Source organism: Kineothrix sp. MSJ-39 (assembly GCF_018917935.1).
GTDB lineage: Bacteria > Bacillota > Clostridia > Lachnospirales > Lachnospiraceae > CAG-194.
Window position 1 is genome coordinate 1 of the sequence record NZ_JAHLPN010000015.1, and the last position, 57,671, is coordinate 57,671.

Here is a 57,671-nt window from a genome sequence, read left to right on the forward strand (position 1 = left end):
CGCATAGTATAATTACTATTGGTATTGTTATTTAGTAGCATAATTAATTATACCAAAAAATCGCTCAGACCTCACGGTCCGGGCGATTTTTCTGTCAGGGGAGTTTTTTTACAGCCCCTGTATTACCTTCTGCGGTATACCAAAGGAAGTTGATCACGTCTGCCGGATCAAATATGAAGCCCAGCCAGTCAAGAAGTTCGTGTCCTGCACGGCTGAAGTAATCCTGTGCGCAGAGTCCGAATGGATCTATAAGGTTTACCGGATTTCCCTGTACATAGCTGTATTTGTTCAGAGACTGGCTGTCTGTGATGCTGCCATCTATGATGTCTCTGTTGATAAAGCGTTTGATCTGCGGATTATAGTAACGGGCTCTCATGTAATACAGTCCATTTGCACCTGTTTCTACGCCATATCTTCCATTATACAGGAAGCGGAGGTTTTCTGATCGTATGACTGCAGTCTTGTCCCCTACGGGATCTCCGTCCGCATCATAAATACCGGTAAGTTCACCGTAGGTTCCGTAAGCGATCCTATAGACAAGGTCGCCATCTGCATCTGTGATCGCTGTTGTACTGCCGATATGGTTGTAATGGTAGTACCGCTTTTCTGTATCACTGCCTTTGGCTTCTTTTCTGCTGTCGCTGATGAGACCGTTTCCGTATGTGTAGGTTATGGTTGCGGTTTTATACAATTCTGCTTTTTATAATACATTTCTGTACTATCAGAAGTAGAAAGCATCTATATATGAGGCTAAGCAACATAACGACATATGAACTGATATAGCACTTATATAGAAAAATAAAGCCCATCCTTGTTCAGGTAACAGCCGCCAAGTAGCTCTAGGTGTTTTGATTCAGTTTTTGTAAACTCACGCAACCGGTGCACATTCGCCATCCGGGCTCAGGTGCACCTTGTCCGTACTTCCTTGTACGGACATTGCTGTTACCCATACAAAACACTAAGAGCTTCTAGGGCGGCTGTTGATTCACAAGGCTGGATCTTTATTTTAATATACAATAAATAGTACCATATATTAATAAATATTTATTCTGTCTCTATTTCATAAGACTTGGCAAGTATCCAACCAAACATGCCATATGAAGAATATATTTTTATATATTTATACTCATTCGTTTTTAAAAATTCCATTAATTCCTTCTCAGTTTTATAATTAATAGGCCAACAATAGCCCTTCATTTTTATTAATTCTTCTTTATTCTCTCTAAAAAAGACTTCTATTTCACATTCTTGAATATCATATATTATATTGTAATTAATAATACATTTAAATGAATGAGTTAATACTTCCGAAAACTTAAGTTTACCCTGTTTCTTTCTATCATTATTATATGTTTGAATAACAATATATCCTTCCTCTAAATTCACATTGTATGCTACTATACAATCGTCATGCATTTTTTCCTCCTACTGTCTTGGTGGTTTCAGGGTCCAATCCCACATATGGATATGAGGGAATTCATGGGTTCCATCATCCGTATGATTAAAATCAATATCCATTTGAGCCCTTCCATCCTCACCATAATATCTTCTTTGTTTAACACTTCCATCAGGATTTAGCAAATCAGCAGATGAATTGGGCACTTCACTCGTTGCCGGCAAACTCGATGCCTCCGAATCAGATACTATTCTATGATTATTTAATGGTTGCCCATTGTTTATTGCATTATCTATACTAGATTTAGTGCTACTCTTTATCCCCTTCTCCGTAGCTTCCTTAGCTGTTTTCTCTGCAGTTTCCTTCGCCGTTTTCTCTGTAGCTTTCTCTGCTGCTTCCTTAGCTGCCTTTTCTGCACCTTTTTCGGCGGCTTCTTTTCCGGCTTCTTTCGCCAGTTTTTTCTTCGCAGCCTTCTTTGCTGCTTTCTCTGTGGCATTCTTGGCGGCTTTTTCGGTTGCTTTCTGGGCAGCTTTCTTTCCGGCTTTTATGGCTTGCTTGGTTCCCTTGGCTATGAAGCTTCCTGCCGCCGGTACGATGGCTACTGCGGTGGCTGCTGCCATCGCTGTATTTCCTTCGGCAGTATACCAGAGGAAGTTGATCACATCCGCCGGATCAAATATGAAACCCAGCCAGTCAAGAAGTTCATGTCCTGCACGGCTGAAGTAATCTTGCGCGCAGAGTCCGAATGGATCTATGAGATTTACCGGATTTCCCTGTACATAGCTGTATTTGTTCAGAGACTGGCTGTCTGTGATGCTGCCGTCTATGATGTCTCTGTTGATAAAGCGTTTGATCTGCGGGTTATAGTAACGGGCTCTCATGTAATACAGTCCGTTTGCACCTGTCTCTACGCCGTATCTTCCATTATACAGGAAGCGAAGGTTTTCTGATCGTATGACTGCAGTCTTGTCCCCTACGGGATCTCCATCCGCATCATAAATACCGGTAAGCTCGCCATAGGTTCCGTAAGCGATCCTATAGACAAGGTCGCCATCTGCATCTGTGATCGCAGTTGTACTGCCGATATGGTTGTAATGGTAGTACCGCTTTTCTGTATCACTGCCTTTGGTTTCTTTTTTGCTGTCGCTGATGAGACCATTTCCGTATGTATAGGTTATGGTTGCGGTTTCCTTGTAGGTCAGCAGATGTTTTTCACTGATCGTTTCGGTCAGGAGCTGGCTGTATGTCGTTTCCTTATCCGTCACAAAGGTATGACGGATATTGGCTGTCTCTTCTGTCAGTCTGGTATTTTCTGCATCATAGGTATAGGCTGTGACTGTTCCGTCTGCAGCTTTTGTCTCTATAAGACGGTTTCTGCAGTCGTAGGTGTAATCTCCCATCTCGCCGTTAAGGGGGCCGTGAAGCATATTTCCACGTTCGTCATAGGTCACCTTTTCCCCATTGTAAGTAGCAAGCCTGTTGTCCTTGTCATAGGTCATGACTGCATGATCGGTATCTGCTGTATCTGCTGTTCCATCGATCTTTATGATATTGCCTGCGCCGTCATAGGTGTAGGTGTAGCTGCTCCGGATCGTTCCATCCGCATTTTTGTCCGTCTGTGCACTCAGACGGTCTGCTTTATCATAAGAATAGCTCTCTTCCGTTCCGTCTGCACGCTTGAGTCCCGTGCATCTGCCCTTTTTATCATATGTATAAGTATTTACACTGCCGTCCGGCTCTGTCACGGTAAGCAGATCACCGCACTTGTCATAGCTGTAACGGACGATCTCACCACCCGGATAGGTCAGGCTGATACGGTTTCCAAGCTCATCATAGCTGTAACTTACCGTCTTTCCGTTTGCATCCGTAACGGACGTGACACGGTTTAAGGCATCAAAACTTCTTTTGATCGTTGTTGTCCTGCCATTCTGCTGCTCCGTTACCTTTGTGATGTTACTGTTTGCATCATAAGTATAAGTGATCCTGCCAAGTGCATCCACTTTGGTAAGAATCCTGCCAAGTGCGTCATAGGTATAATCCGTCTTGGCATCTGCGGTTTTCTCACTTGCCAGAAGCCCCTGTGCATTGTAAGTATACTCTGTCTGTGTATCCGCTGCAGTTCTTACCCGGCTGATCCTGCCTGCACCGTCATATTGATAGGCTGTTTCATTTCCCAGAGGATCTGTCACCGATGCGATCTGCCTGTTCCGGTTGTATGCAATGCTGCTGATCCCCTGTAACGGATCTTTGCTCTCTTTCAGCATACCATCCTGCGTATAGGTATACAAGTACTCTGTTTCCCGTCCGCTGCCACAGGCTGTCCTGTGACGGATCAGATTATCCTGTGCATCATAGGTATAAGCTTCTTTTCCTGCTGCATCACTTGTCCCTGTCAGTCTGTTCAGGGCGTCATAGGTATATTCTGTAACATTTCCCATGCAGTCCGTTTTACTGATACAATCTCCGTAATCATCATATCTGTAGACCGTCCTGCTGCCTTCTGCATCTGTTGTGGTCAGGATATTTCCCGCTGCATCATAAGTATAATGGTTTGTGATCTTTCCTGCTTTGGTCAGTACAGACTGCTCTGTCATTCTGCCCGTCATATCATAAGTCATTTCCGTGACTGTGCCCATCGCATCTGTCCGTTTTATGCAGTTGCCGACCGCATCATAGGCATAGCTTTCACTATTGCCTCTGGCATCTGTCTGCCTGATCAATCTGCCATGGATATCATATGCATAAGTGATTCTGTTACCAAGGGCATCTGTCTGTTCGGTCAGATTTCCAGCCTTGTCATAAACATAGCTTTCGGTATTTCCGTCCTGATCAGTCACCGTACTTAACAGTCCGTCATTGGTATAAGTATACTGCAAAACTGTTCCGTCCGGATTTTGTTTTTTCAACATTTTCCCATATGTATCATTTGTATAGAAGGTTGTCAGACCATTTTCTGTTATGGAGGTAACATATCCATTTTTATCATACGTATAGACGGTATTAGCACTGACTGCATCGGATACTGACAAAAGCTGCCCCGCCGCATCATAGCTGCTCAGTTCTTTTTGTCCCGCTCTGTCTGTTTCTGTTACATTTCCTTCTGTATCATAGGCATATGTCGTTATAATGCCTGCTGCATCTGTTTTTTGGATCAGTCTGCCTGCCGCATCGTACTTGTAATGGATCTCCCTGTCATTTGTTTTCTCAGTTAGCAGCCTGCCTTCTGCATCATAGGTATATTCGGTCCGGATTCCTCTTGCATCTGTCTGCGAAAGCACCCGTCCCATCTGATCATATACACAGGCGGAAGTATTCCCGAGCGCATCCGTTGTCTTAATGAGATTTCCATATTGATCATAAGCGTATTTTGTACAGTTACCCAGTCTGTCTGTTACACTGGTCCTGTTTCCGTATGTATCATAGGTATAAGACTCTGTTCCAAGCCCTTCCGTTTCCATGCTGCGCAGTGTTCCATCCGGATTATATGTATAATGACGCACTTCTGAAAGGGCTGAGATATATTCGCTGATCCTGCCCTTTTCATCATAACGGTAGGTTCCGGCTGTTCCTTCCCCGGATGCAATATTGACCGGATTGCCATCTGTATCATAGCTGATCTGTGTCTGTTGTCCTGTCGCAGTTTCCTGCTTCGTCAGGTTTCCGTCTGCATCATAGGTATACGCTGTGGATTTTCCATCCGGCTCTATTTTCTTTACCAGCCTCCCTTTTTCATACACATATGAAGTTTCTGCCCCATCTTCGTCCGTTTCAGACAGAATAAGTTCAAAAAGATCGTAATAATAGATTCTGGCTGCTCCATCTCTTTTTTGGATTTCCGTCCTGCCTACGCGGGAAGTAGGTTCTGTGTAAGTAAGCTCTGCATATCTGTCATCGCCCGCCTCTTTCTGCCGGATCACTCTGCCTGCTTCATCATAGCTGTTTTCCACCAGAACAGTTCCCAATGAGCTGATTACAGTCAACATATGTCCTTTTTCATCATAGGTATAAGTCGTCAGATTTCCTTCTTCATTCCGGTAACCGGTAAGGCAGTCAGTTTCATCGTATGCAAAGCTTACGCTTCTTCCATAAGAGTCTCCGGCATTTACCAGCCTGCCATTTGTGTCATAGGAAAGTGTCACCGTTTCATCTGTTGTCCGGTTATGGATCGTAAGTGCTTCCTCGGTTCTTTCATAACTGATCTCCTGCCCATTCGTATCTTCTCTTTTATATAACACACCTTCTTTATCAAAATACCATTTATTTTCCTCGGAATCTGTCAGCAGATAGCTGCCATCTTTATCCTTCACGATCTGTACATGCGGATCGGCTTCCGATATATATTTTCCCGGATATGCATGATTCGGTAGACGTATAAGGGCTTCTGGCTGGCTTTCTTCTTCCTGCACTGCCATGTTGCTTTCCAGTTCTTCCGCCGCCATATAGGAAGCCCTTTCGAAGAACTCTTCTTTCGGATCCTGGGTATGCAGTACAATTTTTCCCTGTTTCTCGGAGATATAGTACTCATAGCTGTGACGGAAGCCTCTGCCTGCCTCTCCGATCTCATCAACCTTCAGGGAATCATAAGACAGATCTAAAAGACTGTCTCCCGCACTGTTTGTAAAGGCATGGATTTCCTGTGTGAACGCGCCTGTTGCCACATTGACCGGATCCCCGTAATAAATACTTCCATCCTCATTTACATACATCTTATGATTGGCAGACATATTTTGGATCGGAGCAATGATAAATGTAACACCCAGATTTTCACCTTTTAATATCTCTGCCTTTGTTTCTACCAGCTCCAGATAATGTTTTTCATCACTTGGTGCTATTCCCAGTTGCAGCATTCCGGTAACGCTTTGTCCGGGGCGTAAGATACCCACATCCAATATATCCTGCTCTCTGACCCGTGGAACAGCCGTACTCTCTGTTCCCTCTGCAATGACATACTGCTGTGCTCCTTCTTCCGCAGATCCAAATGTTGTCTTCACATTATAAAAATCATGGTCAGATCTGTTCTGCAGTGAAAAATAAATATAGGATTCTTCGTCATAAAAAACAGCACTGTCCGGCTGTACGATCATATACAGTCCTTCTCCCGCACTGACAGTTACATCCTGTTTTGCAACAAATTCCCGGTGGATCGGTACATGGAACGGCTCCATACTGGCACTGAAATCCGCCCGGATCTCATAGCTCCCGTTTTTATCTCCTTTTACGATCCAGCTTGCCAGTGCACATTCCTGTCCCTCTATGTCTCCAAACTCTTTTGTCATTGTCTGCCCGGATTTTGTTGCTGCAAGTGAGAGTCCCTCCGGCAGAGAAAGGGTTGCGGAGGACTGTGATAATGTGAATCCACTGTCCGCCTGATTGATAACTGCGAGCTGTACATTATACATATCCTTTAACCAGGAAACGGTCTGCTGCGTATTTACATAGATCAGTGCCTGCGGTTTGGGATCCTCATTTTCCTTTTCAGGTTCTTTGCAGATGATCTGAATGCTGCCTCCGTTGCCTTCTGCTGTATAGGTACGGAAACCTCCGCCTCCTGCACTGCTTCCTTTCTTTAATGTGCCTGCTGACATACCGCTGAATACAACCGGTATAGGGCGTTCTTCATACCCCAGTGTTACGGAGAATGTATAGGTATGCAGGTTTTCCGGATCTGACAGATCCACACCTGCCTCTATGATCTCCTCAAGCGTCATCCGATGGAAAGTCAGGTTTCCTGTTACCACTTCTCCGGAAGGGAGGCATATCTTCTTTTGCAAAATTTCACCCTTGCTGATCGTGATCTGCTCTTGTTTCGGCAGATATCCTTCTGTAAAAGCAGAAAGTTCATAAGTCCCCGGCTCCAGTACAAGCTCTGCCACACCATTCTGATCCGTTTTTGCGTGCAAAGCTCCCTGTTCACTTCCATCCGCGCTGATATACAGATCCGCACAGGCAAGCGGACTCCCATCCGATCCCATCACAGATAACTGTAATTGTCCGTTCTGCTCCGCGTCCTTTACTTCTATTGTGCCATAGGTACTGTTTTTATTCCCTGCCTGATCCGCAACTGTCAGCGTTACTGTATAGGTTCCGGCTTTTTTATAAGTATGAACAGGCTTGCTTCCTGTCTGCTTTGCACTTTCATCTCCGAAATCCCATGTATAGGATTTGATCCTGACATTATCCGTTGAACCCGTTCCATCCAGATGTGATGCAACTCCGGTCAGTCCTGTCATGTTCTGCGGCAAAACAGCTACCGGTGCAATGGTATCAATACTGCTGGCATGGTTGTATTCTGTGCTGCTTTCGTTGTAATTTCCGTTTTCGTCATAGCTTCTGACTTTGTAATAATAAACCTTTCCCGGTTTTGCAGTTGTATCCTCATAGCTGCCTTCCGTTGTGCTCTTTACACAGGCAAATTCTTTTTCGCCATATTCTTTTCTGTAAATCTCATACAGTTCCGTACCCGTATCCGCTGTTCCATACTGCAGATCTATCCGGAAGCTTCCGGGCTTTGTCGTAAGCTTCGGTTTCTGAGGCGGAGTCAGATCAAAGGTATAGTTTTTCGTAAATGCCTCACTGTAATTTCCTGCTTCATCTATCGCGATCGCTTTGATCTCATATATGATATTTTCTGATAATTCTTCTGTCTGCATGGCTGCAGTTTTATACTGCTGTCTTCCGGATGCAGGGAGCTCGGCAAATACGATCCAGTCTTTTTCACTGTCTGCTTCTCTGTAGGAAAGCTGTATCTGAGACAATCCGGCATTATCCGCTGCCAATACAGTGATAACAGGATCTATGCCAAGTATTTCTGTATCAGCAGGCCCGATTCCGTATACAACGGGCTGCTCTTTATCCTGCTCAGCCACAGCAGTGATCTCTTCCGAACATACGCCTTCATTTCCTGCCTGATCGACCGCAGATACCTTGTAGGTATAGCTGTTGCCAGGTTTTACATCCGTATCATAAGCATTCAGAACCGCAGCTTCTCTTATCCTGCTCCAGGAACTGCCATTCTTTTTATAAACTCTGTACGCCTGAATGTCTGTTTCTCCTGATTCTTCCCATGTCAGTCCGATACAGCCGTCCGTATCCGTAACACGTACTTTTTTTACCTGCTGCGGCGGTGTATGATCGATCGTATATACGATCTCCACCTGCTTTTCTTCCTCTGTCAGGGCATTATGATAGCCTGCTGCATCATATACCTCAAATCGAACGCCAATCTCTCCTTCCTGCATTTTTTTCGTATCCCATAAATAACTGAAGCATTTCCTGCTTTCCATCTCGTCTGCCCTGACTTCTGCCAGCACAGTATACTCTTGTCCATCTGTCGTATAGGAAAATACTGCCTTGTCAAGTGCTGCATTATCTTCTGCCTGAATTTCCAACCGGATCTGTTTGCCATAAGACCCTTTTACGGGACCGATCCTCTTTATAACAGGGCTGACCGTATCCTGCACTGTAGTCAGTGTGATCTCATCCGATTCTTCCCCTCTGTTTCCAAGATCATCATATCCGACCACACGGAAAGTATACTCTGTCTGTGGCTGCAGATTTTTACAGTCATATCCAAGACTGTCTGTTATTTCCGCCTCCTTCTCCCAGAATATGCTGCCATCCTTTTCTGTCTTTCTTTCTACCAGGAAATATGCAAAATCTGTTTCCGTAACATCTTCCCAACGCAGGCGTATCACAGATGCCAGTGTATCACATTTAGCCATCTTGATTTTGGCAATACCTGTATTATCAATTTCATACCGTCTCTGGAACAGATTCTGGCTTACATTTCCCGCACAGTCCTGTGCTTCTGCTTTTACATAATATTGCCCATCCGGATAATCCGTCGTATCCAGAAGACAAGTGGCTTTATTTTCCTCTGCCTGTACTTTTGCCAGCTCTGTCCATGGATTCTCACTGTCTTTTCTGATGTAGAAAACAAAGCAGTCTATCTTTCTGTTATCATACCCTTCCGCACTGATCTGCAGCTTACCGTTTACTCTGCCCGGATCCGGTGACAAAGCCGTCATCTTCGGCGCAATCGTATCTTCCGTTACCTGCAGTGCCTGGGTACAATCACCGGGCTTGCTTTTCCGTCCGTAAGCATCTATCGCAGACATCTGATATTGATATCTGTGTCCGGCTGTTACTGTTCTGTCCATATAGGTACGGCACATAGGATCCTCTATCGTTTCTAATGCATCATAATCGCCTGCGTCCGTACTCCTGTAAACAATATATCCGGCGATATCCGCACTGTCAGAGAAATCCCAGGTCAGAAGGATCACATCTTCTTTTAACTGCGCCTCTACCTGTTTCGGTGGATTCGGTATTGTACGATCGATCGTACAGATAACTTCCTCTTCTGCCTGATTGCCATCTCTGTCCGTCAGCACTGCTTTGATCCTGATCTCTTTATTCCCTGTTCCGGCAAATTCCGGTAGTTTCCATGTCATAGCTGCCTGCAGGTAGTTTCCTGCATAATATTCCTGCTGAACCGGCTCCGTGTTTATTTTCTGCCAGTTTTCCTCAGTTACTTCCGTCCAGTAAAAATCCACATAATTTCCATAACTGTTACCTGCATTTTCAAAGACTGCACGCAATGTTGTTTCTTCTCCTGCAACAGATGTCTGATCTGCAGGTTCCAGTTCTGTAATTTGAGGCATCTTCACAAAAGCTTCCCGTACCTGACTTTCTTCCGATTCATTTCCTGCCAGATCAAAAGCTTTTACGGTATAACGGTATAACACATATTCCTGCAGTCCTTTTTCCAGATCCTTTCCATAATCGGTATACTGCGGCTTATCTGTCTCTGCGATCTTTTTTCCATCCCTATATACCAAATAACCCGCAACTCCCACATTGTCCTTTGCGCCACTAAATGCCAATGTAATAGAAGATCCTGTTTTTGTATGTACCCACACATCAGTCGGCGGAGTCGGTGGTGTCAGATCTGTTGCAACATATATTTCTATCGGCTCTGTCTGTGCAGCATTTCCAAATGTATCCTCTACCCGAATATAGTAAACATATGTACTCTGCTGAAGTACAGACGTATCGATAAATTGATAGCTTTCCTTTCCATTGCTCTTGATAGAGCCGACTTTGTGATATGCTTCCTTCCTATCATTTCCACTGACCGCTTTTCTGTAAACATGATATACTGCGCAGTCTTCATCTGCACTTTTGTTCCATGCGAGTGTGATCTTTGCATCTTTCTCACTTCCCGTCAGCTCCGGTAATGCCGGTGGTGTTCTGTCAAGATGCAGTGTAAGCTCCCGCTGCACTGCATTATTATCCTGATCACACAATGTTACTCTCACAGGAATATTCTTATCTTCTGTAAGATTTTCTGTATTCCAGGAAATACTGATAGTTTCACCAGTATTTTTACACGCATAAACGTTTTGGGAACCAATATAATTCCACTTATCCGTTTTCTGATCATAATAGCTACAAATAACAGACTGCATTCCTGCAAGCATATTCCCACTAACCGTGACCGCTATTTTTGTATTTTTTTCTCCTATCGTAGTTCCGTTTCCAGGTACAACATTCAGAATCATAGGTTGTACCAAATTAGAAACTACCGGAATACTTTTTTCTGCCTCATTATCCGATGTATCATATGCCGCGATTTCATAAACATATGCTTTATCCCGATCTGCAGTTCTATCTATATAAGATGTATAACGAGTTATCGCCAATAATTCACCATCTCTGTATATTCGATAGCCACTGACAGAAACATTATCACTCGATTTGCTCCATCTTAATCTGATCGCGCTGGCAGTGTTTTCGCCTGTAAAAGCTTCTACTTTCGTCGGTCTTTCTGTATCAGCTACTGTTTCAGTCGTAAAGACTTCCGAATAATCGCTTGTATTCCACAGCTTGTCTTCTGCATAAATCCGGTATGTCTTTTTCTGCTGCGGTTTTAAGTTACTGAATGTAACCTCTGTCTTCTTATTATAGATATTCTCTACAGTAACAAATTGTCCATTTTCTCGCATTTCCTGTACAATATATCTATTCAGATCCTCCTCTGCCTGCCCATCCCAGCGCAGCGTAATTGAGGTACAAGTGACATCTGCACGCAGATTTTCAGGAACTGCCGGCGGTGTATTATCAAAGGTTGTCATTGCCTGTGCTGCTTCACTTTTATTGCCTGCTTCATCTATTGCGTATACTTTTATCAAATATGTATGATCTGCGTATTTTGTCGTGTCTATATCTATATCTGCATAGTTAAATTCATTTTGTTTCGTGTAGATTGTCGTATGTTGCACGGAAAATTCACATTTTCCCGTATCTGTATTCCAGCCTTCGAGAATAAACTGCTTCACAGCTCTGTTATCTGTTGCTCTTACATTTACTGCACACATTTCATTGACTCTGTCTGATATATAAAAACCGGTCACAACCGGAGCCTCTGTATCCGGATGTATATAAATATACTTTGTTACAGCCATCTCACTTTCATTTCCAAACCGGTCTCTGGCAATTATCCCATAGCTGTATGTCTTATTATCTTCCACAGTTCCATCTATATATCCTGTAGCAGTCAGGTATTTCAGATAATGATATTCCTTCTCATCCTCTGCTTTTCGATATAGCTCGTAGCTGATATTCTCTTCCTCGCTCTTATTCCAATTCAGACAGACGCTTTTTTCTCCCTCTTCTGCTGTTATAACAGGCTTTTCTGGCGCTGTTCTGTCCAGATGTATGGTTCTCTTTTCTGTTGTCGTACAGTCATCTTCATCTGTAACCGCAAAATATATTATAAGATCTTGATCAGTCTCTATATCAGACAGATCAATAGCTATTCCTTCCTTTTTGTACAACTGCCGCCTTGTACGATACTCTTTCCAGTCAGAGATTCTCCCTGCATAAACATTCTTTCTTTTACCCGTATCCGGATGTATATAGTATATGTTAACGCTGCCACATTCAATTCCCGGCTGCTTCTTTACCGTTACACCTGCATCAATTCTTTTTCCTGCGATGGTACCCTCTCCGGGCTCAATGAAAGTAAAAGCCGGTATTTCCGCCTTTGTCTCAACCGGATCACTTTGTCCGGTCGATTCCAGTCCGGCAGCGTCTACTGCTGTTACAGTATAAACTGCTGTTTCCTGCGCTTCTTCATCAGATATATCAGCATAGCAATACTTCGTCTCCTGTAGCAAGCTGCCATTGCGATATATTCTGTAAGCAGTTACCCCTTTATTATCGCTTGCTTCTTTCCATACAATCCGGAACGATTTTCCTGTGATCCTGTTTACTGTCAGTCCTTCAACAATGCTGGGGGGTTCAATATCTATCATATCGTCCTGCAGATTTGCAATGGAACAGTCCGTTCCCAGTTCCGCTATCACGCTATCATTTCCACACAGCCGTACAATATGCTTCCCTACACTTCTAAATCCGCTTTTCAGATATGATCTTCCATAAAGATTCAGTATTCCATCACTTTTCTCTCCGGAGTACTTGACAGCATATGTGAATTCACCATATACGGTAAAGCTGTCATCCTCACATTGCATGATCAGTCCATAATTATATTTTTCCCCCTCTGCTGTAAAATTCCCCTGTATCTCCGCTTTGCAATGCAGGCAGGAAAAGCTGCCGTCTTCTATGCTGAAATTACCACTTACACTGAGATTTCCTGTCATGGTTGTATCATCCTGTACATACAGATCCCCCTCTACAGTCAGACTGCCGCTTCCTGTATCTATGACTGTATTCCGGCAATTCAGCTTTCCACGTATAATCATAGCGTGTCCATCCAGTATAAGCTTCTTCCCATTTAGGCTAAAATCTTCTGTCAACACAACATCTTCTGTCAGACGAAGCGTATTTCCTTCATATACTATACTTCCTATCTGATCCCCGCTGACTGTTGCCCCACTGACTGTTGGCTTTTCAGACTCTTCCCAATCCTTAGTATTGTTTTTATTTTCTGCCATTCTTCTTAAGATCACATTTTCGCCGGCTGCAATCATGCAGCTGTCATTTGCAGCCAGAGTGCTCACATACGCATTACTGAAAGATCCCTCGAAATAATTCCAGTCCGGTGCACTATGGCGGACAGGAGTAAACTCATAAACAGAGCCATTCGTATCTGCCAGAAAGTAATATTTTCCCTGAAAGCATTGTATCTTGTAATCGTTACTATAAATATGCGAGTTTGCAATTACCTTTTTTTCCCATGTAATAGCGTCCTCTGAATAATAGATTCCATGATACCAGCACAGGAATATATCCCCTGTCCATGTCATATCTGCCATTCTGTCAAAATCATATCCCTGTTCTTTCAACTCTGTTTCATACAGGGTATTTCCTTCCATATCACAGGTCAGCACAGCTCCCGTCCTGCCATTCAACATATACAGCTTATGATCTCTATATAGCATTTTTTTACAGAATCTTACATCCAGCTGATCATTTATCTTTGTAAACTGCATACCACTACTATCACTTTTCCAAAGTGTGGATGGATCATCCTGTCCCCCCTCTCCCGATCCATAATTAATAAAAGATCCTGTTACAATATATACTCCCTCCGCAGTCTCTTCTATTTGATATATCCGTTCATCCGTAATTTCAATCTTATTCCATGATATCCCATCCGCGCTGCATAGCAGGAACCCGTTTTTCCCATACAAATAAAAATTTTCTCCCTCAAATGTCAGCTTCAGATCGTATATATCATAACGTACATCCTCACCCGATAAATCAATAGATGCACTATGCTCCCAGTTTCTTCCATCTGCAGATATATAACAGTCCCCATCATCATTCATCAGCAAAAACATATTCTTGCCATATGCCAGTGCCTGTGCCCTACCTGTATTTGTATTTATAACCTCCCAGTCATATGTAAGCTTTGCCCATGCTTTTTCTCCCGGAAATGGAATTCCGGTTATAAGTAATATGACAATAAGTTGCATTGCAAGAAATTGTTTTATTTTCCGTCTGAAATTCATTTATTTATCTCCCCTCTTTTGTATCTGAAACACGCGTATAGCAATTCCAAAGTCACAAATATAGTTGCCATCTGTGCTCTGTATGTAAAAAAATAATGAATACTACTATGGTTACTGAGCAGAGTGAAACGCATGATCGGCAATATTGCTGCAAGCAATATTGCATATAATGTTTTCTTCTCTTTTGGAAAGCATTTTTTATAACAGACTGCCGATACAAACAGAAAAAAGCAGGGCATACCGCATCTGTTATTTTCAAGTGCCTGTAAAATGTTTCCATTCATATAAGTACAAACTCTTCCTGTTATATCACTGAGCATCTCTTTTCCTGCTGTAAAAGCAAACAGGCTCCATTTCAGGATAAACATTCCCGCATAAGAAATAGTCCACAAAGCGATTGCCCGGCAGGTGAACTTCCATTTGTTCCGGATCAGAAGCTTCGGATGCTCCTGACAAAGCACACAAAGAAGCGGAACTGTGAGCGTCAATGTTTCTGCTGTTAAAAAATCAAAAAAACATGTCATTACACCGCTGCATATGTACAGCAGATATAAATATCCCATATTTTTTCTGCTCAATCCGACAGACAACATACTAAATAAAAGCATAAGCAAAAAACACCATACATATTCCAGACATAATCCTGCATAAAATCCCCCGGCCGCAGAAAAAGAAAACAGCAGAAAAATTGCTAATTTATATTCCTTTTGAACAATAAAGCTAATCGCACATAATACCAATGTTAAAAAAAGCAAAAATGTATAAATGGTATAAATGGAAGGAATTGATACAAAGCATAAAAGCAGTCGCAAAAAAATAATACTGCCATGCCAGTATCTCCCATACATCTGATTTGGTGATACTCCATGAAATACTGCCTCCATCAGTTCAATGTCTGTACTCAGATTTTCATCAGCATAAAATTGATTGCAGATAACAGCTTTTAAAGGCTCATTCCGATCCATTTCGTAAGTCAGATTGACAAGAATACAATCCGCATAATAATCAAGTGTTGTATAAGGAATTCCGGATAATGCCTCCGGGAACAAATATCTATCATAATAAAAATATGCAGCTTCTTCACATTTTTTCTGTATCTTCTGCCGTGGGATCAGAAACAACACCAGAAGCTGACAGCATACGCACAGAAAAGCCGTAACCACAAAAATTCCGATCATATATCTTTTTTTCATGCATTTTCTCCATCTGTCCATGCAAGCATATCATCCATTCTCCTCATCACCATGACAAAAACAGGTATAGCAGGAAAACTTACAAAATAAGTTTTCTGTTTACCTGTTTTCAGCATTCGTATTTCTGGTCGGCATTAACCGATCAGCTTGAACAGCCACCAAAGAATCGAGCAATCCAATAACATATGTCCACCCCCCTTTACGTAAAATAAGCAGGTCAGCACAATGCTTAACCTGCTTTTATTTTATCTTGTTCGTTTTTTGATTGCGATGCCGTTCAGCCCGGAATTGCTACCGTTCAGCCCAAAACAGTCGTTTCACAGTTCGTTTCCGGTATGATGATCTCTGTGATGAACCTGTTTCCTTCCACTCTGGCTTCATAAACACCACCATTCTGCTCTATACTCATTTTGGCATTTTCAATACCAAATCCATGATCTCCTTCTGTCTTTGAAGAAATAAAGACGCCTTTTTCTTTTACTGGTTTTTGTTCAAAGTAATTTTGAATAACAACATATAATGCATCATTCAAATATTTCACCTGTACCGTTACCTCTTTCTGCTTCGTTTTCTCCGCTGCTTCAAAAGCATTGCAAAGCAGGTTGTAAAATATTGTGCAAATATCATAATTTGACAGTGTAAATGGGCTCTGCAATTTTCCCTGCCATTCACAATGTACCTCTTTATACTTGCATGACAGATCATTTAAAATTGCCGACACCATTTCATTTCCTGTATTGACATCAAATCCTGTACGCTCCAGAGAATGACTTATTTTTTCAAGATATTCCTGCAGTTCCCCATATTGTCCCTGTTCTCCCAATATTGTCATACAATACAGATGATTTTTGATATCATGGCGGAACGCCCGTATTTCCTTATTCTTTTCCAGAAGCAATGTATAATAATTTGCCTGCGCGTCCAGTATTTTTCTGTTCATATCCTGTTCCCGCTTCAAATATTCATTTTCACCTGTTTTATGAAACAGCAGCCCGCCAATGATCAGAAAAATAACGCCGCTACAAATGAGCCCTCCCAGCCAGAGGTTATGATAAATCGCCTTATATTCATTCATCATTGACAATTGTGCACATGTCAGATAAATGAGAGATGCCACACCACCCAGTATATACAGTGATGCATATGCAGACGTCGGCAAATGTATCTCCTCCCGGTTTTTCTTTCGCAGCACACCATATATGACTAACAAACCGATCAGCGTTACACTGTTTATTGCGGTATACAAGAGAATATTTCCTTGTATCTGCTCCATTGTGAGTCCCAGACAGCGGATAAATACCAGTGAATTTAAAATGTCCAACATACTCACAACAATATAAGTAACCGGAATCATCCAGATCTTTCTATATTCTGCCGCATTCAGGCATAACGTGAAGACTGTCAAAATGACAAAAAGCACAGACCGATTCATATTTTTCAGAAGAACAGTCAGTGTCGTAAGCAGCAGCACAGTCGCCAGATAAAAGAAAAATACTTTTCTCTTCTGCTTTATTTTAAAAATTTCGGCTGATGCTATATATGTTTTCAGGAACTCTACCGTAAACAGCAATACATTTGAAATGATCATCCCTTTTTCCTCTTTCTATAAATAGATTGCATGTTTCTTTATATACTCCATAAATGCTTTCCTTACCTCCTGCTGTCTTCGGCGAGATAAGGGAATGCGCGGCTGCAGTTCCTGCAGCACAACCTCCTGATTGCCTACATAGCGGATCGCACGCAGTGCTACCACATAGGATTTATGCGTCTGGGTAAATTCAGCCGGATCGAGCGTTTCATAAATCTCCCGCATGGACGATCTGACTACCAGCTCTCCTGTCTTTGTCACGATATACGTTTCATTATGTACGGCCTCCAGATACAGAATATCCCGGATCCTGATCCGAAATACCTTTTCTCCGGTCAGCACCAGATACTGCTGCTGAAGCTCCTCCTCTGCCGCACAAAGTGCTTCTTCAAGCTGATCTTCCCGGACCGGCTTTTGTAAATACCGAAATGCCCTGACCTTAAAAGCATCCTGCATATAATCGGTATAGCTGGTTAAAAATATCACTTCTCCGTCATATTGCAGCTCCCTTAGCTTCGCTGCCAGCTCCATTCCGCTTGCCGGCGGCATCTCAATATCTAAAAAGACCAGATCATATTGGTTAAATGTATCTAACAGTCCCTCTCCACTGAGATACATTGTCACAATACAATCCGGTCTGTGCGCTTCTAAAAGCTTTTTCAGTTGCTCCATGATGATCTGTTCATCATCACATATGGCTATATGCAGCATATCTATCACATCCTGTCCGCGTTATCATTTGATCCTTGCAGGACATTTTGTGTAATAGGAATTTCCTATCGCAAAAAAGCAGTACAAGCAGCCTCTTAGGGCAGCTCATACTGCTTTTGTTCTATTGTCGCCCCTCGATCAATTCATTTATCTTATCCTGGCATCCGCATCAACAAATTGACTCTTATATATCCCTTATTTTATCAGTTCATAAGGAAATAGCAACATTTTTTCTATTACAAATTTGTAATCTATTACACCATAAAAGCGGCATAATCTGTATTTTTCTAGCTTGTGTACAGTTGTGCATAAAAGCCTTTCTTTGCCAGAAGCTGTTCATGGTTACCCTGTTCGATGATATTTCCGTCTTTCATGACAAGGATCAGATCTGCATCTTTGATCGTAGACAGTCTGTGTGCTACGATAAAACTTGTTCTGCCTTCCATCAGTCGTGTAAAGGCACTCTGGATCTTCAACTCTGTTCTTGTATCGATGGAAGAGGTTGCTTCATCCAGGATCAGCATAGGCGGAAGTGCCAGCATAATACGGGAAATACACAAAAGCTGCTTTTGTCCCTGTGAAAGCATGCCACCGTCTTCTCCGATCACCGTATCATATCCCTTTGGCATACGGCGGATAAACGGATCTGCATAGGCTGCCTTTGCTGCTTCTATCATTTCTTCGTCAGTTGCCTCCGGCTTACCCATTTTGATATTATCACGGATCGTACCGGATTTCAGCCATGTTTCCTGCAATACCATACCATAGGAAGAACGCAGGCTCTTTCTCGTCATATCACGGATATCTGTCTGATCGACACAGATCTTACCGCTGTTTACATCATAGAATCTCATCAGCAGGTTGATGATCGTTGTCTTACCACAACCTGTCGGTCCTACGATCGCAATATTTTGTCCCGGCTGTACCTGAAGGTTGAAATCCTGAATCAGCTGCTGCTCCGGTGTATAAGAGAAATATACATGCTCTGCCGTTACATTGCCCTTTGCATCTGACAGCACAACTGCATCCTCCGCATCCGGGATCTGGGACGGTTCTTCAATCAGTTCAAAAATCCTGCCCGCACAGGCAATGGCATTCTGTAGCTCCGTAATGACCGCAGATACATCATTAAAAGGCTTTGTATACTGATTGGAGTAGCTTAAAAAGCTGGACAAAAGTCCGACTGTCATCTTTCCGCCGATAACGGCAAATGCACCTGTCAGTCCGACGCCTGCATATACAAGGCTGTTGATAAAACGTGTACTTGGGTTTGTCAGGGAAGAATAAAAAATTGCTTTCAGCGAACATTTCTGCAATCTGTCATTGATCTCGTCAAACCGCGCGATTGCTTCCTCTTCCTGCCCGAACGCTTTTACAACCTTGGCATTTCCGATCATTTCGTCGATCAGTGCCGTCTGTTCTCCTCTGGTTACCGACTGCTCACGGAACATCGTATAAGTGTGTGTTGCAATAAAGTTTGCAACGAACAACGAAAGTGGTGTTACCACGACAACCACACAGGTAATGCCGACATTAAGCGTCAGCATGATGATCAGCGTTCCCAGAATGGTCACAATCCCGGTAAAAAGCTGTGTAAATCCCATCAGAAGACCGTCCGCGAACTGATCCACATCTGTGATCATACGGCTGACAATCTCTCCGTAAGAATGGGAATCCACATATTTCAATGGCAGATTCTGCAGCTTGTCAAAGGCTTCCTTCCGGATATCCCGTACCACATGATAGGTTACTTTATTATTGATCTGGTTCATGACCCATTGCAGAACAGCCGTGATCAGAACAAGCACACCGATCGCAAACAGATATCCTTTGATCGGCCCGAAATGCACACCGGTCTCTACGATCTGGTCAATGGCACGGCCGACCAGGATCGGTACATACAAGGTCAGTACAACAACCGCAATAGAAAAAAGGAAGGATAACAGGATCAGCATTCTGTAGTGTTCCAGATATTTCCAGACTTTTTTCAGAACATCTTTCTGTTTCATCTTTACTCTACTCCTTTCTTATACTGGGATTCAAAGATCTCACGGTAGATCTCGCATGTCTTTAACAGCTCGTCATGCTTTCCTCTGCCGACCAGTCTGCCGTCGTCAAGCACAAGGATCTGGTCTGCATCCATAATGGCATTGGTACGCTGCGAAACAATAAACACAGTCGGATGATCCGGCATCTGGCGGATTGCTTTTCTGAGGTTGGCATCCGTCGCCATATCCAGTGCGGAAGCACTGTCATCCAGAATGAGGATCGGCGCATGTTTTATGATCGCACGGGCGATCGTCAGTCTCTGTCTTTGTCCGCCGGATAAGTTTTTACCCGCCTGAGAGATCTGCCCGTTCAGGCCGCCTTTGACACGCACAACATCCGCTGCCTGTGCGATCTCAGCCGCCTCCTGCATTTCCGCTTCCGTTGCATCACGTTTTCCCCATTTCAGGTTCTCTGCGATCGATCCCTGGAACAGTACCGCTTTCTGCAGCACCATGGCAACCTGCTTCTGCAGTTCCTTTTTCGTATAATTCTTTACATTCTTGCCATCGATCAGGATCTTTCCCTGTGTTGCATCATAGTAACGCGGAATCAGATTGACAAGCGAGCTCTTACCGGAACCGGTTCCACCGATAATACCGATGATCTCGCCCTTTTTCGCCGTAAAAGAAATATCAGAAATGGCAGCCTCACTGTCTGCATGGTAAGCCAGCGACACATGATCGAACACAACCGCATTTTCCGTATCTGCCTCTTCTGCTTCCATTTCTTTTTCCTGCCATTCCATGGAAGAATGAATATCAAATACATCTGATATTCTGTTAGCACTTGCCAGTGCCTTATTGATCGTCACGATCAGGTTGGCAAGTTTGATCAGCTCAACAAGAATCTGTGACATATAGTTATACAGTGCTACCACCTGTCCCTGTGTCAGGATTCCCTTCTGTACCTGCAGTGCACCTGTCCAGATCAGCACAATGATCGCAAAGTTGATGATGACATAAGTCAGCGGATTGGTCAGTCCTGAAATGGAGCCTGACTTTTTCTGCATTCTGGTCAGTTCTTCGTTTTTCTGTCTGAAACGTGCCAGCTCTTCGTCCTCCTTACAGAAGGCGCGGATCACACGGATACCTGTCAGGTTTTCTCTGGCGGTCAAAAGAACATCGTCCAGCTTTGCCTGTACGGATTTCATCATCGGGATATTCAGATACATGATTCCAAAGACAACGATCGATAACAGAATAATCGCACCGACAAAGCTGAGTGCTGCTTTAAAATCGATCGTAAATGCCATGATCATGGCACCGAATACAACGAACGGAGAACGCAGGAACAGTCTGAGTGCCATATTGACACCATTCTGCAGCAGGTTGATATCACTCGTCATACGGGTGATCATCGTGGAAGTTCCGATCGTATCTACCTCTGAAAAGGAAAGGCCCTGCAGATGGGAAAACAGGGCATGTCTGAGCTTTGTTGCAAAGCCGACCGCTGCCTTAGCACTGAAATACTGCGCCGTTACCGCGCAGGTCAGTCCGATGAGGGCAAGCAAAAACAGAAGCAGGCACATACGGATGACATAGCCCTTATCTGCATGTGCAATACCGGTATCGATAATAGCCGCTACAACAAGCGGTACGAACAGTTCAAAGGATGCCTCCAGCATCTTAAAAAGCGGCGCAAAAACGCATTCCTTTTTATACTCACGCAAATAGATGAATAGTTTTTTCATGATCTCGTCCTTCTTGTAATGTCATTTTTTCTATGTTAGTATTGTGCTAAATTACAATGATGCTATACGGATCGTTACGTGCTCCGCACAGCGTGGTCTATGACTTTTGACCCTTGCATCATTATATATCAGAAAGAAAGGAATTACAAATGACGAAACTGCTATTTTCAGATATTGACGGAACACTGCTCAGAAAGGACGGAACGATCTCTCCCGCTCTTGCCCGGAAGCTCCGGGAAATGGGACAGGCAGGGCATGGCATGATCCTGTGCTCCGGCCGCCCTCTCGACGGCATTCTTTTGGTGCAGTCCTACCTTGAAAGTCTCTCCATTCATTTTCCATACTCCTATGTGATCGCTAACAACGGTGCACTGGTCTATGACTGTAATGAAAAGAAAGCAGTTCTGGAGGACAGGCTGCCTATGGAGCTGATCCCGCGGGCGCAGGCACTTGCAAGGCAGTACCATGTCCATCTGCAGACTTATACCGATCACGAGATCGTCTGTGAAAAAGAAACACCGGAGCTTTTACATTATCAGACGCATGTGAAGATTCCTGCAATCTTTGCACCGGATTATACAAAAGCATTATCCAGACCTCCCTTTAAAATGCTGGCGCTGAGTCTGGATGGTTCTGACGCACTGAAACAGTTCCGTGTGCAGATACAGACCGCACTCGGAGACGGCGTACAGACAATGTTTTCCGGCGCAGGGTATCTGGAGATCTTCTCCGCACAGGCAAGTAAAGGCAATGCACTGCGTTTTCTGTGCGACTATCTTTCCGTTCCTGTCAGCGATAGTATTGCTGTCGGTGATTCCGAAAATGATATCCCGATGCTCCTTGCCGCAGGGCTCGGCGCCGCAATGCAGAATGCCACTGAAACAGTAAAATCCAGTGCCGGTTTTATTACCGCACTGGATCATGAACATGATGGGCTTGCAGAGCTCATCGATACTTATATTTTGTAAGCCTCGGCTTACTTATGCTTCTTTGCGTATTTTCCCGCAGCCTTTCCGGACTCATATCCGATCTTGTTGAGACCGGTCTGGTTGATGTGGATCGCATCATAATGGTAAGTGCCCGGATTTAAGCCAAACTGATAGGCTGACTTTGATACCATGATAAAGTTTTTATTGGTATTACAAAGCTTTTTCTGCGCCTTTACGATCTCATCCGTCTGTCCGATCGCAGCCTGATTCTGCCCGATCCGGATCATAAACACTTTTTCCACGCCAACCTTTTTCATCTTGGTATAGATCTTCTTCATACGGTTGTTGTACTGCCAGCCTTCCAGCCCCTGTGCAGCATCGGATTCTCCCTGATACCATACCATATAAGTATGGCGGATCTTAATACCCTTCTTTTTCATATATTTCTTTGCCAGCCTGACGCGCCGCTGTGTTTCCTTGACCAGTCCGCGGTTCAGCCATGTATTGGTAGAAGTGCCTCCCCAGCTTGCGGAAACACCGACTACCGGTATCTTTGTCTGTTTGTAATAATTGATACAAAATGCACTGACGAGCGTCCCTTTTGTGCTGTATGTACCGCTGTCTTCCAGACCGTTGATCCGATTTGTACCTTCTCCGAACGGCTCCTTCATCGTAATACATTTTTTTGTATTGGTGGAAATATCAAATTCATAGGCCGTTCCCGTATCCGGCTTTGGTGCAGCACCTGAATTACCGCCGGAACCGCACATATTGCTCTGTCCGGCAAAAATGATCAGATCTACCGTATCATTTACCTTTACCGTATAAACCTTTTTGGTCGTTCCGTCTGTCTGCGTGATCTTCACGGTGCCCTTTTTCCGTGCCTCAACAAGTCCGCTGTTTGCCACCGCCGCGATCTTCGGATCACTGCTTTCAAAAGTAGCCGTATAAGGGATCGATGTGCTGACATATCTTGTCTCACCTGCCAGCATATTGACCTTTCCCGGTACTTTCGTTACCGTATATTCGATCTGTATATCCGCCTCCGGATCTGTTTCTTCTGCTTTTACTTCTTTTGGGAGCAAAAGCGCAAGCCCCAGACAAAGAAGCAGTCCCGCCATCCAAATTTGATTTTTCCTTTTTCCGTTCCTTTTCATCTATAACCCTCTCCTTCATATCCGGCATCGTATCAGAGACTCCGAACATCTATCAGTATACTGCATATAGTATAAAAAAGGAAGCAGGAGCCTTCTTTTCATGAAACCTTTGATCCTGATCGCCGGAACGATGGATGTCCACAGACGATATTATGAGCTCGTACAGAAAAGTGGCATGAATGCACAGATGCTTTCCTATCGTACAGGCGAAGCCTTTCCATACAGCAGCCTGCAAAACCTTTCGTTTGATCTGCTCCTTCTGCCCGGCGGCGGCGACTTTGATCCTGCCTTTTATGGAGAAACAGCCGCAGGCGCAAAGCCGTCCGACGGTATGCTGGATCTGATGCAGTTTCAGCTTTTGCAGCTCGCCCTTGTGCGCAAAAAGCCCGTGATCGGTATCTGCAAAGGCATGCAGCTCATCCATGTCTTTTTCGGTGGCAGACTTCTACAGGATCTGCCCGAAGATAACATGCATTATTATGCTTACACAACAAAGGATGCCATGCATTCCGTACAGCTTCTGCCGCTCCCTTCCATACAGACGAACAAAGAATATGCCATGCATTTCCCATCACAGGAAAAAGCATCTGCTTCCCAACGGGAAAAGCAAATGCTTTTTACACTTCTTTCTGGGTTTTCTGTTGTAAACAGCGCACATCATCAGGCTGTTTCCGATCTGCCTGACTGTCTGATCTGCCTGCAGCAATCACCGGATGGGATCCCCGAAACAATCCTGCACAAGGATCTTCCCATCATAGGATTTCAGTGGCATCCGGAGCGTCTGCCCGCCTTTTTGCCGGCTCATTTTTCTGACCTTGTATCGATTCTCCTGCGATGGGAGACTTCCGTATACTGAATTTATTCCTTGTTTCCCAGCTTTCTTGCAATCTCTGCCACGATCTGACGGATACTTTTCTGCTGACAGTCAATGATCAGATCCGCATACTTTTCATAAAGAGGGATCCTTTCCTGATAGATATCATATAAGGTCTGGTTCTCCCTGAGCGCAACGCCGCGCTTATGCAGATCTCCCAGACGTTCCTCAATCTGTTCGTATGGCAGGGACAGGTAGATGATCGTTCCGTTTTCTGCCAGATGCTGCATGGCATGTTTACCGAACACTGCACTGCCTCCGGTCGCGATGACAGTTTTCTCTGCGTCTATGCCTGCATTCACTTCATCCTCCGTCTGTAAAAAACCGTCAAGTCCTTTTTCCGTGATGATCTCATGCAACAGTTTTCCTGTCTGCTGCTGGATCACAATATCCGAATCCATAAAATGACAGCCCAGATTTTTGGCAAGGACAACTCCGATCGTGCTTTTCCCGACACCGGGCATTCCGATTAATACAATGTTGCTCTTCATGTTGTGTTCCTTTCCTCTTATCGCTGATACAACTTTGTCCATCCATGTTTTCCCGTCTGCCGGAATCCTGTGGAGGTTTTTCAAAATAACTATGCATCCATCTGCATCAGTTTCTTCAAAAGCTCCCAGATCCGCTGGGTGGAAGAAATGCTGAGTTTTTCTTTTGTCGTATGGATATCGTCGATATTCGGCCCGAAAGATACACAGTCGAGTCCTTCGATCTTCTGCGATAAGATACCACATTCCAGTCCTGCATGAATGGATAATACCTTTGGCTCTTTCCCCAGCACTTCCTTATAAGTGCGGACTACCTGCTCGCGCAGTTCTGAGTTCTCTTTATATTCCCAGGACGGGTACTCTCCGTTTGCTTCATATTCGCCTTCGCTTTCAGCGATCATATTGCAGAGTTTTTCTTTCAACGCCTGCTTTGCCGTACTGCTGCTGGAACGAAGAGAAAAACCGGCTTTTACCTCCTCTTCCGGCTCCATATGCAGCGTTGCAAAATTCAGGGAAGTCTCTACCAGTCCCGGCAGATCCCTGCTCATTGCCTGCACACCGTTCGGTGCTTCCAAAAAGAAGGACATGACACGGAAGAAATCAGATGCGTCGATCGCTTTTTCATACTGCTTTTCTGCTTTTTCGAGTCTGATCTGTAAACCGGACTCTTTCTTTGCCCATTCCTCGCGGAAGGAATTTTCCACAACGCCGATCAGCTTTTTCAGTTCTTCTTCCTTTGCTCCACAGGCGATCTGTGCTTTTGCTTTGTGTGGAATGACATTATCCTTTGTACCGCCGTCCATTGTGATCACACGCACATCCAGCTCACGCTCCATCAGATACAAAAGCTCACAGAGCAGCTTATTGGCATTGGCCCTGCCAAGACCGATCTCTACACCGGAGTGACCGCCCTTTAAACCATATACAGTAACAACATACTGCTCTTTATCGCCGATTTCTGTATAAGCGACCTGCCAGTTTGCATATACACGCAGACCACCTGCGCATGCCACGGTCAGCTCATCTTCCTTTTCGGAATCGATGTTCAGCATTTTCTTTCCCTGCAGCATGGAAAGATCGATCCCCTGTGCACCAAACATACCGGTTTCTTCATCTACCGTGATGATGACCTCAAGCGGCGGGTGCGGAATATCTTTGCTGTCTAAAAGTGCCAGCGCATATGCAACTGCAATACCGTCATCTGCACCAAGGCTTGTGCCTTTTGCGTAGACATAGTCGCCCTGCACAGCCAGATCCAATCCTTCCGTTTCCATATCTTTCTCACAATCCGGCTCTTTTACAGCAACCATATCCATATGCCCCTGTATGATGACCGGCTCTTTTTCTTCCATACCGGCTGTCCCATCTTTTTTGATGATGACATTGCCAAGCGTATCCTGTATATAAAACAGATTTCTTTTCTTTGCGAACTCTGCCAGATAATCGCTGATCTTCTGCGTATTGCCTGATCCCCGCGGGATCTGATCTATTTCTTCAAAAAACGAAAAGACGTTTTTCGGTTCTAAATTCTCTAACATACTATTCTTTCACTCCTTACTAAATATACGACAAAGAACACCGGAATACTCCGATGTTCTTTATTTATATCCCTATAGGATGTCCATTATGCAATCTTAGATTTTGCAATTTCTGCTAAAGACTTGAAGCCTTCTGCATCATTCACAGCCATCTCAGCCAGCATCTTTCTGTTGATGTCGATTTCTGCGAGCTTTAAGCCGTACATGAATTTGCTGTAGCTAAGACCGTTCATTCTTGCTGCTGCATTGATACGAGCGATCCAAAGCTGTCTCATCTGACGCTTTCTCTCTTTACGTCCTGCGTAAGAGGATGCCAGTGCACGCATTACAGACTGTTTTGCAACTCTATACTGATTAGATCTTGCTCCTCTGTAACCTTTTGCAAGTTTTAATACTCTATTATGTTTTTTCTTTGCGTTCATTCCGCCTTTGATTCTTGCCATTTCTATGCTTCCTCCTTACGATTTATAAATATGGTGTTAACTTCTTCATGTTCTTAACATTTGTTGCATCTGTCATTGCAGGTTTTCTAAGATTTCTCTTAGTCTTTGCAGATTTCTTTGTTAAGATATGACGCTTATAAGCTTTATTTCTTTTTAACTTACCTGTTCCTGTCACTTTGAAACGTTTTGCTGCTGCTCTGTTTGTTTTAACCTTTGGCATTTTAAATTCCTCCTATCAACTTTAGAAAATCTATTTCAACTTAAATCCGCAAATTCAAGTTAAAAGCTTTTTATGAGCGTTTCTCTGCAAGCACCATTGTCATGCTTCTGCCTTCTACCTTTGCCGGCTTTTCCACAACTGCGATCTCTGTCAGTGCTTCGGCAAAATCATCCAGAATATGCTTGCTTGCATTCATATGTGCCATTTCACGGCCACGGAAACGAAGTGTAACTTTTACTTTATCACCCTTTGTCAGGAATTTCTTCGCTGCATTGATCTTTGTATTCAGATCGTTTGTATCAATATTAGGAGATAAACGAATTTCTTTGATTTCAATGGTTTTCTGTTTCTTGCGGGCTTCTTTTTCTTTTCTGGCCTGTTCGTAACGGTATTTACCGTAGTCAACGATCTTGCAGACCGGCGGCTTTGCTGTCGGTGCGATCTTTACCAGATCAAGGCCTGCCTCATCTGCCAGTTTCTGTGCTTCTCTTGAAGACATGACGCCAAGCTGCTCGCCTTCTTCTCCGATCAGACGTACCTCTCTGTCTCTGATCTGTTCGTTAATCATTAATTCGCTAATAGTGATACACCTCCATAAGAATCAAAATAAAAAAATGAGTGGGAACATCCACTCATGACAAAAAATGAAAACGAATATAAAACTTATCGCTGCATTCTTATATAAACACCTGACAGCCCGATTGCCTCAGGGTGAGAGTGGATACTCTGCTTTCTTTACGTGTTTCAAACACCTTAAAGAGAATAGCACAAAAGAGAACCGGTGTCAACACCATTTTCTGCTTTTGTGCTATCAAATTCAATCGCAGCATACTATCTTGTGATATTTTTTACCCATTTGTATTTCATGTAGTGGATATATACAGCCGGGATCTTCACAAATTCATCCAGTGTCAGGATAAATGCAACGATAAGCACCGGTGCATGCCAGACAAAAGCTGCCAGCATACCAAGCGGAACGACAAAACACCAGAGTGTGACAACGTCACAGATCATACCGAACTTTGTATCGCCGCCCGCCGGGAAGATACCGGAAATGATCGTAGAATTCAAAGAATTTCCGATGATATAATAAGCCGCCATACAGAGCATGAACTTCAGATAATACATTGCCTGCGGCGTCAGTGTGATCACGCGCAGTACAAGTGGGATCAACAGAAGGATCACAAGACCGGAAGCTGCCCCGATCCAGATCGACAGACGGACAAATTTACCGCCCATCTTCTTTGCCTCCTCCAGCTTATTCTGTCCCAGTGTCTGCCCGATGATAATGGAAACGCCTGCTGCGATTCCCCAACAGAGACTGGCAATGATCGTACGCACAATGCTGGCAATAGAGTTAGCCGCGGTTGCATCGCTTCCCATATGTCCCATAATAACAGAATACATGGTCACACCGCCGCCCCAGCCGATCTGATTGACCAATAGCGGCGTTGTATATTTCCAGTAGTCCTTATGCATTTGTCTGTCCTTTATCACAAGCATATTACCGAGCTTCGGACATTTATATTTTGTAACGACAATGATAACGGCGATCGTTTCAAAGATCCTCGCACATACAGTGGCAAGTGCTGCACCTGCGATCCCCATTGCAGGCATACCGACAAATCCGAAGATAAATACCGCATTTAATACAATGTTCAGTACAACTGCCAAAGAGCCTATCATGGAGCTTAGCCCTGCATGATCGCATACCTTTAACAGACCGTAATAGATCTGTGTAAAGCCTGTCAGCACAAAAGATAAGGATACTGTCCGCAGATATACCGCACCTTTTTCGATCAGAACCGGATCTGCCGTGAAAATACGCATGATCTGCCCGGGAATACAGGCTGTCAGGACGGAAAACAGTATACCGGCAAGCAGTGCATAGCGCATTGCGATCGTCAATATCTCTTCTACAGATTTTTTATCTCCCTTGCCCCAATACTGGGCAGCCAGAACATTAAAGCCGAATACGAACGCCCCATAAAACAGGCTGTATACAAACGGGATCTGTGTTGCCAGGGAAGATGCCGCCAGAGAATCCTGATCCAGAAAGCCAAGCATAAACGCATCTGATGCACTGACAAAGGATGCCATCAGGTACTGAAAAGAAATCGGTGCCACAATATGTAATAATTGTTTATAAATACTTTTGTCATTCTGTGTCTGCATAAAATCCTCCCTGTCAAATTCATTTCTTATCTTCATTATAGAAAGAATTGTAGTTTTTTATATAAGATTTATGCTATTTTTGACACATATGTGATGTTATGTATTCCGCTTCGATCTTTATCCATTTGTTTTTCATGATATTCTCCAAAAGCTTTACTCTGCCAACACAATCGATACACGTTTATCTATATATTCCAATGTGTCTGAAAGACTTTGTTGTTTTTCCAGATATTTTATCACTTCCTCTTCTATCAGTTCAACATATTTCTTTTTTTGCGGATATAAAACACATGGCATATCCAGCCATGCTTTTATGCTATGCAGCTGTTCCTGATCCAGCGCTTCCACGACCACCTCGTAATCATTGTAAGTAACCTCACACCGATATGGATTCACCTGCGTGCCATCAGGCAGTGTTGTTTCTTTCGTCGCAGATACAATATCCCAAATACGCTGCTGTGCCTTTTCATTGACAGGGAAATAATCGGGATACGCATTTTTTATCTGATATTCCTCTCCGGTCAGATAGTACAAAAAGTCTGCACATTCCTCTTCCTGTTTGCTTCCATGTACAATCCCATAAACACCCATTGGAACGATCTCATTTACATACTGCCCGCTGCTTTTTTGTTCAAATCCGGTGTAGTCCACTGCCTGTTCTCCCATCAGATAAATCCCCATATAATCATTTGGCTCACTGATCTCTGTCACACCACAGATTGGCTTATCTGATTTCAAAAGCTCCGGTAATGACGTATTTTCTTCCGCCTCCGGCATCTCCTCCATAGTCTTTATATATTCTTTTAAGAGGTTTGTATCTACCTTCTTATTTTCCTCGTCCAGAATTCCTTTTACATCCGCATATAAGAAGCTATTGCATACTTCTTCCTTTCCACCATAAAGATACAATTTTCCATTATTCCCCCGCTTATAAAATGTGCGCATTCTAAATCCCGGTATCACATAACGGCTTCCCGCCTCTGTAAGTGCCTCACGAACAGATTTTGTCATTGCAATATTTTCATACACCCCGGAAAGATCCTCCAAACTTCCCTGATACTGTTCCATATCTTGTAAGTAGCTTGAAAATAAAAGATCTATTTTCCCATCTGTGAGTGCCATGGAAAGTTGCTTCTCACCTGCTTCATCTGTTCCATACTCTTTGACTGTGATCTGTACCGTATCCTGCTGCATATTATAGGCGGCTACCGCCAGCTTACATTCTCTGCTGATCGATCCCCCGCCAAGTACAAGCTCTGTTTTCTTCAATCCTTCTGTATTCTCATTCTTTCCTGCTACACGGCAAATATAAATCCACTGATTTGCATTCATATCAAGTCCATCCCTTGCAGCCAAAAGCAACGTGCCATCCGGAAGTTCACAGACTGTCTGCACCATTTCGCTGTTCATTCCTATATCTCCCAATGCAAAGACTAAAGCTGCTGTTCCATTTTCCACATGCCACAGCTTATTGGCACATAAAAGCAAGGTATGATCAGACGGCAGGGCACGCATATCCCCATTCTCCTCCCTGTCTTCCAACAGATAGATTATTTTTTTCTCGTTCAGATCATAAACAGACATTCCGCTTTCCGAAAGTCTAAGACATGCTATCCCATTTTCAGTACCGGTAAAGCCTAAGATCATCCCCTGACAGACATCCTCTTTTTTCTTACCATTCTGGTCAATCGATAAAACAGAATTGGCACCTGCTATGTAGAACCCACCATCAAATGCCTGCAGACCAAATACCCCCGCTTCCAATTCCTCTGATATTTCCTGTAAAGATATCGTCTGGTCTACGTTTCCTTCCTCATCACAGATCATAATCTGATATGCGGCTGTCCCATCTTGATCCTGATATCTCCATAGCAGAGCAAATGTGCTTTTTTCATTAGAACTTGATATATTGGAAAGCGCATATACAGTTCCTTCTTTTTCAAAAGGCAGGGAAAGCTGTTTTACCTCATTATTTTTATCTATCCTGTAAATCTCAGGATAAATCTTCTGTTTCTCATCTGTTCTCAATGGCGAAGCGGCTATATATACATATTGTTCATCACCACACATACCTGTGATGGGTGGCAGATCAGAAACATCCAGTTTTTCACTTGTATAAGCCGTTGTCACCTCTTTGGTGGTATCAAATGTGACCTCTTTTCTGCCACAGCCCGTTAAAACAAACAGTGACAATAAAAATATGATTATCTTCTCCATATGTATTCCCCCTATTGAAAACCCCCCTTTCACATGGAAAGGGGGCTCCCGTATGCCTTCATTTTATCGTTCTCTAAAGGTTGCGCAGCTTGTCTGCTGACAATCGCAGGCATTGCTTCCACCGATCTTTACATTATCGGCGTTGCATTTATAATCGGAATTATAAATACATTTCACTGCCTCACAGTCGATATCGATCATTTTGCTCGGATGCTCCAAAGCACTCAGGTACTGATCGCCCTTTGCTTCTTTAAAGGAATCGCAGCATGTCTGCGAACAATCACAGGCGTTTTTTCCACCGACACTGATATCGCCCTTGCAGCAGCAGTTTTCTTTGTTATAGGTACAGGTACGCACATCACATTTTAAAGTAACCATTTTTCTTCCTCCTTCCGGGTTTTCCCGTAGAAGTAGTATGTGCTTTTTCATGTGATTTTATACGATACCCCTGTTTAAAAGCATTTTGACTTTTCCGAATTATTCATTCTCATCAAAATCTTCTTCCAGATCATCCGGCAGCCATGTATTGCCATTATTATTGCCACAGCTTACTGTAATGCCATGTGTGAGAGGTGCCTTCATGAGACCATACAATACACCGAGTAAGAAGATGACAAGTGCAGCCAGCCAGAAATCTGTCTTTAACAATGTGATCTCGCCATCAAACAAAAGCTCCATTTTTTCTTTTACCATTTTTTTAAATTGAAGCATATGTCACCTCCTGCCTTCCGGCACTTATTTATTTCTTCCACAACATTTTTTATATTTCTTGCCACTTCCGCAAGGACATGGATCGTTAGGATAGATCTTCTGCTCTTTTACGATCGTTGTAGAGCTCTTCTGCTCTTTGTAAAGTGCTTTTCTTGTTTCCTCATCGAAGATCTTTTCCCACTGTGGCAGACCGTATAACCAATCAGCTTCTGCACCAACCATGTTTTTGTACAGAAGTGCTTTGTCAAACTTTAAGCTGACAGGTGTATCTTCTTCCATCTCTTCGATCGGATTTGCTTCTACCAAAGAATCATTGATACCATCCAGAAAGCCTGTCATTGTCATGATATCTACATTATATTTTTCAGCCAGTTCTTTTACTGTGCCCTTTACTTCTGTATCAGGATCTTCCAGAAGCTGTGCATAAATTTCTTTTTCTTTCAGAAAATATTTCTGCCAGAGTCTTTTTAAGTCACCCTTGTTTGCTGTTTCTGAATACGCCATAGAGCGCCACTGTTCTAATAATGCCATTTTTGTATACTCCTTATTTCTTCTTCCATTCGTTCTTGCAGGCTCTGCCTGCTATATACCAAGACAGTATATACTATTTTGCCCTATTTTTCAAAGGTTTTTTACGGCTTTGCATAAACTGTCTCGTTTTTCCGATTTCCCTTTTCATCTACGGTTTCGATCTGCACATAGTAGCTTCCGTCTTTTTCCTGTGGGAAACGGATCTCCGTATGTGTATTTGTCGTATCGCTGTTATAATCCACCCATGCATAACCGTCACGCAGATCGATCTTCATATACTCATAATATGTCCGGCTTTGATCCACCTTATCATACAGCACATATTTATTTAACTGGAAATCATAATACTTGGCTTCCATTGCCTTGGAGCGTTCTTCATCTGTCAGCGTACTGTCCATATCCACGTAGTCATTCGTGTAATGCTGTCTCTGCTTTTTGGATAGATTTTCCAGCATCTGACACTGTTCATATAAGGAAGTGTTGTTAAATTTATCATAAAAATGATTGATCCTGATATCCAGTCCTACCTGATACAGCCGCGGCCCCAGCACAATAACTGCCACAAGCAAAAGGGCGGCGATCACCGCATAATACCGGTGCAGCTTTTTCTGCTCATATGCATACCAGAACGGTTTCCGTTTCAGTGTTTTGGTTGTCTCCTGCTCACTGTACAGAGAATCCATATCCATATCGGAAGGCAGAAGTGCTTTCCGAAACGTCTCCAGATCCTCGTATCTGTCAAAATCATAAATAGAAGCCGCCTTCATGATGGCTTCACTCTGGAAATCCATGATCCGTGTCTGCATCTGCTGCGGCGGTGTACTTTCCTTTTCTTCATTGATCCGCTCATAATAAGCCGGCAGTTTTTCTCCCGTTACATAGCGGTACAAAATAGCCGCCATGGCATACTGGTCTGTTTTGCTGCTTCTCTTGGCTTCCGGCAGATAAAGCTCTACTGGCGCATAACCGTCCTGCCGCACGCCCGGATCTTTTAGCTGCGGGGCAGCGATATCCTCCATCGGATTGGTAAAGCCGACAATTACGCTCTTCCTGTCTGGCAGCACCATGATCTGCTGCGGCGAAAGTGCCAGATGGCAGATGCCGTCCTGATGCAGTTTTGCCAGAGTCTGTATGACAGGTGCGAGCAGCTTCATCAGATCTTCTACGGTAAACTTGGCACTGTGACGTTTTAACAGATACTTGTCAAGCGTCATGCCTTCCACATATTCTTCTATGCTGTATACAGTTCCGCGTTCTTCCAGAAAAGTCAGTACATTGGCGATCCCTTCCACCGGATACATACGGATCAGCTTCTTTGCCCGGCCGATCACATGCTCCTTCATGGATTCAAACAGAGCTTCATCGGAAAGCTTCTTGCAGTCCAGATGATAGTCATGCAGCCTGTCTCTTTCCACGATATCAACAGGAAACAGTTCCCTGATGACAACTACTTTTTTACGGAATGTATCATAACCTTTGTAGGTAACCATAATGCCGTTATTCCCCAGAAGTGAATCAATCCGGTATCTTCTGTCTGCCAGTGTCATCCCCGGCTGTAACAGATGCGCTTCTATTGTTATTTTCTTCTTCATACCCCAAACTCCTTTGCATTCCTTAGTATAGCATTGCAGCGTGCATTAAACAACAGTCCCTGTTGCTATTTGTTTATTTTGCCATGCACGATTTGTTTTTTGACCACAGAAGCTTTCTATGTTAGTATAGTACAATACAATTATTATTTCAGGCATACTAACCGAATGATCCGTATTACAGCTTTATTCTGTTTTTATGCTGCCCGATATCGAAAGGAAGGATTCTGTTATATGTATTCCAAAAAGCAACGTATTCTGGCGATCATCGGAATCGCCGCTCTGGTACTTCTTTATATCATCACACTCATCTGTGCCATCTTCAATTTCGACGGCGCGGGCAGAATGTTCAAGGTCAGTCTGTTTGCAACGATCTTCATTCCGATCATCCTCTGGCTTTACATCTGGATGTACGGCAAGCTGACAAACAAGCATACCATTGCCGATTTTGACAATATGCCTGCCACAAAAGCCATCAAGGACCAGAAACAGAAAGAAGAAGCGGAACAAGTGACGCTTTCCAAAAAAAACACCAGATCCTGAATTCGGGATCTGGTGTTTTTTCGTATACTCTTTATCTATTATTTCTTCAGTGGACTTTCTCTGTAGATGATATCATTTCTGCCCGGTCCGTTACTTACCATTGTGATCGGGTAACCAATCTGTTCTTCGATAAATTCCACATACTTGCGGCAGTTCTCCAGCAGATCTTCAAACTTCTTAATACCTCTGATATCTTCTCTCTGGTTTTTCCAGCCCGGTAATACTTTCAGAACCGGTTTTGCTTTCTCCAGATCATGTGTTACAGGGAACTCTGTTGTCACTTCTCCGTTGATCTCATAACCGACACATACCGGAATTTCATCCAGATAACCAAGTACATCCAGAACCGTAAATGCAACATCTGTTGTACCCTGCAGACGACAGCCGTACTTGGAAGCAACACAGTCAAACCATCCCATTCTTCTCGGACGTCCTGTTGTTGCACCAAACTCACCGCCATCACCACCGCGGCGTCTCAGCTCATCTGCTTCGTCTCCGAAGATCTCGGATACAAATGCACCACCGCCGACTGCGGAAGAATATGCCTTGCAGACTGTGACGATCTGCTTGATCTCGTATGGCGGGATACCTGCACCGACTGCACCGTAAGCTGCCAGTGTGGAAGAAGAAGTTACCATTGGGTAAATTCCATGATCCGGATCCTTTAACGTACCAAGCTGACCCTCTAACAGGATGTTCTTTCCTTCCTTGATCGCCTTGTCAAGATATAAGGAAACGTTGCATACATAAGGTTCTACCATTTCCTTATACTCTTTCAGTGTCTGCATCAGTTCGTCCGGGTTTAAAAGCGGTTTATGATATAAATGCTCCAGTAAAACATTCTTTGTCTCACATACACGGACAACCTTTTCTCTCAGCTCGTCCTCATCTTCAAACAGCTCGCTTACCTGGAAACCGATCTTTGCATACTTATCGGAATAGAAAGGTGCGATACCTGATTTTGTGGAACCGAATGACTTACCGCCAAGACGTTCCTCTTCATATTGATCAAATAAAATGTGATATGGCATCACCATCTGACATCTGTCAGAAACCAGAAGCTTCGGCTTTGGCACATCGCGGTCTGTAATAGATTTCATTTCATTGAATAAAACCGGAATGTTCAGTGCAACACCATTACCGATAATACTTGTTGTATGTCCGTAGAACACACCTGACGGTAATGTATGAAGTGCAAACTTTCCGTAATCATTTACGATCGTATGTCCGGCATTGGCTCCACCCTGAAAACGGATGATGATATCTGCCTCTTTTGCCAGCATATCTGTAATCTTACCTTTTCCTTCGTCGCCCCAGTTAGCGCCTACAACTGCTTTTACCATAGTTCACATTCTCCTTTTAGCAGAAATTCTAAAAATCAAACTGCCCGCAGGCAGTCCCTTTTTGATACAGATATAGTATATACTATATTGATTCATAAGTAAAATCAATATTTTTTATATTTGCCATAATATATACTTATTTGTCAGTCTTATGTAAAGTAAATAGTTTTTTCCGCAGGAGATTCCGGACATTCATTGAAATCACGGATAATTTCTACTATAATGAATCATACTGTCAGAAGGTTTATTACCTCTATCCGTTGACTAGTAATACCTATTTTTAATGAAGGAGATTTATCATGCAAACAAATACACGATCCGCCATAGATGCACTCTCCGTACTGTCTCAGAGTGCCCATTCCCCGTTCCACTGCTGTAAATACTGCGAGGACACGCTCAAGAAATCCGGCTTTCTTGCACTTCCCAAAAATGAGCCGATTTCCCTTACACCCGGCGGAAAATATTATATCGATCTTTACGACGCAACCTGCATTGCCTTTACGGTCGGCAAGAAAGTCTCTGCAGGCAAAAAGCTGCCAAAGCTGCGTATGATCACGGCGCATACAGACTGGCCGTCTTTTCTGATAAAACCACAGCCTGAGCTGACACAGGAAAGCTATGGCAAACTCAATATCGAGCCGTATGGCGGCGCTGTATATACAAGCTGGCTGGACAGACCGCTCGGCATTGCAGGCAAGGTCTGTACAAAAGGAAAAGACGCTTTCCATCCGGTCACGCATCTGATCGACTCCAAGAAGCCGGTTGCTGTCATTCCGGGACTTGCCATCCATATGAATCCGGAGATCAACAAGGGCATACAGCTTAATCCGCAGCTCCAGCTTCTGCCGCTTGTAGCACGCCTTGGAGCAGATGAAAAATCCGATTATTTTCTGCACTATCTGGAGCTGCTCACAGGCTGCAGGGCAGAAGACATTCTGGACTATGAGCTGTTTTTATACAATGCGGATCCCGGTGCAGAAGTCGGGCTGAACGGCGAATTTTTCTCTTGCCCGCGCATCGATAATTATTCCAGTGTACAGGCTGCTTTATCCGCCCTTCTGCATGCTGATACCAAAGAAGATCATATTTGCATTTCCGCCTTTTATCACAATGAGGAGATCGGCAGTGCTACCAAACAGGGCGCAGGCTCTGTCATGACAATGGATCTGTTAAAGCGCATCTTTGCTGCGCTCGGTTTTTCGGAGGAAATGCTTTCCTGCACGATCGCAGAGGGGCTCTGTCTTTCTCTGGATGTTGCCCATGGCTTACATCCGAATTATCCGGATAAAAATGATCCGACCTGCCAGATCTGTCTCGGCGACGGTGTTGCACTGAAATTATCCGCCAGACAGTCTTATGCAACAGATTCTTCCTATGTCAGTGTGGTCGAAGGCATCTGCAGACAGCACAACATTCCATACAAGAAATTTGTGAACCGCTCCGATCAGAGAGGCGGCTCCACACTTGGCAGCATTACATCCGCCAAGCTGGCAATCCCGTGTGTTGATGCAGGCGTTCCGATTCTTTCCATGCATTCCGCCAGAGAACTCATGGCATGCACTGACCAGGAAGCCTTATGTGCGCTTGCTGCGCAGATGTTCCGTGGCTGACCCTGAAAGGAGCCATGCGGTAAATATGCAATACAATATGAGACATTATAGTACAATCTGCACCATTTCTAAATTAAAAAATTAAGCAAATATAAAAAATTTATAAAGAATTAAGATTTTATTTATCAGATAACGTCGACATGATTTTATTCATATGATAAGCTATAGGAAAACATTCTTATAAGGGAGGAAATTCACATGGACAATTATTATTCTGCTGTAGGGGCAGGCATTGGTACTGCTTACTATCTTTTCATACTGGTATTTTACATTGCATGTGTGATCGGTATGTGGAAGATGTTTGAGAAAGCCGGCAAACCGGGCTGGGCAAGCCTGATTCCGTTTTACAACCTCTACTGCGTGTACGACATCGGCTGGGGCACAGGCTGGTTATTCTTACTGACCTTTGTTCCTTGTGTTGGCTTCATCTTTGATATCATGCTTTCTTTCAAGATGGCAAAAGCTTACGGACAGGGCACAGGCTTCGGCTTCGGTATTCTTTTCCTGAAACCGATCTTCTACATGATCCTTGGTTTCGGCGATTCCGAATACATCGGTCCACAGTAAACTACCGCTTATTCAGATCTTAATAATTCTAACAGACGGGCAGCTGCCATACTTTTTGGCAGCTGCTTATTTGTTACTACACACATATGCCGCTTGGGCAGCATCTGGTGGAAACGGAGCGCAAACAGCCTTCCTTCTTCCAGATAGGGCTGCGCAAAATCGCGCATCACACATCCAATCCCCAGATTTCTCAAAGCAAACTGCACGATCATATCAGACGTTGCAAGTTCAAATTCAGGATTTAAGGATACACCGTGTTTTTCCAGCACCTGATCGACATATTTTCTTGTACTTGTATTTTTTTCCAGAAAAATAACCGGATAATCGGGCAGCTCATGCAGATCAACCATATGATTTTTCAACTGGGTATAGCGGTGCGCCGCCACAAAGATATCCTCCACCTCACGCACGACCTGGATGTCCATTGTCTCATCTTCTGCAAAGGGCTCCGTTACAACACCGAAATCAATCTTACCTTCTTTCAGATACATCAATGTCTCGGGGGTCGGGCCGTTCGTGACATGTACTTTGATCGCCGGGTATTTCTGGTGAAACAGATCCAGATACGGAAGCAGGTAAAACTGCAGTGTCATATCGGAAGCACCGATCCGGATCTCGCCCGATTCCAGATTTTTCAGTTTGGAAAGCACCTGTTCTCCCTGCTGCATTTCTTCATATCCCTGTTTGATATAGGAAAACAGTATTTCTCCCTCCGGGGTCAGGCGGATCCCTCTGGCACATCTGACGATCAGCTTTGTATCCAGTGCTTTTTCAAGCTGGCGCATTGACTGGCTGACCGCCGGCTGTGAGATCATCAGTCTTTCCGCCGCAAGTGTCATGCTCTGACAGACCGCTACATAATAAAACACTTTATAATATTCCAGATTTGTCGTCATCATCTTTCTCTCCATATATCTTTTGCCAGCATTTCAGGCAGTTTTCTATTTTCTTAATATAATTCATATTTTTTTAAAAATTAAAACACAAATTGAACACACTTTCCAAATATACTAACAGCATCAGAGATGAAGAAAACCCCTCAACCCTCTCATCTTTGATAAGTGTTTCAACTCTTTATATTTTTTCATGAATCCCTCATAAGAAAAAAGGAAGCGGTTTCCACCCCCTCAGGAAACCGCTTTCTTTTTGTCTTTCGTACTTTATACGTTGATCTCTGCTTTTACGCCAAGCAGAGCTTCATTTTCTTTCAGTACCGGCCTGAGTACCTGCTCGATAAACTTGGTTACCTGGATCGGTGCTCTGCCTACATATCTTGCAGGCTCCATGCTGCTTTGCAGATCTTCCAGTGTCATCGGGAAGCTGTCATCCGCAGCGATCAGTTCAAGCAGATTGTTGTCCCTGCCTTCCTGCTTTACATTCTTTCCTGCTTCCATGGAAAGCTGACGGATCTTTTCATGCAGCTCCTGTCTGTTTCCGCCCATCTTGACTGCATCCATCATGATATTTTCTGTTGCCATGAACGGAAGCTCTGCCATCAGATGCTTTGTGATAACTTTGTCGTAAACAACCAGACCGTCTACTACGTTCAGGCAGAGATCTAAAATACCGTCGATCGCCAGAAACGCTTCCGGAATGGAAAGACGCTTATTTGCAGAATCATCCAGTGTACGTTCAAACCACTGTGTTGCGGAAGTGATCGCCGGATTTAAAGCATCGATCATCACATAACGGGATAAGGACGCGATACGCTCACTTCTCATCGGATTTCTCTTATATGCCATTGCAGAGGAACCGATCTGATTCTTTTCAAAAGGCTCTTCCACTTCTTTTAAGTGCTGCAGCAGACGGATATCGTTGCTCATCTTATGTGCGGATGCTGCGATACCTGCCAGTACGTTGCAGACTCTTGTATCAACTTTACGGGAATAGGTCTGTCCCGATACCGGATAGCATTCCTTGAAGCCCATTTTCGCTGCGATCATCGGATCGATCTTGTCGATCGTTTCCTGATCACCGTTAAACAGCTCCTGGAAGGATGCCTGTGTACCTGTCGTGCCTTTTGAACCGAGCAGCTTTAAGGTAGATGCCACATAATCCAGATCGGAAAGATCCATAACAAATTCCTGCGCCCAGAGTGTGGCACGTTTGCCGACTGTTGTAGGCTGTGCAGGCTGGAAATGGGTAAATGCCAGTGTCGGAAGCTCTTTATATTTATCCGCAAATTTTGCAAGCTCATCGATCACATTGACCAGCTTCTTCTTAACAAGCTGCAGCGCCTCTGCCATGACAATGATATCGGTATTGTCACCGACATAGCAGGATGTTGCGCCAAGATGGATGATACCTGCTGCCTTCGGGCACTGCTGTCCGTATGCGTATACATGGCTCATTACATCATGTCTGACCTGTTTTTCGCGTTCCTTTGCCACATCGTAATTGATGTCGTCCAGATGCTCCTTCAGCTCATCGATCTGCTCCTGTGTGATGACCGGTTTGCCATCCTGGGACAATCCCAGCTCCATCTCTGTCTCTGCAAGTGCAACCCAGAGTCTTCTCCATGTTCTGAATTTCTTATCAGGCGAAAAAATATACTGCATCTCCTTGCTGGCATAACGCTCTGAAAGCGGGCTTACATATCTGTCATTACTCATCTCTTTCTCCTCATCTTTACTCATCAAATTCTCCGCGGATATCATCCTGCGGTGGTTCCATTGGGTATTTCCCGGTAAAGCAGCCGGTGCAGATCTCTCTGCCGCCTACGATGTCGGGCAGTCTGTCCAAAGACAGATAGGCAAGGGAATCCGCTCCGATAATCTGCCTGATCTCTTCCACAGATCTGTTATAGGCAATGAGCTGTTCTCTCGCCGGTACATCGGTTCCGAAATAACACGGCCATAAAAACGGCGGTGAGGAAATCCTGACATGCACCTCTTTCGCACCTGCATCACGCAGCAGCTTTACAATACGGTCGGAAGTTGTTCCGCGGACGATCGAATCATCGATCATGATGACACGTTTGCCATCAACAACCTCTCTGATCGGATTCAGCTTGATCTGTACACTGCTTTCCCTGTTTTTCTGCTTTGGCTTGATAAAGGTTCTTCCGACATAGGAATTCTTTACAAAAGCAGTATTATACGGAATACCTGACTGCATGGCATATCCCATTGCAGCACAGTTACCGGATTCCGGTACACCGGTTACAATGTCCGCTTCCACCGGACTGTCCATTGCCAGATATTTACCTGCCATAATGCGGGAATGATAGACGCTGCAGCCATCGATCAGGCTGTCCGGTCTTGCGAAATAAATGTATTCAAAAACACATCTTGCATGCTGCTCTTTTAAAATGCAGCAGCTCTTGTCGGATTCAATGCCCTTTTCCGGTGAGATCGTTACAATTTCGCCGGGTTCCACATCCCGGATAAATTCTGCACCGATCGTATCAAGGGCACAGGTCTCAGATGCCAGTACATAAGCATTATCACGTTTTCCGATACAAAGCGGACGGAATCCGAACGGATCTCTCGCACCGATCAGCTTACGCGGGCTCATAACGATCAAAGAGTACGCACCCTTCAGCTTCTTCATGGCACGTCCGACCGCTTCTTCTACTGTTTTGGAATTCAGACGCTCTCTGGCGATCAGATAGGCAATGACCTCTGAATCGATCGTTGTCTGGAAAATGGCTCCTGTATATTCGAGCTCTTTGTGCAGCTGGGGTGTATTGATCAGATTACCGTTGTGCGCCAGTCCCAGTGTTCCTTTGACATAATTCAGGACAAGTGGCTGCGCGTTTTCACGGGTTGAACTGCCGGCGGTCGAATATCTGACATGTCCGACACCGATGTCTCCCTTTAATTTCTCCAGCACTTCCGGGGTAAAGGCTTCATTTAAAAGCCCCATATCCTTATGACTGGAAACCTTTCCTTTTGGGCCGTTTGTTTCACTGACAGCAATGCCACAGCTTTCCTGTCCTCTGTGCTGCAGTGCAAACAATCCGTAGTAGATACTTGTTGCGACATCGCCACCTGAAAAATCATACATGCCGAATACGCCGCATTCTTCCTTTAAGTGTTCTAATTCTGCCATTGTTTTCTCCACTTTCTTAAAAGATTGTTGTCTGGTGTATCTCTTACCTTCCCTAATTGTATATAAACAAAAAACATTATAATCGTTTCCGCTGCAAAGTGCAATCAGCTATCCTACAAATTTGCCGATAAAGTCTCTGACTCTTTCATTTTCGGAATGGAAGATCTCATCCGGTGTCCCCTCCTGTACACAGACACCGTTTTCCATAAAGATGATACGATCGGAAAGCTCTCTTGCAAACTGCATTTCATGTGTCACGATGATCATTGTCATCTTTTCTTTTGCCAGTTCTTTGATGACCTTTAAAACTTCCCCTGTCAGCTCCGGATCCAACGCACTTGTCGGTTCATCGAAAAACAGGATCTTCGGCTGCAGCGCCAGTGCTCTTGCGATCGATACACGCTGCTGCTGTCCGCCGGAAAGCTGATACGGATAAGCATTTTCCTTTTCGGAAAGTCCAAGCTGCTCCATCAGCTTACGCGCACGCTTCTTTGCCTCTTCCTTTGGCACCTTATCTACACTGACAGGTGCATCCATGATATTTTTCAAAACGCTGTAATGCGGAAACAGATTGAAATTCTGGAATACAAGCCCGAAATAATGGTGGATCTGTTTCAGTTTTTCTTTGGATGCATAAACACATCTGCCGTTTTCACTTTTTGCCGCGTACTCTCCCAGATAGGAAAGCTCGCCGTCATCCATCTGCTCGAGCATCGTCAGGCAGCGCAGGATCGTTGATTTTCCGCTGCCGGAAGGCCCGATAATGGAAACAACTTCTCCTTCCTTTACAGAAAGAGAGAAGTCCTTGATGACTTCCAGCTCATCAAAGGATTTTTTTAAATGCTTCAGTTCCAATAAAATCATATCTTTCTCCTATCTGTAATAAGCCATTTTCTTTTCCAGTGTTTCCATGACAAATGCAACAAGCAGGTTAAAAAGATAATAAAACACACCTGCTGCCATCAACGGTACGATCGTTGTCTGTGCTGCTGCCACCTGTTTTGCCAGTGTGAACATTTCCGTCACGGCAAGTACGAATGCAAGGGAGGTATCCTTAACCAGCGTAATGACCTCGTTTGTCACAGCGGGCAGGATCCGCTTGATGACCTGCGGCAGAATGATCTTAAAGAAAGTCTGTCCCTTGCTGTAGCCGAGGATCTTGGCAGCCTCATACTGTCCTACCGGAATGGACTGGATACCGGAACGGTAGATCTCCGCAAAATAAGCTGCATAATTTAATACAAATCCGATGATGACCGCGATCATACGATATCCTGATGAAATGCGGATGCGGAATATGTAATACGGCGCAAAATAAACTACAATAAGCTGCAGCATAAGCGGCGTTCCGCGCATGATGGAAATATAGATTTTTGTGATCGTCCGAAGCAGACCGTTTTTTGACATGCGTCCAAAAGAAATAACCAGTCCGAGCGGAAGCGAAAATAACAGTGTCAGGAAAAAAATCTCTCCTGTAACAAGCATCCCCGTAGCTAATTGCCCAAGCATTGTTCCAAAACTCATAAAACTCTCCTTATGTAAAACCCTGATATTTTATCGTAGTAGCACTTTACCATAGTAAATCAAACACGGTGTAATGGTACCATTCCTGCCATACTCTGTCAATCCGCTTTTCTCAGCTTTCTGCTTTTTCTTCATAGGCAGAAACCATTTTCAGAATCTGTGCTGCATATTTCGGATACTCCGTTACCAGCTTTTTGATCTGCTCCTGTGCCTTTTCCGCGTTATCGGTGTTGAATTCCATCTGCTTTCTAAGCTGCTGTCTGCGCAGAATCATAGCATGCCTTACCTCGACCATTTCCTTGGAATCTAAGATCGCACCGGTCTGATGCAGCCAGATCATCGGATCATGCAGACGATATTTTTTCAGGATACGGATCAGATCTTCCTGTCCGAAGGACAGCTCCTGCATCGTCTGCTCCAGCTTTTTCCGTTCCACCTGCTCCGCCTGGTAAGCCTCCAGCAGACTTTTCAGCTCCTCCCCGGAGGAAATACCGAATTTCAGATAATAGTAATCCAACAGATTTGTATTATTGACATACCGGATCTTCACACGGTTCTGCAAAAGGATCACTCTGTTCAGACTGCCTGAAGACAATCTGTCCTCCTGTGCTGCATCCATATATTTCATATACATTGCCACCAGTGCGATCGCACAGACTGCTGCCGTCAGAATATAGCCCATCTGTGTCTGCATTTCAAAGGCAAACTGCATGATCAAAAGGATCACGATACAGAAAAAGACCGCCGCTGTCGTGATAACCGCCATGCCACGCAGGTTTTCCATTGCCGTCTTTGCTTCCTGCCTTCTGAACAGACATGCCTGCTTTTCATTTTCCAGTCTGCTCAGATCGTTTCGGATTGCTTCCTGATACTGTTCCGCTTCCTGCAGGCGCGTCAGGCTGTCATGCGCATCCTCAGACAGGCGCTCCATTTTTGCATAATCTGCATCGGACATATGTCTTTTCTTTTTCTCATACCGGCTCTTGTCCTCTTCCAACAGATGCACTGCCTTTGCACAGTCTTCCAGCTTCTCCCTGTCTTCACCGGAAATATAATCGATCAGTTCCATGTCCTTCAGATACAGATCGACCATGGCGTATTCGGCTTCACACTCGCTGATCTGCTTCTGCGCATCAGCGATCTGTGTCAGCAGACTTTCCACATAACCTGTCCGCTGCTGTTCATCCTCCAGATCCGTTTCATGTTCCGTAAGTCCATATGCTGCTCCGTCTGCTTCATCCGGCAGTTCTTCTTTTTTCTTTTTTCTGCGTCTAAACAATCTGTTCCAAAACTTCATTGCTTACTCCCCTATACAGATTCCGGCTGTTCCATCATGACACGATATGTTTCCCGGAGACTGTCCATATCAGGCAGCCCTTCCATCTGCTTCAATGTATCTTCCGCTGTCTGCAACGCACTTTCATATTCCTGTTCTACAGTCAGCGCACTTTCATAATATGCTTCATGCTCCGTAATAAAGCGGACAAATTCTTCCTTTGTCATCTGCATTCTTCTGCAAAGCAAATAGAGATGAAGCGCTTCTTTTCTGCCAAGCCGGTAGCTTTCCATAAATTGCGCTTCCGCAAGCCCGTATTCAAAAAGCTGTGCCATACATTTTCCGATCTGTTCAAGCAATACCGCCTTGTTTTCCTGCTCCGTCTCTTCCCGCAAAAGTTCCCGGTACAGCGTGATCGCCTGCATATATGCCTTTTGTGAGTACAGACCGTCTGCCTGCTTCTGCTTTCTCTTAAGCGGTGTCAATGTCTCGTTTTTCGTCAGTGTTTCCATCAGCTCCGTCATTTTATCAGCAGAAACATAGGCCGCTTCTTCCAATACCATCCGGCAGAAGGTATGCAGACTCCCCTGAAAATGCAACAGCTGTCTTAAGCTTCCTGCCAGATCAAAAAGTTCCATCTGTTCCACTGCATCTGCCAGATCTTCCCGCATAAACCCCTGATCCAGCATGTCCGCATGTACCGTAATATAATAACACAACTCTTCCATAGAAAAAATATCTGTATGCATGGCGATCTGATATGGCTTTTGCAGCCTCTGTCCTATGCAGACATAACATGCATTTTCCTTCTCATCAGCATCGGGCAGCTCTGCCAGACGGATTGCTTTTGTAAACGGTTCCCTGACAGGTGCAAAGAAACTGCCAAATCCATGATCCAGCACCGTAAGCTCCAAGGTTTCCTTATCCTGCATGGAAAAAGCAAGCTCCAGAAGGCAGCTTCGATATGATCTTTTGAGTCCGTCCAAACCGATCACGATCTCTTTTTTCCCTCCACGGATCGGTACAACCTGCAGCCGGATCTCATCTGTATCTTCTATATAAAAAGCGAGACTGCCTGCCGCCTCATACCAGTTTGTCCCCGCATCCAAAAGCGGGCAGTAGATCTCCTCCGTTTTGTCATACAGCCTGATCCCTACATTATACTGCAGCATATCCTTGCCCAGATACAGGAAATCTTCCGATGCTTCTCCTTTCCAGATCCGTTCCGCTGCTGCAAAACAGGCACCCTTTCCAAACAGGTTGTCTCCCGCAAACACCTTACGGTTTCTGCAGATCACCTTGAGCGTTTCCTGATACCAGTCTCCGTGAAATCCATCGCCGATCAGATACAGACTTGTTACGATCCTGCCCGCCGTATAGTCCTGCATATATTCCGCCAGTTCCTGATCCAGTTTTGCAAGTTCTCTGTCATGCTCCATGATGGATGCATAATGTTTCTTTTTATAAAGATCCGTTTCTGTCGTCTCTATACTCACGACAACAGGTCTTGTTTTATGGTTCATTTCCACACGGTATGTCACGAGCTGCTCCGAAGTCAGATCCAGAACCTGTGTCTCGTATCCCATAAGCCTTCTGGGCTGATGCACCAGATAAGAAAAGATACTTTCCTCATGGCTTTGGAAGGAAATATCCTCTACCGGCAGATTTTTTACGATTTCCTGCAATTTACCATAATGTACCCCCGGATCGATCCGTCCGGTCAGTACAAGTGCCCGAACCGTTATCTCCTCTCCAAGCTGTTCCCCGACTTTTCTGACAAACGCTGTATATGTGTGCTCCAAAAAAAGGCTGCAAAGATCTGTCAGCTGATATTCACTGTCGGAAAGCCTGATCGTATCCTCATGAAGCATCCGGGAAAAAAGATGCTCTGCAAGCGCCCCTTCTCCAGCCAATGCACGTTTTACCGCTTCCGTTCCTTCGTACCACTGGTTCACGCCTTCCCGTCTGCAAAGTGCTGTCTCAACCTGTGTGACACCGGGGAAATCAGGCATGACCGGTTCTTTTCCCTCCTCCGCATAGGAAAACTGCACATAATATTCATTGATATCACAGCCTATTACAAGTTCCATTTTGTTCCTTCTCTTTCTATCTGAATAGCTGCCCTGCTACAAGATCCTGTCTGATGTACTCCCGTTCAAAATCATTTTTTGTCCGTTCATCTCCCATGGAAGCACTCAGGAACAGATCATTTAACAGCTCATATCTGCTCTCTCCCGTTTCCGGTGCTGCTTCATTATTTTCCAGGCAACCACTCTCCGTCAGCTGCCAGGTGCTGTCTTTTTCTTCTGTCACATAATACTGCAGCTTTTCCCCAAAAAACAGGACAAAACGTTTCACATAATAGCCCTCACACACTTCCGAAAGCATTTTGATCTTGTACCGGTCCCCGCCACCGTCTCCCAGATAGTGCAGGCTTACTTTAGTACCGGGTTCCGTCCGGTATTCCATGCACACCAGATCCGCATACAGATGAAGCTGCGGGATAAAACCGGAAAAGCTTCGGAAAAACGGTAAATACCCTCTTCTTTCCATGACCTGCTCTACCAGATCGCGGATCAGTTCTTCCTGTTTTTTTGTATATGTGGTTTCTTCCTTTGCCATATACTGCAAATAAGCAATCTTAGAAAGAAGACTGCACTGCTCTTCTGCCAGATACTGCTCCAGCACTGTGAATACTTCTGCCTGCGCCGGATGCTGTTTTACAAAATATTGGTATACTATATAATCCGTATATTGATGGGCAAGCCCGCTGTTTTTGCGATACTTTACATAGTAAGCATATGCTTCCTTTTGTCCGCCGCCGATTCCCTGTGTAAATATTGCTGCGAGCAGGATCCGTTCGGAAAGCTGCAGCACATCTGTGTCAAACCGGAGGGCGGCCTGCATGATCTCCTGCATCTGTCTGCTGCCGCCTTCATAATAACGACAGATATAAGCCAGCATCTCCTGTGTATATTTCCCTTTCCGGAAAGTATAAAGTGCCAGCGCCAGCCAGCTTGCATCATAACTGTCATCTTTCTGTAAATGCCTTGTGATAAACTTTGCAAGCAGCTTTGGGGACACACCTTCAAATCCATAGGTAAGAAGTGCCTTTTCTACCTGCTCATCCATTTCACAATACAGCATATATTGCAGGATCTGTGCCCGTTGCTGCAAACTTGAAGTTGCCAGATCGCAGCTTTGCAAAAATGTCTCCAGTTTTTCCCGATCATCCCGCCTGTAATAAATTTCCATCAGCTTTTCCGCAAGCTGTTTTCGATATGTCGTTTCAATCTCATCCGATGCGACCAGACGGTTGCAGATCATAACAGTCTGATCCTCGTCATGCCTCTCACCGGCTTCCAGTGATTCTGCATATAACATCAATGGTGCGGCAGACACTTCTGCCTCCTGGCGCATAAAGATACGTTCCGCATTCATCAGCTTTTTATCTTCGTACAGACTGCTGTCCTGATAACGGTTTCCGTTTTCATCCTCTAAAAAAATCTCATAAGCATCCGTATAACAGGATACATAAGCGATCCCCTTTACAAGCGGTATCTGCTCTTCCTGCTTGAGCTTATCCTGTACACGGATCACACGACAGACATTCTCTGCTTTTGTGCTGATCCGATGGGTAAATGCCACCTGCAAAAGTGCCTTTTTCGCCGCCTGCAGCTTTTGCGGATCCTGAAATACATACCGGTAAATAGTTGCCAATGGCTCACTGATATTTCCCTTTTCCAGTTGTTCCCATGCAAAGTTTTCGATCTGCGGCTCATAATGCGGCATCAGATCCTGAAGCTGTTTCTGATTTTTTAGGATCAGGGCAAAAAGGGCTGCCTTCCGTTCCTCCGGCAGATCACACTGGAACGCAAAATATAAGAGAACATTTTTAGGCGGCAGCTGACCCGGCTCCGTTGCCATCATATAGTATTCGTATAAAGAAGTGATACGAAGATCCTTCTCCAGTGCACATGCGTACCACTTGCCAAATCCTTTTGTTTTTCCGCTGCGGATCAGCAAGGTACACATTGCTTTCAGTGTATCTTCTCTCTCGTACAGCCGGTAGCTTTTGGCCAACAGACAGTAAAGCGGTCTGTCCATTTCTTTTCTGCGCATTGCCAGATACGCTGTCCTTTCTGCAAGTGACTCCGTATAAACACCGTATTTGATCGCAAACCAAAGAATATGTATTTCAAAAGATTCCAGTTTCATCAGGCAGGAAGGACTTTTCTCCACCAGTGAAAACGCAGTCTGCAAAAGCACCGGGCTGTCCGCTCCTCTATAAAAATGCGCTTCCAGTACAGAAAAGACGTCTCTGCTTTCCGCATCCGGCTGGATCCTGCTATACAGACAGGCAGGCAGGTAAGCCTCCGGTCTTTCCTCCTGCAGCATTAAAAGTTCCTGTCCGGCTTCTTCTGCAGTATCTTCCTCCTGACAGATCTGGCCGCGCAAATATAAATATGCCGCATAAGGCACTGCATCGATCTCCCCGCGCAGATAGCTTTGCGCCACATGGTTCAATACCCATTTTGCTTCGTTTTCTCTTTGCTGCAGCCATAAGATCAGCACCTGATACAGGCGGTTTTCGAGACTCCTGCCATAACCGCTGTTCAGCTTTTCTGCAAGTTTCTCCGCCTCTTTCAGGGTATCCGTTCTGTTTTGCGGCTGCATCCGATATGCCAGATACAGACGCATGAGCCTTGCAAGCAGTTTCCTGCGTTGTCTGTCCGCGGTCTGCTTCTCATTCTCCTGCTGCTTCTGCTTTGGAATCATGATATGTACCGTCACACTGCCACTGTCACTTGTAAAGGTAATACTGCCATAATTATCCCCTTCGATAAAATACTCCGGTAAAATCGTGAAAGGAAATGCACAGATATCTTTCTCAAAATCTTCTTCCGTTAAATGCACCTTTTCCGGGTGGATAAATTTCCCCTTGGCTGTTACGGTAATATCCGTATAGCCCCAGCCTTTCCGGTGCAGCTCAATCTGCTCCTCTCCCTGTGCATTTCTGCCAAACAAAAGGTTGTCCTCGGCTACCTCATACACCATGGCACTTTTTTTATGGATTCCGATCAGGAATTCATCTACATTGTGAGCATTGCCCGGATATACGGATAATCCTCTGTACAAGTTGTAATACTGCCTGTCATGTCCCACAAAGAGACGCTGAAACTCTTCTGTATAAAAAAGGCGGACCGCCTGCGCGAAGTCAACTCTGGCAAGATTGGCAAAATGAAACAAATTCCGCATTTCCCCCAGCTCATCCGTCATCATCACAGGCTTTACCGTGATCTGATACGGTACCCTGTATTCACCGAAATTTGAAAGAATACTGAATTCGCCGCGGATCTCATCGCCTGCATTCAGTCCTGTCGTATCGATGCAATACGGTAACTTTCCCTCTCTGCCTACAAAGCCCTGATCCAGGCACTGGACTCTGTAATGGCTTGAATAAAATACACAGGAAATTTCTTTCCCTTTCCGGGAACTGATCTGTATATGATCTTCCTGTTTTTCATTTTCTCCTACCGCGCCTGTCAATCTGTTTGGCGTAAACAGCAGAAGATCATCTTCCCATGCAAAGCCTGTCTTTTCCAGATTCAGATATTTTTCGATTCTGTTCACAGAAGCCCTTCCTTTCGATCGTGTTGTATTTCAGGCTCATTATACCATATAATAACCGCAAAAAACAGCGTCAAATGCACGCACTTATGCGGTGCATTTGACAACTGCCGATCAGAGCGCATCCGCATCCGTATCTGTCAGACCGGTTCCGCGATCCGCGTCACGCCCACATAGATATTCGATATTTCATACCAGGTGGCATAATCCGTCACACCTGTCTTTGGCAGATCAAAAATGTTCTGGAAAGTACGGACCGCTTCCACCGTTTTGGGTCCATAGATACCATCTACATCGATCTTGGGAATCGCCGGATAGTTCTGAGCGATCCGGTTCAGCTGCCGCTGCAGCTGTCTTACCTTTTCCCCGGAAGAACCGATCGTCAGATCATATCCCGGCCAGGAATACGGGACACCGGCAATCGTTTCGGATGTATTGATATACATATCTTCCCCATAATAATAGCGGATGATCTCAATGGCAGAATAACCTTCGTCGCCCAGATACTTACTGCCCCATTGCTTCAGTCCGTTACAGGTTGTGCGTTTTCCGTCACAATAGGAAGTAAAAATCGGTTGTTTTACGCCCGGTCTGGATAAGTAATTTGCAAAAACAGAGTCCACGATCCTGTCTACGTTTTCGTATATATTTCTTCCATAAACCCATTTCTGGTCAAATGCAGTTGAGCTTGTGATCGTAAAATCGTACCCTTTGTTTCTGTACCACTCTGTAAAAACCCTGTTTAAGGTAAACGACAGGATACAGAGCGTATTGGCGTAAATCGTCGCCTCCGGCCATGTCGCATAAATCTCGGAAGACACCACATTTTTAATGTAATCTTTATACTTCACATAATAGTTTGTTGCGCGGCTGTCCGTCGGTGGTCCGTCATGTACCACAACGTATTCCGGGATCACAACTTTGGATAATACGATCTCTCCTGTTTCCGCCATCGGTTTGATCTCTTCCTCCGGGATCTTGGGCGGATATTCTCCATATAATGTATGATCCGGGATCACGATATCTTCTGTCTGCTGCATCTCTTCCGTCGGTTCCATTCTCACCTGCTGCAGTGCAGTTGCATCTGCCAGAAGTTCACTGCCTTCTATCGTTACCGGCTGATAACCGGGTGCTGTGATCTGCAGATTCAGTTCTGCATAAGGGCGGTTTGTCTGCTCTGCATCCAGACTCCATTCCAGCGGCGGTGCAGGCAGAGAAACGGCTTCTGTCCGTCCGCTGTTGTCCGTTGTAATTTCCTCTACCACACTGTCCTCACCTGTATAAGAGATACTGATCCTTGCATTTTCAACCGGCAAAAGTCCGATCGTGCTTGTTACCTGCAGTGACAGATTACCTCTGTCTATCATATCCTGCATAGGTCCTTCCTTCTTTTCGGGCATAAAAAAGCCTCTGCATTTTTTCTTATTTTATGCAAAGGCTTTCTTATCTGCTACATTATTCCAAATTCAACTGATTCTTCATGATATGTGCACTGATAAAGTAGAACGCTATCGTTGCGGCTGCTTCCACCAAAAGAACCACAAGCAGGAGTGTCAGTATCGTCTGCATCATCTTTTCATAGGAATAAGTGTCTATGGAAATAAAATTCACAAAAACCATTGAATAGGAAGATACCATCTGCAGAAGCATATAAAGTCCGATATAAATACCGATCGCCCCAAGCAGCCTCTGCTTCTTGAAAAGTTGTCCTATACTAATTGCCGCGTATCCCATAAAAACGTTCATAAACATAGATACGATTGCGATCAGTACAAAAAGGATGATAACCACTGCAACACTCGGAGTCCGCGGGATTTCTGACAATCCCTCAAACATATCACTCCAAAAGTTCTTCTTATCTGCGGGATCAAGCATGCTGAAGAAGAAGCTGAAGATGGAAATTACCATGACCAGTCCGCCGATCAGCTGCCAGATCAGTGCAACAAATGTTTTTGACCAGATCAGTTCATGCTGTGTAACCGGAAGCGTATGCATCAGATAACCCTGATCCGTATAAAGATTCTTATAAAATCTGTTATAAAAGAAAAATACCGTTACCAGACTGAGGGCTGCTATCGATGCTATGTAAGCCATGACATACAAGGTCATTGTCAGTCGTATTACTGCATTTTCAGATGCAAAACTCCATGTATCACTCTGCATAACAACTGTTCCGATCAATGTCAGTCCGATTACGATCAGATTCATAAGCCCGACCAGACGCCAGCAGTCTTTCCATTCATGTACAAATAATTTCTTTAACATGCAAACACCTCCCTGAAATATGCATCAACCGTTTTTCCCTGTTTTTCTCTGATCTCGTCCACAGAAGCCTGCAGAACAAGCTGACCGTTTTTGATAAAGATCACATCATCCAGAATACTCTCAATATCGGAGATCAGATGTGTACTGATGATCAGGGATGCTTCCGGATTATAATTATTCAAAATAGTCTTCATAATGTAATCTCTTGCTGCAGGGTCTACGCCTGCGATCGGTTCATCCAGAATATACAGATCCGCATCCCTGCTCATCACAAGAATCAGCTGGATCTTTTCCTTGGTACCTTTTGACAGCGTTTTTAACCTGTCGCCCGGCTGGATATTTAAAGATTGCAGCATCTCATACGCTCTGTCTGTTTTGAAATCCTCATAGAAATCAGCAAAAAAATCCACCAGATCTTCCACTGTTCTCTGCGCCTCCAGATATGTCCGTTCCGGCAGATAAGAAACATGCTTTTTTGTCTCTACGCCCGGCTCTGATCCTCCGATCAGCACCACACCGTCTGTCGGCTTCAAAAGCCCATTCATCATTTTGATCAGCGTTGTTTTACCACTTCCGTTGGGTCCAAGCAGCCCTACGATATGACCTCTTTCAATCGTCAGATTCAGATCTGAAACTGCAGGTGTCTTTCCTTTTACATAGCATTTTGTCAGATTCATGCATTGCACTAAAGCGCTCATTACTCTTCCTCCCTCTTTTGCTCCACATTATTTTTGATCAGCAGAAATGACTGCTCCGGGTCAAAGCCCAGTTCCCTCATGTCCTGCAAAAATGCATCTATCTTTTCCTTTGCGATCGTTTCTCTCACCATACTGATCCTCTCCTCATCCTCTGTCACCATCCGGCCGCTTGTCCGCATCGTGATGAGCAGACCGCTGTTTTCCAGCTCCGCAAACGCTTTTTGCATTGTATTGGGATTTACACCGGCTTCCAAAGCAAGCTCTCTCACACTCGGCAGCTTACCGCCCGGCTGATAAAAACCTGATATGATCCTGAGTTTGATCTTTTCCACAATTTGTGCATAGATTGGTCTGTCATTATCCAGTTTCCATGCCATATTGCATTCTCCTTTCTTTGTCTTACTGTATTATTGATATAATACAATCATACAATATTTTTTTGAATTGTCAAGTGGGTATCAAATATTTTTTTTACAAAAAAGAACCTTTGGCGCAAGTGCCAAAGGTTCCTCACTTTTCTTTGTATTTTATTTTCCAAAACAGACAGGTCTATTCGATTACCTTTAACCAGCCTTCCGGTGCTTCGATTCTGCCCATCTGGATACCTGTCAGTGTATCATATAATTTCTGTGTAACAGGTCCCATCTTTTCCATACCGCTTGGGAAGCAGATCTCTTTGCCATGATCAACGATCTTACCAACCGGTGAGATAACTGCTGCTGTACCGCAAAGACCACATTCTGCGAAATCTTTTACTTCATCCAGATAGATTTCTCTTTCTTCCGCCTCTAAGCCAAGATACTCTTTTGCAACATACATCAGAGAGCGGCGTGTGATAGATGGCAGGATGCTGTTTGACTTCGGTGTTACAACCTTGTTGTCCTTTGTCACGAAGATAAAGTTGGCACCGCCTGTCTCTTCTACTTTTGTTCTGGTCGCTGCATCAAGATACATATTTTCATCATAGCCTTCCTGATGTGCGGTTACGATTGCATGTAAGCTCATTGCATAGTTAAGACCTGCTTTGATATGACCTGTACCATGTGGTGCTGCACGGTCAAAATCACTTACCTTAATTGTCAGAGGTTTAACACCACCTTTGAAATATGGTCCTACAGGTGTTGTCAGAACTCTGAACTGATATTCATCAGCAGGCTTTACACCGATAACGGAGTTGCTGCCAAACATATATGGACGAACATAAAGCGTTGCACCTGATCCGTAAGGTGGTACATATGCTTCATTTGCCTTTACTGTCTTTACGATTGCTTCTACAAATTTATCTTCCGGATATACAGGCATTTCCAGTCTTCTAGCGGAATCTGCCATACGGGCTGCGTTTAAGTCAGGACGGAATGTAACGATTCTTCCATCTTCTGTCGTATAAGCCTTCATCCCTTCAAATACTGTCTGTGCATACTGCAGAACACCTGCACACTCATTCAGCACGATATTCGGATCCTCTGTCAATGTACCTTCGTCCCATGCACCGTCTTTAAAGTTTGCCACAAATCTCTTATCTGTCTGCACATAACCGAATCCGAGATTTGACCAGTCGATATTTTTCTTTTCCATAAGTACGCTTCCTTTCCTTTGCAGTCACCACACGATGCTGCACCCGGCGATATCTCCGCCCTATATCAATATAGTTTACCACTGCTTTTTTTATACTGTCAACCATTTCAGATAGAACACTATTTTATATAGAACATAGCCCAGTGTTATGATATAATGTAATGAACGCAAAAGAAAAACAAGCGCCAGCAGAGCTGGCATTTGTTTTTCTTGCGTCATTAGCGAACGAATATCCTGCGTAGCAGGATGCAAAGCGCGCAGCGCGGATTCGTGAGCTTTGTGCTTATTAACGAGTGAACCGTCTGCGCAGCAGACACTAAAGTGCGTAGCACGGGGTTCACGAGTCCTGTCGAATATCCTGCGTAGCAGGATGAGAAGCGCGCAGCGCGGGATTCGTGAGCTTTGTGCTTATTAACGAGCAAATATTCGCTTCAGAGAAGCGGATGTAGAGTGCGAAGCACGGATTTGCGAGTCTTGTCACATATTTGCACAGCAAATATGCGACCAAATAACCTGCGCAGCAGGTTATAGCCTCTATCCGGTCATCACCACGCGCAGCTTACATAAACGGGGTATCATCATGAAGAAACTATGGACCAATTATATAAAATTAATGGAAAAAGATGTTGCAGCAGGTGCGGAATCCAACAATCTGGCGGTTCTGGTGCGCTATCTTTCCTGTATCAGCCTGCTTCATTATATATTACTGACAATCATACTTGCTTATGCAGGATATATTTACAGCTGCCTTGGCGTTGTATTTTGTATCGGTCTGATCCTCGCATCCCTGATCTGTACTTATGAAGCACGCATCAAGCTTGGTACACTGCTTTATATCTTCTCGATCCTGGCAGTGCTTACGTTGCTGACAATTCGTGTCGGCTGGAAGTATTTCTTTGCTCCCACGGCTTTTATCACGATCATGGTTTACTTCTTCAGTTTAAATATCCCGATCCGGAAAAAGATCCGATACTCCGTATTTATGGCGATTTATCTGAATGCACTTGCCATTTTAAAGGGCTATCTGCCGCTGCAGGCTGAGATCAATGGTCATATCGCATTGGTTATTCTGGTCTTTAACATCTGTTTTTCCACGCTTGCCTTTTCTTATGTAGCGTATGCTTATTATCAGAAATTTATGGCATCTGAAGCCAAAATCCTGCAATATAACAAAAAGCTGGAGCAGATGGCTTCTACGGATACTCTGACATCTCTTTGGAACAGACGTGCCATGACGCAGCACCTTTCCACCCTTTCCCAGCAGTATGTCAAGCACCATATGAACTTCTGTGTGGCAATTCTGGATATTGACTTTTTCAAACATGTCAATGATGAACACGGACATGGCATGGGCGATTATGTCCTTAAATCACTCTCTTATATGTTAAAAAGCAGTATGGATGGAAAAGGACAGGTCGCAAGATGGGGTGGTGAGGAATTTCTGCTGACTTTTGAAAATACAGATCTGGATCGTGCATACAAGCTGCTGGATCAGATCAGAGCCCGTATTGCCGAACAGGAATTTACGTTTAAAGATGTGAGTCTGCACCTGACAATAACAGGTGGCATCGAAGAATACAGTATGACCGAATCCATCGATGCCATCATTACACGTGCTGATGAGAAATTATACCGTGGTAAAACCTCCGGCAGAAATCAGATTGTTGCTTAATGCTTTTTTTCGTATTTGGTAAAAGTATATTCCAAATCAAAATAAGTCTGTTCATCACTTGTTTCCGTCATTTCCCACTCCGGCATTTCATCCAGATTCGGGAAAAAGCTGTCTGCCTCGTAAGCATGATCGATCTTTGTGATAAAGGCCTCATCACAATAGGGCAGAAGCTGACGGTAAACGCTTTCTCCGCCAATACAATACACATCCGTATCATATTTTTTGCTTTCTTCTATCGCTTCCTCAATGCTGTGTACCACAACCGCTCCCTTTACCCGATAAGCCGGATCCTTTGTGATCACAATATTGTTTCTGCCGGCAAGCGGCTGTGCCTGCGGAAAACTTTCCAGTGTCTTTCTTCCCATAATGATCGTTTTGCCCATTGTTTCACTGCGGAAAAACTTCATATCACTCGGGATATGCACAAGAAGGGCA

41 protein-coding genes (1 of these 41 running past the window's edge) are annotated in these 57,671 nt (G+C 44.3%); 6 read left to right on the top strand and 35 right to left on the bottom strand.

Annotation, left to right across the window (positions count from 1 at the left end; all coding sequences use genetic code 11):
* Positions 1 to 94: 94 nt before the first annotated feature.
* The 8 genes from KQI22_RS10055 to KQI22_RS10090 all read right to left on the bottom strand — a co-directional run bounded on the left by KQI22_RS10055 (position 95) and on the right by KQI22_RS10090 (position 21,607).
* Complete coding sequence (locus KQI22_RS10055; RefSeq protein ID WP_216551941.1) at positions 95 to 691, bottom strand: RHS repeat-associated core domain-containing protein; 597 nt, start codon at positions 689 to 691, stop codon at positions 95 to 97.
* A 353-nt stretch (positions 692 to 1,044) separates the two neighbouring features.
* Entirely contained in the window at positions 1,045 to 1,416 is a 372-nt protein-coding gene (locus tag KQI22_RS10060; RefSeq protein ID WP_216551942.1) for a hypothetical protein, read from the bottom strand.
* Positions 1,417 to 1,425: 9 nt separating this feature from the next.
* The gene (locus KQI22_RS10065; RefSeq protein ID WP_216551943.1) at positions 1,426 to 14,340 is read right to left on the bottom strand and encodes a PKD domain-containing protein; all 12,915 of its coding nucleotides are present in this window, start codon (positions 14,338 to 14,340) and stop codon (positions 1,426 to 1,428) included.
* 32 nt (positions 14,341 to 14,372) lie between these two features.
* Positions 14,373 to 15,569, bottom strand: a complete 1,197-nt coding sequence (locus tag KQI22_RS10070; protein WP_216551944.1) for a hypothetical protein — start codon at positions 15,567 to 15,569, stop codon at positions 14,373 to 14,375.
* A 298-nt stretch (positions 15,570 to 15,867) separates the two neighbouring features.
* Positions 15,868 to 17,157, bottom strand: a complete 1,290-nt coding sequence (locus KQI22_RS10075; RefSeq protein WP_216551945.1) for a sensor histidine kinase — start codon at positions 17,155 to 17,157, stop codon at positions 15,868 to 15,870.
* Positions 17,158 to 17,172: 15 nt separating this feature from the next.
* Positions 17,173 to 17,868, bottom strand: a complete 696-nt coding sequence (locus KQI22_RS10080; protein ID WP_216551946.1) for a LytR/AlgR family response regulator transcription factor — start codon at positions 17,866 to 17,868, stop codon at positions 17,173 to 17,175.
* 287 nt (positions 17,869 to 18,155) lie between these two features.
* Positions 18,156 to 19,877: an ABC transporter ATP-binding protein gene (locus tag KQI22_RS10085; RefSeq protein ID WP_216551947.1), complete on the bottom strand. Its 1,722-nt coding sequence runs from the start codon at positions 19,875 to 19,877 to the stop codon at positions 18,156 to 18,158.
* A gap of 2 nt (positions 19,878 to 19,879) precedes the next feature.
* The gene (locus KQI22_RS10090; RefSeq protein WP_216551948.1) at positions 19,880 to 21,607 is read right to left on the bottom strand and encodes an ABC transporter ATP-binding protein; all 1,728 of its coding nucleotides are present in this window, start codon (positions 21,605 to 21,607) and stop codon (positions 19,880 to 19,882) included.
* Between the two features lie 149 nt (positions 21,608 to 21,756).
* Between KQI22_RS10090 and KQI22_RS10095 the strand changes: the two genes are divergently transcribed.
* On the top strand, positions 21,757 to 22,575 hold the full coding sequence (locus KQI22_RS10095; RefSeq protein ID WP_216551949.1) for a Cof-type HAD-IIB family hydrolase: 819 nt from the start codon (positions 21,757 to 21,759) through the stop codon (positions 22,573 to 22,575).
* 8 nt (positions 22,576 to 22,583) lie between these two features.
* Here the strand turns inward: KQI22_RS10095 and KQI22_RS10100 are convergent, their stop codons facing one another.
* Positions 22,584 to 23,693, bottom strand: coding sequence for a sialate O-acetylesterase (locus tag KQI22_RS10100; protein ID WP_216551950.1), 1,110 nt, complete (start codon positions 23,691 to 23,693; stop codon positions 22,584 to 22,586).
* 100 nt (positions 23,694 to 23,793) lie between these two features.
* Here KQI22_RS10100 and KQI22_RS10105 point away from each other — a divergent pair, with 100 nt between their 5' ends.
* Positions 23,794 to 24,549, top strand: coding sequence for a gamma-glutamyl-gamma-aminobutyrate hydrolase family protein (locus tag KQI22_RS10105; protein ID WP_216551951.1), 756 nt, complete (start codon positions 23,794 to 23,796; stop codon positions 24,547 to 24,549).
* 2 nt (positions 24,550 to 24,551) lie between these two features.
* Here KQI22_RS10105 and KQI22_RS10110 read toward each other — a convergent pair whose 3' ends face one another.
* The 11 genes from KQI22_RS10110 to KQI22_RS10160 all read right to left on the bottom strand — a co-directional run bounded on the left by KQI22_RS10110 (position 24,552) and on the right by KQI22_RS10160 (position 34,482).
* The gene (locus KQI22_RS10110; protein ID WP_216551952.1) at positions 24,552 to 25,058 is read right to left on the bottom strand and encodes a shikimate kinase; all 507 of its coding nucleotides are present in this window, start codon (positions 25,056 to 25,058) and stop codon (positions 24,552 to 24,554) included.
* An 89-nt stretch (positions 25,059 to 25,147) separates the two neighbouring features.
* A complete protein-coding gene (locus tag KQI22_RS10115) occupies positions 25,148 to 26,593 on the bottom strand; it encodes an aminoacyl-histidine dipeptidase (protein WP_216551953.1) in 1,446 nt (481 codons plus the stop codon).
* A gap of 86 nt (positions 26,594 to 26,679) precedes the next feature.
* Positions 26,680 to 27,036: a 50S ribosomal protein L20 gene (gene rplT, locus KQI22_RS10120; protein ID WP_022005519.1), complete on the bottom strand. Its 357-nt coding sequence runs from the start codon at positions 27,034 to 27,036 to the stop codon at positions 26,680 to 26,682.
* A 22-nt stretch (positions 27,037 to 27,058) separates the two neighbouring features.
* Positions 27,059 to 27,256 (bottom strand): 50S ribosomal protein L35, encoded by a 198-nt coding sequence (gene rpmI, locus KQI22_RS10125; RefSeq protein ID WP_022005518.1) that lies wholly within the window; start codon positions 27,254 to 27,256, stop codon positions 27,059 to 27,061.
* A 70-nt stretch (positions 27,257 to 27,326) separates the two neighbouring features.
* The gene (gene infC / locus KQI22_RS10130; RefSeq protein ID WP_022005517.1) at positions 27,327 to 27,824 is read right to left on the bottom strand and encodes a translation initiation factor IF-3; all 498 of its coding nucleotides are present in this window, start codon (positions 27,822 to 27,824) and stop codon (positions 27,327 to 27,329) included.
* Positions 27,825 to 28,087: 263 nt separating this feature from the next.
* Complete coding sequence (locus KQI22_RS10135; protein WP_216551954.1) at positions 28,088 to 29,431, bottom strand: MATE family efflux transporter; 1,344 nt, start codon at positions 29,429 to 29,431, stop codon at positions 28,088 to 28,090.
* Between the two features lie 153 nt (positions 29,432 to 29,584).
* Positions 29,585 to 31,648, bottom strand: a complete 2,064-nt coding sequence (locus KQI22_RS10140; protein WP_216551955.1) for a hypothetical protein — start codon at positions 31,646 to 31,648, stop codon at positions 29,585 to 29,587.
* A 63-nt stretch (positions 31,649 to 31,711) separates the two neighbouring features.
* Entirely contained in the window at positions 31,712 to 32,026 is a 315-nt protein-coding gene (locus KQI22_RS10145) for a DUF1540 domain-containing protein (protein WP_216551956.1), read from the bottom strand.
* A 99-nt stretch (positions 32,027 to 32,125) separates the two neighbouring features.
* Positions 32,126 to 32,359 (bottom strand): hypothetical protein, encoded by a 234-nt coding sequence (locus KQI22_RS10150; RefSeq protein WP_022005513.1) that lies wholly within the window; start codon positions 32,357 to 32,359, stop codon positions 32,126 to 32,128.
* A gap of 24 nt (positions 32,360 to 32,383) precedes the next feature.
* Complete coding sequence (locus KQI22_RS10155) at positions 32,384 to 32,890, bottom strand: SEC-C metal-binding domain-containing protein (protein WP_216551958.1); 507 nt, start codon at positions 32,888 to 32,890, stop codon at positions 32,384 to 32,386.
* A 101-nt stretch (positions 32,891 to 32,991) separates the two neighbouring features.
* Positions 32,992 to 34,482 (bottom strand): protein kinase domain-containing protein, encoded by a 1,491-nt coding sequence (locus KQI22_RS10160; RefSeq protein WP_216551960.1) that lies wholly within the window; start codon positions 34,480 to 34,482, stop codon positions 32,992 to 32,994.
* Positions 34,483 to 34,713: 231 nt separating this feature from the next.
* Here KQI22_RS10160 and KQI22_RS10165 point away from each other — a divergent pair, with 231 nt between their 5' ends.
* The gene (locus tag KQI22_RS10165; protein ID WP_022005510.1) at positions 34,714 to 35,022 is read left to right on the top strand and encodes a hypothetical protein; all 309 of its coding nucleotides are present in this window, start codon (positions 34,714 to 34,716) and stop codon (positions 35,020 to 35,022) included.
* Between the two features lie 38 nt (positions 35,023 to 35,060).
* Here the strand turns inward: KQI22_RS10165 and KQI22_RS10170 are convergent, their stop codons facing one another.
* Entirely contained in the window at positions 35,061 to 36,365 is a 1,305-nt protein-coding gene (locus tag KQI22_RS10170; protein ID WP_216551962.1) for an adenylosuccinate synthase, read from the bottom strand.
* A gap of 299 nt (positions 36,366 to 36,664) precedes the next feature.
* Between KQI22_RS10170 and KQI22_RS10175 the strand changes: the two genes are divergently transcribed.
* The gene (locus KQI22_RS10175; RefSeq protein WP_216551964.1) at positions 36,665 to 37,975 is read left to right on the top strand and encodes a M18 family aminopeptidase; all 1,311 of its coding nucleotides are present in this window, start codon (positions 36,665 to 36,667) and stop codon (positions 37,973 to 37,975) included.
* Between the two features lie 198 nt (positions 37,976 to 38,173).
* Positions 38,174 to 38,542 carry a DUF5684 domain-containing protein gene (locus KQI22_RS10180; RefSeq protein WP_022005507.1) on the top strand — a complete coding sequence of 123 codons (369 nt, stop codon included), beginning with the start codon at positions 38,174 to 38,176 and terminating at the stop codon, positions 38,540 to 38,542.
* Positions 38,543 to 38,550: 8 nt separating this feature from the next.
* Here the strand turns inward: KQI22_RS10180 and KQI22_RS10185 are convergent, their stop codons facing one another.
* From KQI22_RS10185 to KQI22_RS10245, 13 genes are all read right to left on the bottom strand, one after another.
* Positions 38,551 to 39,438: a LysR family transcriptional regulator gene (locus KQI22_RS10185; RefSeq protein WP_216551996.1), complete on the bottom strand. Its 888-nt coding sequence runs from the start codon at positions 39,436 to 39,438 to the stop codon at positions 38,551 to 38,553.
* 264 nt (positions 39,439 to 39,702) lie between these two features.
* Positions 39,703 to 41,154 (bottom strand): adenylosuccinate lyase, encoded by a 1,452-nt coding sequence (gene purB / locus KQI22_RS10190; protein ID WP_216551998.1) that lies wholly within the window; start codon positions 41,152 to 41,154, stop codon positions 39,703 to 39,705.
* A gap of 16 nt (positions 41,155 to 41,170) precedes the next feature.
* Positions 41,171 to 42,595: an amidophosphoribosyltransferase gene (gene purF / locus KQI22_RS10195; protein ID WP_216551966.1), complete on the bottom strand. Its 1,425-nt coding sequence runs from the start codon at positions 42,593 to 42,595 to the stop codon at positions 41,171 to 41,173.
* 108 nt (positions 42,596 to 42,703) lie between these two features.
* Positions 42,704 to 43,459, bottom strand: coding sequence for an amino acid ABC transporter ATP-binding protein (locus tag KQI22_RS10200; RefSeq protein ID WP_022005503.1), 756 nt, complete (start codon positions 43,457 to 43,459; stop codon positions 42,704 to 42,706).
* 9 nt (positions 43,460 to 43,468) lie between these two features.
* Positions 43,469 to 44,119, bottom strand: a complete 651-nt coding sequence (locus KQI22_RS10205; protein WP_022005502.1) for an amino acid ABC transporter permease — start codon at positions 44,117 to 44,119, stop codon at positions 43,469 to 43,471.
* A 112-nt stretch (positions 44,120 to 44,231) separates the two neighbouring features.
* Positions 44,232 to 45,416: a hypothetical protein gene (locus tag KQI22_RS10210; protein WP_216551968.1), complete on the bottom strand. Its 1,185-nt coding sequence runs from the start codon at positions 45,414 to 45,416 to the stop codon at positions 44,232 to 44,234.
* Between the two features lie 11 nt (positions 45,417 to 45,427).
* Entirely contained in the window at positions 45,428 to 47,485 is a 2,058-nt protein-coding gene (locus KQI22_RS10215; protein ID WP_216551970.1) for a DUF5716 family protein, read from the bottom strand.
* Between the two features lie 16 nt (positions 47,486 to 47,501).
* Positions 47,502 to 51,029, bottom strand: coding sequence for a DUF5717 family protein (locus tag KQI22_RS10220; protein ID WP_216551972.1), 3,528 nt, complete (start codon positions 51,027 to 51,029; stop codon positions 47,502 to 47,504).
* A 137-nt stretch (positions 51,030 to 51,166) separates the two neighbouring features.
* On the bottom strand, positions 51,167 to 52,402 hold the full coding sequence (locus KQI22_RS10225) for a peptidoglycan-binding domain-containing protein (RefSeq protein ID WP_253293599.1): 1,236 nt from the start codon (positions 52,400 to 52,402) through the stop codon (positions 51,167 to 51,169).
* Between the two features lie 79 nt (positions 52,403 to 52,481).
* Positions 52,482 to 53,291 (bottom strand): hypothetical protein, encoded by an 810-nt coding sequence (locus KQI22_RS10230; RefSeq protein WP_216551974.1) that lies wholly within the window; start codon positions 53,289 to 53,291, stop codon positions 52,482 to 52,484.
* A complete protein-coding gene (locus tag KQI22_RS10235) occupies positions 53,285 to 53,989 on the bottom strand; it encodes an ABC transporter ATP-binding protein (protein WP_216551976.1) in 705 nt (234 codons plus the stop codon). Before KQI22_RS10235 ends, KQI22_RS10230 begins: the two co-directional genes overlap by 7 nt.
* On the bottom strand, positions 53,989 to 54,366 hold the full coding sequence (locus tag KQI22_RS10240; protein ID WP_216551978.1) for a GntR family transcriptional regulator: 378 nt from the start codon (positions 54,364 to 54,366) through the stop codon (positions 53,989 to 53,991). The genes KQI22_RS10235 and KQI22_RS10240 overlap by 1 nt, the downstream gene beginning before the upstream one ends.
* Before the next feature lie 172 nt (positions 54,367 to 54,538).
* The gene (locus tag KQI22_RS10245) at positions 54,539 to 55,564 is read right to left on the bottom strand and encodes a branched-chain amino acid aminotransferase (RefSeq protein WP_216551980.1); all 1,026 of its coding nucleotides are present in this window, start codon (positions 55,562 to 55,564) and stop codon (positions 54,539 to 54,541) included.
* Positions 55,565 to 56,144: 580 nt separating this feature from the next.
* Between KQI22_RS10245 and KQI22_RS10250 the strand changes: the two genes are divergently transcribed.
* Positions 56,145 to 57,236 carry a GGDEF domain-containing protein gene (locus KQI22_RS10250; RefSeq protein ID WP_216551982.1) on the top strand — a complete coding sequence of 364 codons (1,092 nt, stop codon included), beginning with the start codon at positions 56,145 to 56,147 and terminating at the stop codon, positions 57,234 to 57,236.
* Here KQI22_RS10250 and KQI22_RS10255 read toward each other — a convergent pair.
* Positions 57,233 to 57,671, bottom strand: partial view of a dihydrofolate reductase gene (locus KQI22_RS10255; protein ID WP_216551985.1) — the 3' portion only. It continues 50 nt past the right edge of the window; the window shows 439 of its 489 coding nt (coding positions 51–489); the start codon falls outside the window, past its right edge; it ends in the stop codon at positions 57,233 to 57,235. The genes KQI22_RS10250 and KQI22_RS10255 overlap by 4 nt on opposite strands.

Coding starts and splice junctions, on each gene's coding strand:
- KQI22_RS10060 (WP_216551942.1), bottom strand. CDS start 1,416: ATGCATGACGATTGTATAGTAGCATACAATGTGAATTTAGAGGAAGGA.
- KQI22_RS10065 (WP_216551943.1), bottom strand. CDS start 14,340: ATGCAACTTATTGTCATATTACTTATAACCGGAATTCCATTTCCGGGA.
- KQI22_RS10070 (WP_216551944.1), bottom strand. CDS start 15,569: ATGAAAAAAAGATATATGATCGGAATTTTTGTGGTTACGGCTTTTCTG.
- KQI22_RS10075 (WP_216551945.1), bottom strand. CDS start 17,157: ATGATCATTTCAAATGTATTGCTGTTTACGGTAGAGTTCCTGAAAACA.
- KQI22_RS10080 (WP_216551946.1), bottom strand. CDS start 17,868: ATGCTGCATATAGCCATATGTGATGATGAACAGATCATCATGGAGCAA.
- KQI22_RS10085 (WP_216551947.1), bottom strand. CDS start 19,877: ATGAAACAGAAAGATGTTCTGAAAAAAGTCTGGAAATATCTGGAACAC.
- KQI22_RS10090 (WP_216551948.1), bottom strand. CDS start 21,607: ATGAAAAAACTATTCATCTATTTGCGTGAGTATAAAAAGGAATGCGTT.
- KQI22_RS10095 (WP_216551949.1), top strand. CDS start 21,757: ATGACGAAACTGCTATTTTCAGATATTGACGGAACACTGCTCAGAAAG.
- KQI22_RS10100 (WP_216551950.1), bottom strand. CDS start 23,693: ATGAAAAGGAACGGAAAAAGGAAAAATCAAATTTGGATGGCGGGACTG.
- KQI22_RS10105 (WP_216551951.1), top strand. CDS start 23,794: ATGAAACCTTTGATCCTGATCGCCGGAACGATGGATGTCCACAGACGA.
- KQI22_RS10110 (WP_216551952.1), bottom strand. CDS start 25,058: ATGAAGAGCAACATTGTATTAATCGGAATGCCCGGTGTCGGGAAAAGC.
- KQI22_RS10115 (WP_216551953.1), bottom strand. CDS start 26,593: ATGTTAGAGAATTTAGAACCGAAAAACGTCTTTTCGTTTTTTGAAGAA.
- rplT (WP_022005519.1), bottom strand. CDS start 27,036: ATGGCAAGAATCAAAGGCGGAATGAACGCAAAGAAAAAACATAATAGA.
- rpmI (WP_022005518.1), bottom strand. CDS start 27,256: ATGCCAAAGGTTAAAACAAACAGAGCAGCAGCAAAACGTTTCAAAGTG.
- infC (WP_022005517.1), bottom strand. CDS start 27,824: ATGATTAACGAACAGATCAGAGACAGAGAGGTACGTCTGATCGGAGAA.
- KQI22_RS10135 (WP_216551954.1), bottom strand. CDS start 29,431: ATGCAGACACAGAATGACAAAAGTATTTATAAACAATTATTACATATT.
- KQI22_RS10140 (WP_216551955.1), bottom strand. CDS start 31,648: ATGGAGAAGATAATCATATTTTTATTGTCACTGTTTGTTTTAACGGGC.
- KQI22_RS10145 (WP_216551956.1), bottom strand. CDS start 32,026: ATGGTTACTTTAAAATGTGATGTGCGTACCTGTACCTATAACAAAGAA.
- KQI22_RS10150 (WP_022005513.1), bottom strand. CDS start 32,359: ATGCTTCAATTTAAAAAAATGGTAAAAGAAAAAATGGAGCTTTTGTTT.
- KQI22_RS10155 (WP_216551958.1), bottom strand. CDS start 32,890: ATGGCATTATTAGAACAGTGGCGCTCTATGGCGTATTCAGAAACAGCA.
- KQI22_RS10160 (WP_216551960.1), bottom strand. CDS start 34,482: ATGAAGAAGAAAATAACAATAGAAGCGCATCTGTTACAGCCGGGGATG.
- KQI22_RS10165 (WP_022005510.1), top strand. CDS start 34,714: ATGTATTCCAAAAAGCAACGTATTCTGGCGATCATCGGAATCGCCGCT.
- KQI22_RS10170 (WP_216551962.1), bottom strand. CDS start 36,365: ATGGTAAAAGCAGTTGTAGGCGCTAACTGGGGCGACGAAGGAAAAGGT.
- KQI22_RS10175 (WP_216551964.1), top strand. CDS start 36,665: ATGCAAACAAATACACGATCCGCCATAGATGCACTCTCCGTACTGTCT.
- KQI22_RS10180 (WP_022005507.1), top strand. CDS start 38,174: ATGGACAATTATTATTCTGCTGTAGGGGCAGGCATTGGTACTGCTTAC.
- KQI22_RS10185 (WP_216551996.1), bottom strand. CDS start 39,438: ATGACGACAAATCTGGAATATTATAAAGTGTTTTATTATGTAGCGGTC.
- purB (WP_216551998.1), bottom strand. CDS start 41,154: ATGAGTAATGACAGATATGTAAGCCCGCTTTCAGAGCGTTATGCCAGC.
- purF (WP_216551966.1), bottom strand. CDS start 42,595: ATGGCAGAATTAGAACACTTAAAGGAAGAATGCGGCGTATTCGGCATG.
- KQI22_RS10200 (WP_022005503.1), bottom strand. CDS start 43,459: ATGATTTTATTGGAACTGAAGCATTTAAAAAAATCCTTTGATGAGCTG.
- KQI22_RS10205 (WP_022005502.1), bottom strand. CDS start 44,119: ATGAGTTTTGGAACAATGCTTGGGCAATTAGCTACGGGGATGCTTGTT.
- KQI22_RS10210 (WP_216551968.1), bottom strand. CDS start 45,416: ATGAAGTTTTGGAACAGATTGTTTAGACGCAGAAAAAAGAAAAAAGAA.
- KQI22_RS10215 (WP_216551970.1), bottom strand. CDS start 47,485: ATGGAACTTGTAATAGGCTGTGATATCAATGAATATTATGTGCAGTTT.
- KQI22_RS10225 (WP_253293599.1), bottom strand. CDS start 52,402: ATGCAGGATATGATAGACAGAGGTAATCTGTCACTGCAGGTAACAAGC.
- KQI22_RS10230 (WP_216551974.1), bottom strand. CDS start 53,291: ATGTTAAAGAAATTATTTGTACATGAATGGAAAGACTGCTGGCGTCTG.
- KQI22_RS10235 (WP_216551976.1), bottom strand. CDS start 53,989: ATGAGCGCTTTAGTGCAATGCATGAATCTGACAAAATGCTATGTAAAA.
- KQI22_RS10240 (WP_216551978.1), bottom strand. CDS start 54,366: ATGGCATGGAAACTGGATAATGACAGACCAATCTATGCACAAATTGTG.
- KQI22_RS10245 (WP_216551980.1), bottom strand. CDS start 55,564: ATGGAAAAGAAAAATATCGACTGGTCAAATCTCGGATTCGGTTATGTG.
- KQI22_RS10250 (WP_216551982.1), top strand. CDS start 56,145: ATGAAGAAACTATGGACCAATTATATAAAATTAATGGAAAAAGATGTT.